This is a genomic window from Acinetobacter sp. 1207_04 (assembly GCF_052850415.1).
Map to the genome: position 1 here is coordinate 57672 of NZ_VXCQ01000009.1, position 57671 is coordinate 115342.

Annotated in this window: 60 protein-coding genes and 3 pseudogenes (2 of these 63 cut by a window edge); 34 read left to right on the forward strand and 29 right to left on the reverse strand. The window is 34.9% G+C overall.

Translation table 11 applies throughout. The annotated features are described in order from the left end of the window. The 3 genes from FW754_RS09700 to FW754_RS09710 all read right to left on the reverse strand — a co-directional run. On the reverse strand, positions 1 to 394 hold the 5' portion of the coding sequence (locus tag FW754_RS09700; protein WP_446324520.1) for a hypothetical protein. It extends 44 nt beyond the left edge of the window; only the first 394 of its 438 coding nucleotides appear in the window; it begins with the start codon at positions 392 to 394; the stop codon falls past the left edge of the window. Between the two features lie 132 nt (positions 395 to 526). After that, the gene (locus FW754_RS09705; RefSeq protein ID WP_446324521.1) at positions 527 to 1258 is read right to left on the reverse strand and encodes a UDP-2,3-diacylglucosamine diphosphatase; all 732 of its coding nucleotides are present in this window, start codon (positions 1256 to 1258) and stop codon (positions 527 to 529) included. Between the two features lie 114 nt (positions 1259 to 1372). Beyond that, positions 1373 to 1882, reverse strand: coding sequence for a peptidylprolyl isomerase (locus FW754_RS09710; protein WP_409510164.1), 510 nt, complete (start codon positions 1880 to 1882; stop codon positions 1373 to 1375). Positions 1883 to 2049: 167 nt separating this feature from the next. Here FW754_RS09710 and FW754_RS09715 point away from each other — a divergent pair, with 167 nt between their 5' ends. Further along, complete coding sequence (locus FW754_RS09715) at positions 2050 to 3771, forward strand: glutamine--tRNA ligase/YqeY domain fusion protein (RefSeq protein WP_446324522.1); 1722 nt, start codon at positions 2050 to 2052, stop codon at positions 3769 to 3771. Between the two features lie 186 nt (positions 3772 to 3957). Here FW754_RS09715 and FW754_RS09720 read toward each other — a convergent pair whose 3' ends face one another. Then, positions 3958 to 4491 carry a lecithin retinol acyltransferase family protein gene (locus FW754_RS09720; protein ID WP_446324523.1) on the reverse strand — a complete coding sequence of 178 codons (534 nt, stop codon included), beginning with the start codon at positions 4489 to 4491 and terminating at the stop codon, positions 3958 to 3960. A 183-nt stretch (positions 4492 to 4674) separates the two neighbouring features. Between FW754_RS09720 and FW754_RS09725 the strand changes: the two genes are divergently transcribed. Next, positions 4675 to 5451 (forward strand): phosphodiester glycosidase family protein, encoded by a 777-nt coding sequence (locus tag FW754_RS09725; RefSeq protein ID WP_446324524.1) that lies wholly within the window; start codon positions 4675 to 4677, stop codon positions 5449 to 5451. Positions 5452 to 5574: 123 nt separating this feature from the next. Here the strand turns inward: FW754_RS09725 and FW754_RS09730 are convergent, their stop codons facing one another. Further along, complete coding sequence (locus FW754_RS09730) at positions 5575 to 7212, reverse strand: long-chain-fatty-acid--CoA ligase (RefSeq protein ID WP_446324525.1); 1638 nt, start codon at positions 7210 to 7212, stop codon at positions 5575 to 5577. 617 nt (positions 7213 to 7829) lie between these two features. Between FW754_RS09730 and FW754_RS09735 the strand changes: the two genes are divergently transcribed. After that, on the forward strand, positions 7830 to 8042 hold the full coding sequence (locus FW754_RS09735) for a hypothetical protein (RefSeq protein ID WP_446324526.1): 213 nt from the start codon (positions 7830 to 7832) through the stop codon (positions 8040 to 8042). 94 nt (positions 8043 to 8136) lie between these two features. Here the strand turns inward: FW754_RS09735 and bioB are convergent, their stop codons facing one another. Continuing rightward, a complete protein-coding gene (bioB, locus tag FW754_RS09740; RefSeq protein ID WP_419349224.1) occupies positions 8137 to 9126 on the reverse strand; it encodes a biotin synthase BioB in 990 nt (329 codons plus the stop codon). A gap of 302 nt (positions 9127 to 9428) precedes the next feature. Beyond that, positions 9429 to 10526 (reverse strand): tRNA epoxyqueuosine(34) reductase QueG, encoded by a 1098-nt coding sequence (gene queG / locus FW754_RS09745; RefSeq protein ID WP_446324527.1) that lies wholly within the window; start codon positions 10524 to 10526, stop codon positions 9429 to 9431. 46 nt (positions 10527 to 10572) lie between these two features. Between queG and FW754_RS09750 the strand changes: the two genes are divergently transcribed. The 3 genes from FW754_RS09750 (at position 10573) to FW754_RS09760 (ending at position 12863) form a co-directional block, all read left to right on the forward strand. Continuing rightward, the gene (locus FW754_RS09750) at positions 10573 to 12042 is read left to right on the forward strand and encodes an NAD(P)H-hydrate dehydratase (protein ID WP_446324528.1); all 1470 of its coding nucleotides are present in this window, start codon (positions 10573 to 10575) and stop codon (positions 12040 to 12042) included. A gap of 15 nt (positions 12043 to 12057) precedes the next feature. Further along, positions 12058 to 12345, forward strand: coding sequence for an acylphosphatase (locus FW754_RS09755; RefSeq protein ID WP_446324529.1), 288 nt, complete (start codon positions 12058 to 12060; stop codon positions 12343 to 12345). 176 nt (positions 12346 to 12521) lie between these two features. Continuing rightward, positions 12522 to 12863, forward strand: a complete 342-nt coding sequence (locus tag FW754_RS09760) for a hypothetical protein (protein ID WP_446324530.1) — start codon at positions 12522 to 12524, stop codon at positions 12861 to 12863. 98 nt (positions 12864 to 12961) lie between these two features. Here the strand turns inward: FW754_RS09760 and ruvC are convergent, their stop codons facing one another. Then, positions 12962 to 13507, reverse strand: coding sequence for a crossover junction endodeoxyribonuclease RuvC (gene ruvC, locus FW754_RS09765; RefSeq protein ID WP_409510154.1), 546 nt, complete (start codon positions 13505 to 13507; stop codon positions 12962 to 12964). Between the two features lie 146 nt (positions 13508 to 13653). Between ruvC and FW754_RS09770 the strand changes: the two genes are divergently transcribed. The 3 genes from FW754_RS09770 to FW754_RS09780 all read left to right on the forward strand — a co-directional run bounded on the left by FW754_RS09770 (position 13654) and on the right by FW754_RS09780 (position 15553). Next, entirely contained in the window at positions 13654 to 14016 is a 363-nt protein-coding gene (locus tag FW754_RS09770) for a hypothetical protein (protein ID WP_409510153.1), read from the forward strand. Positions 14017 to 14148: 132 nt separating this feature from the next. Further along, positions 14149 to 14727, forward strand: coding sequence for an FxsA family protein (locus FW754_RS09775; protein WP_446324531.1), 579 nt, complete (start codon positions 14149 to 14151; stop codon positions 14725 to 14727). Between the two features lie 193 nt (positions 14728 to 14920). After that, a complete protein-coding gene (locus tag FW754_RS09780) occupies positions 14921 to 15553 on the forward strand; it encodes a LysE family transporter (RefSeq protein WP_446324532.1) in 633 nt (210 codons plus the stop codon). On the opposite strand, the gene FW754_RS09785 is transcribed toward FW754_RS09780, so the two are convergent. Continuing rightward, entirely contained in the window at positions 15538 to 15741 is a 204-nt protein-coding gene (locus FW754_RS09785; RefSeq protein ID WP_446324597.1) for a hypothetical protein, read from the reverse strand. The two genes, FW754_RS09780 and FW754_RS09785, sit on opposite strands and share 16 nt — an antisense overlap. Before the next feature lie 332 nt (positions 15742 to 16073). Between FW754_RS09785 and FW754_RS09790 the strand changes: the two genes are divergently transcribed. Next, positions 16074 to 16304, forward strand: a complete 231-nt coding sequence (locus tag FW754_RS09790; RefSeq protein ID WP_409510150.1) for a hypothetical protein — start codon at positions 16074 to 16076, stop codon at positions 16302 to 16304. A gap of 90 nt (positions 16305 to 16394) precedes the next feature. Here FW754_RS09790 and metK read toward each other — a convergent pair whose 3' ends face one another. Together metK and FW754_RS09800 are read right to left on the reverse strand one after the other, a co-directional pair. Next, positions 16395 to 17561, reverse strand: coding sequence for a methionine adenosyltransferase (metK, locus tag FW754_RS09795; RefSeq protein WP_446324533.1), 1167 nt, complete (start codon positions 17559 to 17561; stop codon positions 16395 to 16397). Positions 17562 to 17705: 144 nt separating this feature from the next. Then, positions 17706 to 18455 (reverse strand): methyltransferase domain-containing protein, encoded by a 750-nt coding sequence (locus FW754_RS09800; RefSeq protein WP_446324534.1) that lies wholly within the window; start codon positions 18453 to 18455, stop codon positions 17706 to 17708. Between the two features lie 250 nt (positions 18456 to 18705). On the opposite strand from FW754_RS09800, the gene tkt reads away from it, so the two are divergent. The 3 genes from tkt (at position 18706) to FW754_RS09815 (ending at position 21836) form a co-directional block, all read left to right on the forward strand. Continuing rightward, the gene (tkt, locus tag FW754_RS09805; protein ID WP_446324535.1) at positions 18706 to 20694 is read left to right on the forward strand and encodes a transketolase; all 1989 of its coding nucleotides are present in this window, start codon (positions 18706 to 18708) and stop codon (positions 20692 to 20694) included. 185 nt (positions 20695 to 20879) lie between these two features. Then, on the forward strand, positions 20880 to 21419 hold the full coding sequence (locus FW754_RS09810) for a hypothetical protein (RefSeq protein WP_446324536.1): 540 nt from the start codon (positions 20880 to 20882) through the stop codon (positions 21417 to 21419). Between the two features lie 201 nt (positions 21420 to 21620). After that, positions 21621 to 21836, forward strand: a complete 216-nt coding sequence (locus tag FW754_RS09815; protein ID WP_446324537.1) for a hypothetical protein — start codon at positions 21621 to 21623, stop codon at positions 21834 to 21836. Positions 21837 to 22015: 179 nt separating this feature from the next. Here FW754_RS09815 and FW754_RS09820 read toward each other — a convergent pair whose 3' ends face one another. Beyond that, positions 22016 to 22426 carry an OsmC family protein gene (locus tag FW754_RS09820; RefSeq protein ID WP_409510144.1) on the reverse strand — a complete coding sequence of 137 codons (411 nt, stop codon included), beginning with the start codon at positions 22424 to 22426 and terminating at the stop codon, positions 22016 to 22018. Between the two features lie 305 nt (positions 22427 to 22731). Between FW754_RS09820 and FW754_RS09825 the strand changes: the two genes are divergently transcribed. Continuing rightward, positions 22732 to 23316, forward strand: a complete 585-nt coding sequence (locus tag FW754_RS09825; protein WP_446324538.1) for a YceI family protein — start codon at positions 22732 to 22734, stop codon at positions 23314 to 23316. Positions 23317 to 24254: 938 nt separating this feature from the next. Here the strand turns inward: FW754_RS09825 and FW754_RS09830 are convergent. From FW754_RS09830 to FW754_RS09840, 3 genes are all read right to left on the reverse strand, one after another. Continuing rightward, positions 24255 to 24884 (reverse strand): LysE family transporter, encoded by a 630-nt coding sequence (locus FW754_RS09830; protein WP_446324539.1) that lies wholly within the window; start codon positions 24882 to 24884, stop codon positions 24255 to 24257. A 65-nt stretch (positions 24885 to 24949) separates the two neighbouring features. After that, positions 24950 to 25663: a glutamine amidotransferase gene (locus FW754_RS09835; protein WP_446324540.1), complete on the reverse strand. Its 714-nt coding sequence runs from the start codon at positions 25661 to 25663 to the stop codon at positions 24950 to 24952. A gap of 135 nt (positions 25664 to 25798) precedes the next feature. Next, the gene (locus FW754_RS09840) at positions 25799 to 26365 is read right to left on the reverse strand and encodes a TetR/AcrR family transcriptional regulator (RefSeq protein WP_446324541.1); all 567 of its coding nucleotides are present in this window, start codon (positions 26363 to 26365) and stop codon (positions 25799 to 25801) included. A gap of 172 nt (positions 26366 to 26537) precedes the next feature. On the opposite strand from FW754_RS09840, the pseudogene FW754_RS09845 reads away from it, so the two are divergent. Continuing rightward, a pseudogene (locus FW754_RS09845) lies at positions 26538 to 27296 on the forward strand (SDR family oxidoreductase). 112 nt (positions 27297 to 27408) lie between these two features. Continuing rightward, complete coding sequence (locus FW754_RS09850) at positions 27409 to 27999, forward strand: DsbA family protein (protein WP_446324542.1); 591 nt, start codon at positions 27409 to 27411, stop codon at positions 27997 to 27999. Positions 28000 to 28387: 388 nt separating this feature from the next. Here FW754_RS09850 and FW754_RS09855 read toward each other — a convergent pair whose 3' ends face one another. Next, complete coding sequence (locus tag FW754_RS09855; protein WP_446324543.1) at positions 28388 to 29299, reverse strand: AEC family transporter; 912 nt, start codon at positions 29297 to 29299, stop codon at positions 28388 to 28390. A gap of 236 nt (positions 29300 to 29535) precedes the next feature. Between FW754_RS09855 and FW754_RS09860 the strand changes: the two genes are divergently transcribed. The 3 genes from FW754_RS09860 (at position 29536) to aroC (ending at position 32143) form a co-directional block, all read left to right on the forward strand. Next, positions 29536 to 29943, forward strand: coding sequence for a lysozyme inhibitor LprI family protein (locus FW754_RS09860; protein ID WP_419349255.1), 408 nt, complete (start codon positions 29536 to 29538; stop codon positions 29941 to 29943). A gap of 91 nt (positions 29944 to 30034) precedes the next feature. Beyond that, positions 30035 to 31045, forward strand: a complete 1011-nt coding sequence (gene prmB / locus FW754_RS09865; RefSeq protein ID WP_446324544.1) for a 50S ribosomal protein L3 N(5)-glutamine methyltransferase — start codon at positions 30035 to 30037, stop codon at positions 31043 to 31045. A gap of 12 nt (positions 31046 to 31057) precedes the next feature. After that, the gene (aroC, locus tag FW754_RS09870) at positions 31058 to 32143 is read left to right on the forward strand and encodes a chorismate synthase (RefSeq protein WP_446324545.1); all 1086 of its coding nucleotides are present in this window, start codon (positions 31058 to 31060) and stop codon (positions 32141 to 32143) included. A gap of 65 nt (positions 32144 to 32208) precedes the next feature. On the opposite strand, the gene FW754_RS09875 is transcribed toward aroC, so the two are convergent. Together FW754_RS09875 and FW754_RS09880 are read right to left on the reverse strand one after the other, a co-directional pair. Continuing rightward, entirely contained in the window at positions 32209 to 32691 is a 483-nt protein-coding gene (locus tag FW754_RS09875; RefSeq protein ID WP_409510133.1) for a hypothetical protein, read from the reverse strand. A gap of 223 nt (positions 32692 to 32914) precedes the next feature. Then, positions 32915 to 33454 (reverse strand): hypothetical protein, encoded by a 540-nt coding sequence (locus tag FW754_RS09880; RefSeq protein ID WP_446324546.1) that lies wholly within the window; start codon positions 33452 to 33454, stop codon positions 32915 to 32917. 454 nt (positions 33455 to 33908) lie between these two features. Here FW754_RS09880 and FW754_RS09885 point away from each other — a divergent pair, with 454 nt between their 5' ends. Next, positions 33909 to 34142 (forward strand): hypothetical protein, encoded by a 234-nt coding sequence (locus tag FW754_RS09885; protein WP_446324547.1) that lies wholly within the window; start codon positions 33909 to 33911, stop codon positions 34140 to 34142. Positions 34143 to 34238: 96 nt separating this feature from the next. Here the strand turns inward: FW754_RS09885 and FW754_RS09890 are convergent, their stop codons facing one another. Both FW754_RS09890 and FW754_RS09895 read right to left on the reverse strand, forming a co-directional pair. Then, positions 34239 to 34682, reverse strand: a complete 444-nt coding sequence (locus tag FW754_RS09890; RefSeq protein ID WP_446324548.1) for a universal stress protein — start codon at positions 34680 to 34682, stop codon at positions 34239 to 34241. A 282-nt stretch (positions 34683 to 34964) separates the two neighbouring features. Beyond that, positions 34965 to 35408, reverse strand: a complete 444-nt coding sequence (locus FW754_RS09895) for a universal stress protein (protein WP_409510129.1) — start codon at positions 35406 to 35408, stop codon at positions 34965 to 34967. A 203-nt stretch (positions 35409 to 35611) separates the two neighbouring features. On the opposite strand from FW754_RS09895, the gene FW754_RS09900 reads away from it, so the two are divergent. The 5 genes from FW754_RS09900 (at position 35612) to FW754_RS09920 (ending at position 37709) form a co-directional block, all read left to right on the forward strand. After that, positions 35612 to 35809, forward strand: coding sequence for a hypothetical protein (locus FW754_RS09900; RefSeq protein ID WP_409510128.1), 198 nt, complete (start codon positions 35612 to 35614; stop codon positions 35807 to 35809). Between the two features lie 137 nt (positions 35810 to 35946). Beyond that, positions 35947 to 36147: a hypothetical protein gene (locus FW754_RS09905; protein WP_409510127.1), complete on the forward strand. Its 201-nt coding sequence runs from the start codon at positions 35947 to 35949 to the stop codon at positions 36145 to 36147. 309 nt (positions 36148 to 36456) lie between these two features. Then, the gene (locus FW754_RS09910) at positions 36457 to 36666 is read left to right on the forward strand and encodes a cold-shock protein (RefSeq protein WP_409510126.1); all 210 of its coding nucleotides are present in this window, start codon (positions 36457 to 36459) and stop codon (positions 36664 to 36666) included. 128 nt (positions 36667 to 36794) lie between these two features. Further along, a complete protein-coding gene (locus tag FW754_RS09915; RefSeq protein ID WP_446324549.1) occupies positions 36795 to 37370 on the forward strand; it encodes a lysozyme in 576 nt (191 codons plus the stop codon). 105 nt (positions 37371 to 37475) lie between these two features. After that, complete coding sequence (locus tag FW754_RS09920; RefSeq protein WP_419349266.1) at positions 37476 to 37709, forward strand: hypothetical protein; 234 nt, start codon at positions 37476 to 37478, stop codon at positions 37707 to 37709. Between the two features lie 113 nt (positions 37710 to 37822). Here FW754_RS09920 and FW754_RS09925 read toward each other — a convergent pair whose 3' ends face one another. Next, positions 37823 to 38377, reverse strand: coding sequence for a lipocalin family protein (locus FW754_RS09925; RefSeq protein ID WP_446324598.1), 555 nt, complete (start codon positions 38375 to 38377; stop codon positions 37823 to 37825). An 875-nt stretch (positions 38378 to 39252) separates the two neighbouring features. Between FW754_RS09925 and FW754_RS09930 the strand changes: the two genes are divergently transcribed. After that, positions 39253 to 40608, forward strand: a complete 1356-nt coding sequence (locus FW754_RS09930; protein WP_446324550.1) for an amino acid permease — start codon at positions 39253 to 39255, stop codon at positions 40606 to 40608. Positions 40609 to 41348: 740 nt separating this feature from the next. Here the strand turns inward: FW754_RS09930 and FW754_RS09935 are convergent. Beyond that, the gene (locus tag FW754_RS09935) at positions 41349 to 43337 is read right to left on the reverse strand and encodes a multicopper oxidase family protein (protein WP_446324551.1); all 1989 of its coding nucleotides are present in this window, start codon (positions 43335 to 43337) and stop codon (positions 41349 to 41351) included. Positions 43338 to 43431: 94 nt separating this feature from the next. Between FW754_RS09935 and FW754_RS09940 the strand changes: the two genes are divergently transcribed. Beyond that, positions 43432 to 45054: a tyrosinase family protein gene (locus FW754_RS09940; protein ID WP_446324552.1), complete on the forward strand. Its 1623-nt coding sequence runs from the start codon at positions 43432 to 43434 to the stop codon at positions 45052 to 45054. Between the two features lie 104 nt (positions 45055 to 45158). On the opposite strand, the gene FW754_RS09945 is transcribed toward FW754_RS09940, so the two are convergent. Together FW754_RS09945 and FW754_RS09950 are read right to left on the reverse strand one after the other, a co-directional pair. Next, positions 45159 to 45497 (reverse strand): DUF6616 family protein, encoded by a 339-nt coding sequence (locus FW754_RS09945; protein ID WP_409510120.1) that lies wholly within the window; start codon positions 45495 to 45497, stop codon positions 45159 to 45161. Beyond that, positions 45494 to 45991, reverse strand: a complete 498-nt coding sequence (locus tag FW754_RS09950) for a MarR family winged helix-turn-helix transcriptional regulator (RefSeq protein WP_446324553.1) — start codon at positions 45989 to 45991, stop codon at positions 45494 to 45496. Before FW754_RS09950 ends, FW754_RS09945 begins: the two co-directional genes overlap by 4 nt. A 207-nt stretch (positions 45992 to 46198) precedes the next feature. On the opposite strand from FW754_RS09950, the pseudogene FW754_RS09955 reads away from it, so the two are divergent. After that, a pseudogene (locus FW754_RS09955) lies at positions 46199 to 46534 on the forward strand (hypothetical protein); the annotation flags it as partial. A gap of 36 nt (positions 46535 to 46570) precedes the next feature. Next, positions 46571 to 46817: pseudogene (locus tag FW754_RS09960) on the forward strand (glycoside hydrolase family protein); the annotation flags it as partial. A 24-nt stretch (positions 46818 to 46841) separates the two neighbouring features. Here the strand turns inward: FW754_RS09960 and FW754_RS09965 are convergent. The 3 genes from FW754_RS09965 to FW754_RS09975 form a co-directional block, all read right to left on the reverse strand. Further along, positions 46842 to 49313 carry an acyl-CoA dehydrogenase gene (locus FW754_RS09965; RefSeq protein WP_446324554.1) on the reverse strand — a complete coding sequence of 824 codons (2472 nt, stop codon included), beginning with the start codon at positions 49311 to 49313 and terminating at the stop codon, positions 46842 to 46844. A 1145-nt stretch (positions 49314 to 50458) separates the two neighbouring features. Continuing rightward, entirely contained in the window at positions 50459 to 50875 is a 417-nt protein-coding gene (locus tag FW754_RS09970; protein WP_446324555.1) for a hypothetical protein, read from the reverse strand. A gap of 139 nt (positions 50876 to 51014) precedes the next feature. Beyond that, positions 51015 to 51233: an excalibur calcium-binding domain-containing protein gene (locus tag FW754_RS09975; protein ID WP_446324556.1), complete on the reverse strand. Its 219-nt coding sequence runs from the start codon at positions 51231 to 51233 to the stop codon at positions 51015 to 51017. A gap of 201 nt (positions 51234 to 51434) precedes the next feature. Between FW754_RS09975 and FW754_RS09980 the strand changes: the two genes are divergently transcribed. The 3 genes from FW754_RS09980 to FW754_RS09990 all read left to right on the forward strand — a co-directional run bounded on the left by FW754_RS09980 (position 51435) and on the right by FW754_RS09990 (position 54784). Continuing rightward, positions 51435 to 52046, forward strand: coding sequence for a hypothetical protein (locus FW754_RS09980; protein ID WP_446324557.1), 612 nt, complete (start codon positions 51435 to 51437; stop codon positions 52044 to 52046). A 17-nt stretch (positions 52047 to 52063) separates the two neighbouring features. Further along, positions 52064 to 53170: an XRE family transcriptional regulator gene (locus FW754_RS09985; protein ID WP_446324558.1), complete on the forward strand. Its 1107-nt coding sequence runs from the start codon at positions 52064 to 52066 to the stop codon at positions 53168 to 53170. A 90-nt stretch (positions 53171 to 53260) separates the two neighbouring features. Beyond that, entirely contained in the window at positions 53261 to 54784 is a 1524-nt protein-coding gene (locus FW754_RS09990; RefSeq protein WP_446324559.1) for a YecA family protein, read from the forward strand. 25 nt (positions 54785 to 54809) lie between these two features. Here the strand turns inward: FW754_RS09990 and FW754_RS09995 are convergent, their stop codons facing one another. After that, complete coding sequence (locus FW754_RS09995) at positions 54810 to 55172, reverse strand: Arc family DNA-binding protein (protein ID WP_446324560.1); 363 nt, start codon at positions 55170 to 55172, stop codon at positions 54810 to 54812. Positions 55173 to 55322: 150 nt separating this feature from the next. Between FW754_RS09995 and FW754_RS10000 the strand changes: the two genes are divergently transcribed. Together FW754_RS10000 and FW754_RS10005 are read left to right on the forward strand one after the other, a co-directional pair. Continuing rightward, positions 55323 to 56126, forward strand: a complete 804-nt coding sequence (locus FW754_RS10000; protein ID WP_446324561.1) for a BRO-N domain-containing protein — start codon at positions 55323 to 55325, stop codon at positions 56124 to 56126. Positions 56127 to 56324: 198 nt separating this feature from the next. Next, a complete protein-coding gene (locus tag FW754_RS10005) occupies positions 56325 to 57479 on the forward strand; it encodes an MFS transporter (protein WP_446324562.1) in 1155 nt (384 codons plus the stop codon). Between the two features lie 85 nt (positions 57480 to 57564). Here FW754_RS10005 and FW754_RS10010 read toward each other — a convergent pair whose 3' ends face one another. Beyond that, on the reverse strand, positions 57565 to 57671 hold the 3' portion of the coding sequence (locus FW754_RS10010) for an amidase (RefSeq protein ID WP_446324563.1). It continues 1390 nt past the right edge of the window; only the last 107 of its 1497 coding nucleotides appear in the window; the start codon falls outside the window, past its right edge — the gene reads right to left on this strand; its stop codon occupies positions 57565 to 57567.

Below are 57671 nucleotides of genomic sequence, written 5' to 3' on the forward strand. Positions count from 1 at the left end.
CAACATGGTTGTTAATGAACTCACGAATGTCTTGTGGAGTCATTGCTTGACCTTGTTTTGTAATGACATGCTCAGCAGGTGCTTGACCTTCTGCTGTAATACGATAAACAAAATTACGTGCGATACTGTAGTTTGAATTATTTAAAACAATACTTGTGGTATAAATATAGCGATGTTCAAAGTTAAGATCGGTATTCGAAAAGATAAATTGTTCGAAGAGTTTAAGTGCAGCGCCTTCTTCGATCGCCTGAATTTCATCAATAATTGTTTTGTCTAAATGAATGTCGTAGCGTTCGGAAATCGCTTGTCCATCTATGAGTAAGGATACTTTGTCATTTTCATGGTGATTGACAGTAATATTGCTAAAATTAGACATCAGAAAATTCACACTCATAAATTATTCAGTGAATGATAGCAAAAAAATGTAGATAAACTGCGAGAAAGTCGTATGAAGCCTGAACAATTAAGCCATTAACAACAGGATTGAATTAATTGAGAAAATTAAAAAATGCCAAAAACTTTTCGATTAAACAATTTTCCATTGAATTAGCTGATAATTTGCATTTTCATCCACTTCTAAAATCATCGCTTCAGAGGTTTTTTCACGCCAATCACCTAAGACAATTCTAGGTTTTCCATTTACATCGTGAATCATTGGTTTATGCGTATGCCCATGAATAAGGACATCAACTTGGCTTAAAGCCTTTTCAACAGCTTGTTGATTCACATCCATGATTTCATAGGTTTTATTTTGCTGAGAAGCATGGCTTTTTTTACGAAAACCATTAGCCAATTTTTGTCTAAAAGAAAGTGGTGTGCTTTTTAAAATACCCAAAAGAATTGGATTGCGAATGATTTTTCTAAACCTTTGATAAGATACGTCATCGGTACACAATGCATCGCCGTGTTCAATTCTAAATTTTTTATTGGCAATGTTCAGTGTAAATTCATCAGGTAATAATTGACCATTAAACTGATTTAAGAATTTTTGTCCTAAAGCAAAATCACGATTTCCAACTTGAAAATAAACTTTATTTCCTGCTTGGGTAAATTGTTTTAAATGTTCGACGATTTCAGAAAGCCATGGGGCAGTATAGTCATCACCAATCCATGCATTAAACCAATCACCGAGAATATAAAGTTGGGTTGGTTTTGTGAAATTATTATCTTTATATTGTTCAAGCAAATCTAAAAACCCCCGAACGAGTCGAGGGTGATCAGGTGATAAATGTAAATCAGCGATAAACAGATGGGTCACTTATTGTCCTTTATTAAAATCTCCCTAAGTCCCTTTTTACGAAAGAGGGACTTTTCTTCCTTTTATATATTGGAAGTTCCTCCCTTTATCAAAGGGAGGTTAGGAGGGATTCTATTACTCAGAAATAATCTTAGCAGATTCAATTACAACGTTTTCTAATGGAACGTCAGCATGATAACCACGGTTACCTGTACGAACGCCTTTAATTTCGTTGACGATGTCTAGACCTTCAGTCACTTTACCAAATACTGCATAACCCCAACCCTGAGCAGTTTTGCCTGAGTGGTTAAGGAAACCGTTATTGCCAACGTTAATGAAGAATTGAGCAGAAGCAGAGTGAGGCGCTTGAGTACGTGCCATTGCAATTGTACCCAGATCATTGGTTAAGCCATTATCAGCTTCGTTTTCAATAGAATCACGTGTTGATTTTTCTTTGAAGTTTTCGTCCATGCCACCGCCTTGGATCATGAAACCATCAATAACACGGTGAAAAATAACGCCATCATAAAAACCATCACGAACGTATTCTAAGAAGTTAGCAACAGTTTTAGGTGCTTTTTCAGAATTTAGTTCAAGGACAATACGTCCTTTATTGGTGTTTAATTCGACTTGAGGAAAACTCATTCTATAATCTCCTGATCATGACTGAAAAAGCCATGGGTTTTTGGTTGAGAGAAGCATAAGCAAACTGTAAACTACAAGGCAAGCAAAAATGCAGATTTCTTTTGTCTATAGATTCAGAAATGCATTTTTATTATCCTATTTTATCTTAAAGAAGTGATTTATCAACTATGAAGCCAAATGATGTTGTTTCAGACCTGCCAAAGAACCCGACAACCAATACCGCACCTGTCGATGCTGCGCAGCAAGAACAACAGGCAGGCTTGGACTTTATTCGTCAGGTAATCACTGAAGATATTGGTGCAGGACGCGTATCATCTGTGGTGACACGTTTTCCACCAGAGCCGAATGGTTATCTACATATTGGTCACGTAAAAGCTATCTGCCTGAATTTTGGTATTGCAGATGAGTTTCAAGGTTTATGTAACCTTCGTTTTGACGATACTAACCCTGATGCAGAAGAACAGGAATATGTTGATGGTATTGCCAACGATGTAAAATGGTTAGGTTTTGAGTGGGAAGGTGAGCCACGCTATGCATCAAGCTATTTTGATCAACTACATGCTTGGGCAATCCAATTGATTAAACAAGGTGATGCTTATGTTGATTTACAATCTGCAGAAGAAATTCGTTTAAACCGCGGTAATTTTGTTGAACTCGGTAAAAACTCTCCATATCGTGATACCTCGGTTGAAGAAAATCTTGAACGTTTTGAAAAAATGAACAATGGTGGCTTTGGTGAAGGTCAAGCGGTATTGCGTGCCAAAGTGGATATGGCATCACCAAACGTTCATATGCGTGATCCCATTTTGTATCGTGTACTCCATTCTGAACATCACCAAACAGGTGATAAATGGAAAATGTACCCGATGTACGATTATGCGCATCCATTATCAGATGCGATTGAAGGTATCACACACTCGCTCTGTACGTTAGAATTCCAAGATCACCGTCCGTTCTATGATTGGATCGTGGAAAAAGTTAAATCGCCTACAGTTCCACATCAATATGAGTCTAGCCGTTTAAATATTGATTATACGATTACCTCTAAACGTAAATTACGTAAATTGGTAGAAGGTGGTCATGTTAATGGATGGGATGACCCACGTATGCCAACAGTTGTTGGTATGCGTCGCCGTGGCTTTACTCCTGAAGGTTTACGTGATTTCTGTAAACGTGTTGGCGTATCGAAAACAGATGGTATTGTTGATGTAGCTATGCTTGAGTTCTGTATTCGTCAATCTCTTGAAAATACTGCAGCACGTGGTATGGCGGTTTTAAACCCACTGAAAGTAACATTAACGAACTTACCTGAAGCGATGGACTTGGTTCATGCTCGTCATCCAAATGTTGATATGGGGGATCGAGTTATTCCCTTGACTTCAGAAATTTATATTGATCGTAAAGATTTTGAAGAAGTAGCACCAAAGGGTTTTAAACGTTTGATTCCTGAGGGTGAAGTGCGTTTACGTCATGCTTATGTTATTAAATGCGATGAAGTGATCAAAGATGCCAATGGTGACGTAGTTGAGTTGAAATGCTCAATTGATCCTGAAACTTTAGGTAAAAATCCTGAAGGGCGTAAGGTGAAAGGCGTTGTGCATTGGGTTTCTGCGACAAAGGGTCTTCCTGCGGAAGTTCGTATTTATGATCGTTTGTTCACTGAAGCAGCGCCTGATGCAGATGATGATTTCCTTGCTCATTTAAATCCTGATTCATTACAAATTGTTCAAGCTATCATTGAGCCTGCTTTGGCACAAGCGCAACCTGAAGATCGTTTCCAATTTGAACGTGAAGGTTATTTTGTGGCAGATCAATATGATCATACGAGTGACAAGCCTGTGTTTAACCGTATCTTAGATTTAAAAGATAGTTTTAAACCGGGTAAATAATCTGAGTTTTAATTTGATTCAGTTTTAAAATTAATAAAAAACCTCATTCTTGGATGGGGTTTTTTTATATTTAGTCGTTAGTATGCAGTAGGTTGATAAATAGCCTAAGCAGAATGTTGTGTTTATTCAATCAAAATATTTACATTAAGTTACATTTGAAAAATCTATTAAATCAGTGAATGGATATTATTTTTTTTGTTCTTGTTTTTTAAGCATAATATAGGCAGGTAAATGCATTTTACGTTGGGTGCGTAATTTAAGTTTAATATACCAAACTAGGGCGAAAGCAGTCGTTGCAATGGTGAGGAATAAACCATTCATATAACTCATAATTGAACTGACATAGCCAATTGTAGTGAGTCGATTCATCATCTTGACAACTTGAGGACTACTTTCGATTCCTGTAATTGCCCAACTACATAAATGTTCACAGTTATTAATAATCAGGTGATAGTGGTTTTCATTCATTCGAGAACGCATACGGCGTACCACAGCACGACCTCTAAATTTAGGTTGATTATAGTTATGAATGAGGATGGGTTTGCCCCGAGAAAACTTTTCGATAGTAGTGATTTCTATAGGCTTTTTTTTGAATAAATGCGCAAATCCTGAATAGTGGATGACACGGCCCCGTCCGGCATAAATTCCGTGATGGCTATAGCCAAAATTTTTGACAATGAGATGACTGCCAAGCCTGTATTTGTCTGAACGTTTTTGCATAAATCCTATAGATTCCAATAAAGGTACATCTGTATTTTATTGAAAGAGTGATTTGATTATACCTAAAAACCGAGTGGTGAGTAGACTAAAAAAGTAGGTTTGTCTATTTAACTGCAAAATTATGTGACAAACTTTGAATTAAATAAAGTCACTTGTCGAATCATTAAATCTGAGTATATTGAGATGATTATTCATAGTTTTATAACAAAAAACTTAATATTGATGGGGTTGTTGGTTAGCTTGTTGGGGTGTCATTCAGGTTCTGCTGAAGTGATTTATCAGAATGCACAGTATAAAAATATGCATCTAGATATTTTTAAGATCAGTGATTTTAGGCAATTAAAACTTTTTTTAAATGATCAAAATCAACAGCCTTATGGTTATTTTAAAAATGTGCAAAAAGATCTTAATGCATGTCAAAGCTTAGTATTTGCAATGAATGCTGGAATGTATCATCCAAATTATCAACCTGTCGGTTTGTATATTGAAAATGCTCAGCAGTTAAAAGCGCTTAATACAGAAAAAGGTTTTGGTAACTTTTTTATGCAGCCCAATGGGGTGCTTGCTTGGAATTCAAAAAATGCTGTGATTGCAACGACGGATGAACTCCAAAGGTCGAAAGAATTTAAAAATTTAAATCCACTCTATGCAACTCAGTCAGGTCCCATGCTTGTCAGTCATGGGCAAGTGAATGCCCTATTTCAGAAAAATGCTCAATCACGTAAAATTCGTAATGGTGTTGGCATTAAAAATCAGACACTGTATTTTGTGATCAGCCGTAAGCCAATCAATTTTTATGATTTTGCACAAGTCTTTAAAACACAATTAAAAATTGATAATGCGCTTTATTTGGATGGGACTATATCAAGTGCTTATCATCCTAAGCTAGATAGTCCTAAACAACATTTCAAACTGGGTCCAATGGTGGGATGGGTCAACAATGAAAACTGTGCTCATTAATACGTGCGATGGTTTGTAGTTATATTATATAAAAGTATTTTTATTATGAAAAAAGGTCATCTAAAGTTGGATGACCCTTTACTTTTTGATTGTAAAGACTCTTATATTAAAAATGAAAAATGCTTAGTTTGTTTCACTTTCAAGTAAAACCGAACCAAACTGCTCACGTAAATCTTTTTTCAGCATTTTTCCTGTGCCTGTCAGTGGAATAGAGTCCACAAAAATTACACGGTCAGGAATTTGCCATTTAGCAATTTTATCTGAGAAATAATGGAGTAATTCAGCTTCGGTAATATCGCTATCTTGTGCCTTAATAGCAATAATAATTGGGCGCTCATCCCATTTACGATGAATAGCAGCAATAGCGGCAGCCATTGCAATTTTAGGATGTCCCATCGCTATATTTTCAAGCTCAACAGATGAAATCCATTCACCACCCGATTTGATTAAATCTTTTGCGCGGTCTTGCAAATTAATAAATCCATCAGCATCTATGGTTGCAATATCACCTGTGTCGAACCAGCCATCTTCAGTTAATGCACTTTCATTTTTACCATAATAAGCGTTAATGATCCAATGACCTCGAATTTGTAGATTACCTGAGGTATTGCCATCATTCGGTTGTTCAACAATACCTTTTTCTTGTTCAGTAATACGAACTTCTACGCCAAACGGTGGACGACCTTGAGACAGGCGAATTTGTAATTTTTCATCATCAGATAAAGCATTGTGCTTCGATTTTAATTGGTTCAATGATCCAAGTGGGCTTGTTTCAGTCATTCCCCATGCGTGAATTGTTTCGCAGTCATACACATCACGGAACGTTTTCATCATCGCAGGTGGGCAGGCAGAACCACCTATGACATTGCGTTTTAATGTTGGAAGTGAGCTATTTACAGCTTTTGCTGCAAGCAATAAACCTTGCCAAATGGTCGGAACACCAAGAGCAATGCTGACTTTATATTCATCAATCAGCGCAGTTAAACTAGCGCCGTCGAGACCTGGTCCAGGCAATACCAGTGTACAGCCGACCATTGCGGCAATGTAAGGTGTACCCCATGCGTTGACATGGAACATTGGAACAACAGGGAGCATGATATCACGAGCTGAAAGGTTTAATGAGTCGGGCATTGCACCTGCATAACTCTGTAAAACGGTTGATCGATGAGAGTACAGAGCTCCTTTGGGATTGCCTGTTGTACCTGAGGTATAACATAGTGAACTTGCTGTATTTTCATCAAATTCAGGCCATTCGTATTCTGCAGATTGCTCTGCAATGACGACATCATAGAATTTAACATCTGGAATGGCATCGGCAACGTCTTGGTCAAATGCACTTAAGCAAATGAAGTGTTCAACATGAGGTACATGGGGTTTAACGGCTTTGATGAGCGGTAAAAAGGTTTTATCGAATAAAATGACACGGTCATTGGCATCGTTAATAATGAAAACCAATTGTTCAGGAAATAAGCGTGGATTGATGGTGTGACAGACAAGCCCACTGCCTGAAATAGCGTACCAAGACTCAAGATGACGATGGTTATTCCAAGCGATCGTTGCAACTCGATCACCTTGTTGCATGCCTAAAGCATTAAGTGCATTGGCAAAGCGTTTTGAGTTTTCAGAGATATGTGTCCAATCTGTTTTCGTAATGGTGCCGTCTGTATTTTTAGAAATGATCTCGGTATCACTGTGATAGCGTGCTGCATGTTTTAACAGGCTGCTGATCAACAGCGATTGAAACATCATACGTCCTTGCATTTTTTATATCCTTTACATGTACTTGAATTTTAGATTCTGTTTTTATATCTTTCCTGACTCATTTTCCTATAAATGGAAAAAAAGAGCTTGCTTTCATCCTAACCGAATCACAGGGTTAATCAAGTTAATTTAAGCAAGTTTTTATTTTATTTTTAAAATTAAATACAGCAAAACAATAGCTTGTATTATTCTCATTATATGAAAATGAAAGCGAACAAATACAAAAAATATTTTAATTTTTATTAAAATGAATACTTGAATAATCATGGGAATATGATAAATATAATAGGGTAGCAAATTTTGATATTGATATTTCAGGATGGAATATCGTCAGTTGCTTTAGCCAAGGATAGAGAGGTAAATCTATAATGTTAAAACTATTAAGGGAATTTTTGTGTATTCACATTTACGAATACGAGCATCAAGCAGGGGATGTTGAGCATATAGAGTGTCGTAAATGCGGAGTTCATAAAGCGCATTAATTTAAGTTAAAAATACATGATCCACTACAAAATCGAAGTGCATAAACACTTCGATTTTTATATTTGCAGTTAAATTTTTCATTATTACGTTGAAGCCGTTAGACTGCATCTATATTCAAATTGAAATGATGTGCTATGCCAAAAGACTTTTCTAAGCAAACCTATGTTGTTGATGATGTACTTGCTGATACTTTAACGTGGCTTTGTCATCATCAAGATACTTTTGATGCATTTGAATATGATGCGCTTACTCAAATTTTAAAAGTGCATCATGCCAATGGTACAGATCAGATACGAGAAGGTATGTTTCTGAATGCCAAATACGGTATTTTAATTACTTCGTTATAACTTTATGTTGTAATCAAAATGTATAAAAATGGCATAAAATGAGATTTCATTTTATGCCATTTTACTTTTAACGTTTAGAACTAGGTATTAGGTTTTAACCTGCCATCGCATCAACAGATAATTCAGCAACTGTCTGTTTGGCTTTCTCAGCTTGTAAGCCGAGTTTTTGGAAGAGTTGTTTGTCTTTACCATCGCCTGCATTTGGCGTAGTTAAGAGCTTTTCACCACTAAACAAGGAATTTGCACCTGCCAAAAATGCCAATGCTTGATCAGAGTCAGATAATGCTTCACGACCCGCAGATAAACGTATATAACTTTTTGGCATAATAATACGAGCAACTGCGATGGTGCGAATCCATTCAGTAACATCTAATTTTTCGACATCGGCAAGTGGTGTACCTTCAATAGGAACTAACATATTGATTGGTACGGATTCAGGGTGCATAGGCAATGTTGCTAATTCTTGGAGTAAACCTACACGGTCATTACGGTTTTCACCTAAACCGACAATCCCACCACTACATACTTTCATACCTACACTACGAACATGATCAAGCGTATCTAAGCGGTCATCAAAAGTACGTGTGCTAATAATATGTGAATAATATTCACGAGAAGTGTCAAGATTGTGATTGTAGTAATCAAGTCCAGCTTCGTGTAATCGTTCAGCTTGAGATTGATTGAGCATACCCAATGTCATACAAGTTTCTAAGCCTAATGCCTTTACTTCACGTACCATTTCTAAAACATAAGGCATATCACGCTCATGTGGATTACGCCAAGCAGCTCCCATACAAAAACGTGATGAACCTGATTCAAGAGCGTCTTTTGCCTCGCTAATCACTTTGTCTACAGCAATACGCTTTTCGGCTTCTAGTTTTGAATCATAATGTGCTGATTGTGAACAATATTTACAATCTTCAGGACATTTCCCCGTTTTAATAGATAGTAAAGTACTGACTTGAATGACATTGGCATCAAAATATTCACGGTGAATTTGCTGAGCCTTAAAAACAAGATCCATAAAAGGTTGTTCATAAAGATGTTGAATTTCTTCACGCGTCCAATCGTTGCGGGTGGTCATGGGTCAAATCCGTGATATATACGTTATTTATGTTTTATCATACAGTGTTTGTGCAAAATCCAAAGGGCAAAAATGTACAAAGTTGATGGGATCTGTCGATAAAAAATAAGTAATTTATAAAAAATAAATGTTCAATTTAGTTGCAAAGATTGGCTAATTTTTGCAGATATAGTGACATAATTTTAAAAGAGAAGAGTTTTAATGTTGTGTTGAATTGGCGACTAAGTCGATAATTTTAAGCTAACTTTGTTAGTAACGTGTATAAGTAAAAAAAATTAAAAACTGTGGTTAATATACAAATTTTATGGCTTTTTTTTACTCAATTGTTCCTCAATTGCCCAATCAATATGGACTTGCACAATATTATCTTGTTGATGTGGTGGTTGTTGAAGTTTACTTAAAATTTCTTCAGAAAATGGTGCATTACCCAAGCCAATGGCGATATTACGCATAAAGCTCTGATAACCTGTACGTCGTATTGGACTACCTTCGGTACAATTAAGGAATGTTTGTTCATCCCATTGCCATAAGTCTAATAAATTAACATCATCCAAACCGTGACGAGGGTTAAAGTCGTCAATGGTGGCTTTTTTTGCAAAGCTGTTCCAAGGGCAGATCAGTTGGCAATCATCACAGCCAAAAACTCGATTACCGATACCACGGCGTAATTCTTCAGAAATAATACCTTTATATTCAATGGTTAAGTATGCAATACATTTACGAGCATCAAGCATGTACGGTTCAACAATTGCTTGAGTTGGACAAATGTCGATACACGCTGTACATGAACCGCAATGTTTCGTTGTTGCTTCATCAAAAGGCAATTCTAATGAAGTAAATAATTCACCTATAACAAAGAAAGAACCTGATTTTTTATGAATAAGTAAAGTATGTTTGCCAGTCCAGCCCATGCCTGCATTTTCAGCCAAAGATTTCTCAAAAACAGGGGCTGAATCGGCAAAAGGGCGAGATTCAAACTCACCAACTTTTTCACGAATAATATTCGATAGAGTTTTTAAACGCCCACGCATGACTTTGTGATAATCACGACCACGCGCATAACGGGCAATGATGGCTGAGTTTGGTTCATCAGGCACATAACGTGGTTTTGGTGTTTCTACCAAATAATTCATTCGCACACAGATAATGCTTTTTGTACCTGGGACGAGCAGGGTTGGGTCTGCACGTTTTTCTAAATTTTCTTCTAAAAATTTCATATCGCCATGATAGCCACGTTTTAAATATTCTTTGAAACGTGGTAATTCAGCTTGAGCATCGGGGCGAGCAATGACACAATCAGCAAAGCCCAATTGCAAAGCCTGATCTTTAATCCATGCTTTTAATTCATGTGGATCAATCTGTTGCAGTGGAATAGAGGGTGTAACTGAAGTTGCCGACATAGTAAATTAATGCGCTATTTAAAAATGAGAAGAAAAGGACAGAATCATGCCTAAGCAAGTTTATCATAGCCATGAAATTCAAGCATGGGAGCATCGTTGGTTTGAGCAACAAAATAGTTCGTTTGGCTTGATGAAACAGGTTGCTTGGATAGTTTCACAGCGTTTAGATAACTTGTTTCAAAATGAATATTCACACATTCAAAAAATAGCCGTGTGGTGTGGTGCAGGCAATAACGCTGGTGATGGTTATTGCCTCGCAAGTTATTTAAAACAAAAAGGTTATTTGGTTGAGATATTTGCAAGCGATACTAGTCATTCGGTTGACCTACAATCTGCAATCAGAATCGCCAAGCAAAATCATGTGATGATTCATCAGAATTTTAATCTTTTATCTGCCTTTGATTGTCATATTGATGCTTTATTTGGTATTGGTTTAAATCGTGAGTTAGATGAGCCTTGGCAAGCTATTATTCAAAAATTTAATGCTCAAAAGGGTTTGAAAATAGCAATTGATCTTCCAAGTGGTTTAAATGCTAATTCAGGACAGCCTTTACCTCTTGCTATTAAAGCAGATTATACCTACACCGTTTTAGGGCTAAAAGCAGGGTTATTTACAGGACAGGGCAAGGAGTATTCAGGCATTGTCTATGTGATTTCAGTGATTCCTATAGATTCAGAGTTAAACACTTTAGCGAATTTATCACCTTTAAATATTCAGCTACCACAACGGCAAGCCTTTGGTCATAAAGGCAGTTATGGACATGTTTTGGTGGTTGGTGGTCATGCGGAAATGGGCGGTGCTGTAATGATGGCAGGCGAGTCAGCGTTTAGTGCAGGCGCGGGCAAAGTCACCATTGTCTGTGATGCTAAACATCACACAGCCATTCTTTCTCGTTCACCCAATATTATGCTTCGTGATATTAACCTATTATCTGAGCAAGACATTCAAAACCTACTCGATCATGTCGATGCGGTGAGTTTTGGTATGGGCTTAGGACGTGATGATTGGGCAAAACAGCAATTTTTAAAATGGTTTACACCCATTCAAAAAAGTGAACACTTACAAATCGTTTTGGATGCAGACGCTCTATGGTTTTTGGCTGAACAGTCGACCAAATTGAATGAAAAAACTTATTTAACGCCACATCCTGGTGAGGCATCTAAATTGTTGAATTGTTCAGTCGCAGAGATTGAACATGATCGAGTGAAAGCCATTCAAAAACTTCAAGAAAAATATGCAGGGCAATGGGTACTTAAAGGTGCAGGCAGTTTGATTTTAGAAGATCAACTTTGGATTTGCACAGCAGGCAATGCAGGTATGGGTACAGGTGGTATGGGGGATGTACTCGCAGGCATGATTGCAAGTTTAAAAGCACAATTTTCTGAGCAAATTCATTTGCATGAAATCGTGACTTTACATGCGTTGGCAGGTGATTTTTTAGCGAAAAAAGGTATGCGTGGTTTACAAGCACAGCATATGAATGAAGCGGTGTATGCTGTGGTCAATCTTAGTTAATTCGAGTTATTTAGAATGCAAGTAATCAAATTATTGATCAGCGGAAAAGTTCAAGGAGTTGGTTATCGCCGTTGGTTTGAGAAACTGGCTATAGCGCTAAAACTGAATGGCTATGTGAAAAACTTACCAACAGGTGAGGTAGAGGCCGTGGTTGTTGGGAATGAAACTGTGATTTCAAGGTTAATTACACATTGTTATACAGGTTCTACATGTGCGCATGTAACACAGATTGATGTAACGCAGATTGAGCAAAAAAATTTGGAGCAGATATCTGAATATACCGATTTTAAGATATTACGATGATTTTATTTTCAAGAGAAAAAAGCGAGTTTTAAAATCTTTAAATGATAGTTTGTATGATATTGAAATCAAATTTTCAGGGACAAAAAAGATGAAAGTTCTGATAAAATTGTGTCAGTAAATAAAAAGGCTTTATTAGTATAATGATCAACAGGAAACATTTATTCGAGTGAAATAACATGATAGAAAAGTATTTGGTGGTGGGTGTTGTGGTGGCTTTATGTCTTGCACTTATTGCCTATACCCAATTTTCAGGTCGAAATACCGAAGATAAAAGTTTGAGCTTTAAAGATAAACTACAGAAAGCTTTTGCTGAGTTTAAAATAGTTGAGCGTAATCAAAATTTAATTATTTGCCGTGAAATTGAAAACCAACGTATTCTCGATGAATTGGTTTTGATTCGTATTGATCCAAATCAACAGAAAAATTTGCGTACATCGGGGAAAATGCTGATAGTGACCTATTCAAAACAGCCAAGTATTCGTGAAGTGACAAAAGATGCTGTAGCGTATTTGGCTTAACTAGATTTAAAACATCTATCTAAAAATGTTGAGTTATTTGAGTAAGGCGAAATGATAAATATTTCGCCTTATCTTTTTATAAGTCTAATCTTCTTGATTTAGCGACGACGACTGCTGGTACGGCTACGCCCACGTGCCATTCCACCGAGTGCATTGAGTACAGCAAGCTTACTCATACTGCCAGAAGCATGTGCATGACAAATAGCAGCAGCAAGAGCATCGGCAGCATCTTGCTGCGGCTTAATCGAAAGATTCAGTAATCTCATCACCATCATTTGCACCTGTTCTTTATCTGCCGCTCCATAGCCCACAACAGATTGCTTGATTTGTCGTGCAGAATATTCGGCAACTTGTAAGTCTAAATTGACTAATGCCGCAATAGCAGCGCCACGAGCTTGACCAAGTTTTAATGCGGAATCTGGATTTTTTGCCATAAAGACTTGCTCTACAGCAGCCTCCGTTGGACCATGAAATTTTACAATACGTTCAATCCCTGCAAAAATTCGTTTGAGTCGTTCAGGCATTTCAGTTGTTTCTGTGCGAATTGTCCCTGCATCGATAAATTTTAGTTTTTGACCATCTTTTTCGATGATGCCATAACCTGTAAGACGTGAGCCTGGATCAATTCCAATAATTAAAGACATAAAAAGACGAAGTTAAAAGATTGAGACAATTATATGATTTGGCGAGGAAAATGTAAGTATAATTTTAATGATGATAACTCGATTCAAGAATGAGTGATTTTATAGATGATTATGATAAGTGCTGATTTGGTCTTTGTAGGAAAGTAATGGGTTTAAATATTCAGTCCTTTTGTTTAAAACAGGGCGTGGTCAAAAATAAAGAAGTGTATTGGATTCATCGCATACTCGCCATTTTCTATGCTTTAGTTTGTGGTTTCATGGCTATTGGGCTAATCAGTACATTTGAGATGATGAATAGTGTTTTTGTACTTTTAGTTGTATTACTACCTTTGGGGTGGATCAGTTATTTACATTGGCTCGCATCGCTTGAATCTATGCAAGGAACAGAGCGAGGACGTCGTATGACTTTATTTATTGCTCTGATTTTATTGATGGCTTTTCCTTTGGGAACACTCATTTCAATATGTTTACTTTATAAAAGTAGCCAAAATTTATGGCATTTTGAGTAGAAAGCTAAAATTTACCCTTTAAAATTTTAGAAATGCCCATATAGTATTTTAACAACGATGTAAATATTGATCACGTATGTGTGCAATGTTGTATCAAAATTTATTGAATTATTTGAGATTAGATTAATTTTCATGAAAATTGCATTGGTGGTTCTTATCGGTTTGGTCCTCGAAATCCTCGTTTGGATTGGTGTGGGCGATCTTGTTGGCAGTATGTGGTATGTCTTTTTTTGGTTTATTGCTGCATTTTTTATTGGTGGAAGTATTATCCGTAAAAACTCGCAAGGTTTAATGCCTCAGATGCAACAAATGCAGATGGGACAAATGGCAGATCCATCATTGGCAGGGAATTTACCTAAATTGATTGCAGGTTTTCTGTTGTTAATTCCAGGTTTGATCACGGATGTACTTGCTGTTTTACTACTAATCCCTGCTGTTCAAAATGCACTAAAAGCAGCCATGATGAAAGTGATGATGAAAAAACAACAAGACATGATGAACAATATGATGGGGGATTTAAATGGTATGGGCGGTGCAGGCGCACAAGGTCAAAATCCATTTGCAGACATGATGCGCCAAATGCAAGATATGCAGAATCAACAAAGTGGTGGTACAGGGCGTTATAACGATTCTTCAGTGATTGATGGTGAAGCACATGAAGTTCAACCTCAACATCAACAGATTGAATTAAAGGATGTGAAGAAAAATTAATCTTTAATCAGTACTGTAGATATACTGTATTGAACAAGTATTCATAAAAAATCAAAGTCGGATCACAGATCCGACTTTTTGATTTTTAAATATTTATATTTAAAATAAAAGCATTTAATTTGAAGGATTATTTTTTAATATTTGATACATTTTTAAGTATAATTTAGGACTCTGCGATTCAGATTTTTGATCCATGTCTTTGTTAATCACCATTTGTTTATTACATTTCATTGCACAATTAAGCCCAGGTCCAGACGTTTTACTTGTTGCTAAAAGTGCAGCATCCAATAGTAGAGCGAATACATTAAAAATAGTTTTGGGCATTAGTGTCGGTATTGTGGTATGGGTAGTGCTGACTTTATTGGGTTTTACGGTGTTGATTGAACAATGGCCGTGGATTCAACAAGCCCTGATGTTAATTGGTGGATTTTTTCTTGCCAAAATGGGTTATGGCATGTTGAAGGGTGGCTTGTTAAGTTTAAAACAACAGGCTTCACTTGATGGTGTTATGGAACAAAAGCCACAAAATTATTTTATGTTGGGTTTGTTCACCAATTTATCCAATCCTAAAACGCTAATTTATTTTAGTAGTGTATTTTCTTTAGCGCTGAGTTCGAGTGCAGGGGCAAGCTTGAAACCGCAACTTGCTGTCATTATTCCGATACAGACGTTTGTGGTCTTTTCATTGCTGACTTTAATTATGTCTATGCCCAAAATGAAAGCCATGTATCAACGCGCTGGAAGCTATATTGATATTATTTCAGGTATTTTTTTCCTCATTTTCGCCGTATTTTTATGGATAGATGCCGTTCATTTGTTCGGCTGATCACTGTTTAAAGATTGTGGGGATTCAGGCTTAGGTTCTTTTTCTATATGTAGGCATGCTGAGTTAGTTGTATGCTCAGCTCGATATTGTGTAGGCTCGAGTACTGTTTGTTGATTTTCAGAGTTTTGATATTTACGACTACGGTTAGCGCGTTCCCGAAAACCACCTTTATTGATGAGTTGTACCATGTTAAAGCTCATTGTGCGAATCATGCTCATTTTAACATAGAGAAGTATTTTGTAATATTCAGATAGGTTCTTGATGTTGATAATTTACACTTCCAAAAAATTTATACACATAAATAGATAATCTGTTACATTCAAGTTCTATGTTTTAACGAATTGAAATATATTTAAATTTTATTTTTTGACACAAATATCTATTAATTTAAGGGAACTGAAACATTTTTCATTTAATTTAGGCTTGAAATTATTGATTGTGTTCCTTAGTATGAATTTTATAAATATAAAACAAAGTATATGCAAATGGATGGCATGTACCAAAAATGAAGGAGTTTAAAATGTATACTTATAACTGCGCATGTTGTAATTCTGTTCTGACGTATCATGCGAAAGAATGTAATCACTGTGGTTCACATCATATTCGTAGTCCAATAAATAGTTGGATTTTCTGTATTTTCGCTTGTCTTGCAGTTGTCATTACATTGAAACTCGTACACATCTATACGCAAAGCCACCATGAAGTCCCTGTACAACAATCATTATTGGAAATTCTAAATAAAAATAAATAACGTAGATTTTTGTAGAGAATAGTTGATTGAATAAAAAACCCACATGATGTGGGTTTTTTAAATACTCGATGAGAAAGTTAACAGATTGGCTTATAGACCTGCAGAAGCTTTTAATGCTTCAACTTTGTCTATTTTTTCCCATGTAAATGCAGTGTCAGAACCTTCACGACCAAAGTGACCGTAAGCAGCCGTTTGTTGGTACATCGGCTGAATGAGATCAAGCATACGAGTAATACCGTATGGACGTAGATCAAAGTGTTCACGAACTAAAGCAATAATCAAATCTTCAGACACTTTTGCAGTGTTAAATGTATTAATTGAAATTGAAGTTGGCTCTGCAACACCAATAGCATAAGACACTTGAATTTCACATTTGTCTGCAAGACCTGCGGCAACAATGTTTTTCGCCACATAACGACCTGCATAAGCGGCAGAACGGTCAACTTTAGATGGATCTTTACCAGAAAAAGCTCCACCGCCGTGACGAGCCATACCGCCGTAAGTATCGACAATAATTTTACGACCTGTTAAACCACAGTCACCTACAGGGCCGCCAATGACGAACATACCTGTTGGATTAATGTGAAATTGAGTGCCAGCATGGAACATATCAGCAGGAATAACTTTTTTCACGATTTCTTCAATAATAGCTTCTTTGAGCTGTGATTGAGAAATAGAAGGATCATGTTGTGTAGACAAAACTACAGCATCAAGGCGAACAGGCTTACCATTTTCATAAGCAAAAGTGACCTGACTTTTTGCATCTGGGCGTAACCAAGCAAGTGTACCTTTTTTGCGAAGTTCAGCTTGTTTTTCCATTAAGCGGTGTGCATAAGAAATTGGTGCAGGCATTAATACATCAGTTTCACGGCTTGCATAGCCAAACATTAAACCTTGGTCACCAGCACCTTGATCTTCGGGTTTCTGGCGATCTACACCTTGTGCAATCTCAGGTGACTGTTTACCAATCATATTGAGAACCGCACAAGTCGAGCCATCAAAACCCAGATCAGAATGGTGATAACCAATACCATTTACGGTATTACGAACAATTGCTTCGAAGTCCACATTTGCAGTTGTAGTAATTTCACCCGCAAGAACAACAACCCCTGTTTTTACAAGCGTTTCACAAGCAACCCGTGCATATGGGTCTTCTTTTAAAATAGCATCCAAAATCGCGTCACTGATTTGATCCGCCATTTTGTCTGGGTGGCCTTCGCTTACTGATTCAGAAGTAAAAACACTGTACTCGCGCATGAATATCCTACGGGCATTATTTTTTCGATGCGTTATGTTACATCCACTTGCCAATAATCACTAGGCTATTGTTATGAAAAAATCAAATTAAACATACAATTTAATCTGATTCATTGTGATCATGGCATTTTTTGTCCTTATTTTTTAGCTTTCTGTGGATACATAACAAACAGGTACGAGTTCTTCACGGCGGACATCATCTACAGCAAGGGGATTATCTTTTTGGCTATCCCAAATATAAAGTTGATAGTGTTCAGGAAACATTTTTGAAGAATATAAATCAACTTTTGGAAAAAATTGACGATAACGATTGTAATAGTCTAAACCTGACATATGTGTCCAACGTGCATTGCCACTATAGTCATCTACGGTTTTTTCAGTAAAAACAGGCATAGGAATAATTGCGATCCCGTTGGGTTTTAATATTCTCCGCATTTCTGAAATGGCTTTAATATCATCAAATGGATAAAGCAAAATATGTGATGCGAAAACAATATTAAAACTTGCATCAGGAAAAGGAATATCGACAACGTCAAACTGAATATCGACATTGGTACGGAATTTATCAGCCGAAGTATAATTTTTAAATTTACTTTGAAAGTATTTTTGCAATGCTCGTTCAGGAGCAATGTGTAATATTTGAGCGTCAATATTTTCATATGAGTCAAAAAGTTGTTTGATAACAATATACTGTAGTCGAGCACGTTCATTTTCACCACATTTTGGGCATTTTGCATTCAATCTGCGTTTTTTATCCTTAAATGGACCTGTATATAAACAGATTGGGCAGGTGAATTTTTGCTTGTTCGGGTATAAAATTTTATAAAATGGTGCTCTTAAGCTTTTAATTTGTTGCTTCACTGACATGATTATTTTAGATTTTCCCTGTTGCAACAGTTTTTCCAAATCATATATGAAATATTTTTAACTTACATTTAAAAAAAATCATGAATGCAAAAAAACAACAAAGCGATAAAAATTGGGAAAATGATATTAATGTGCTAAATTTTCCATTTTTTTGAAACCTGAATGCATAAATATGTAGTTATGCCTTTACCCCGTCAGCTTTTTTTAAGACAATAGCACTAGCTTTTGAATTTTTATTCATCTTCCTCATATTTTCAAACTTATTGGACTCTGATCTATGACAACCCCGCTAAATGAACGTCGTGTTGCAAATGCAATTCGTGTATTGGCTATGGATGCTGTGCAAAAAGCAAACTCTGGACATCCAGGTGCTCCAATGGGGATGGCTGATATCGCTGATGTGGTATGGCGTGAGTTTATGAACCATAACCCGAACAATCCACAATGGGCAAACCGTGACCGTTTTGTATTGTCGAATGGTCATGGTTCAATGTTGCAATATGCGTTGTTACATTTGACAGGTTATGATCTTTCAATTGAAGATATTAAACAATTCCGTCAATTACATTCTAAAACACCAGGTCACCCAGAATTGGGTTATGCACCAGGTATTGAAACCACGACTGGTCCATTGGGTCAGGGTGTTGCAAACGCTGTTGGTTTTGCACTTGCTGAAAAAACTTTAGCTGCGCAATTCAACAAAGAAGATATTAAAGTTGTAGATCACTTCACTTACTGTTTCTTGGGTGATGGTTGTTTGATGGAAGGTATTTCCCATGAAGCATGTTCACTTGCAGGCACTTTAAATTTAGGGAAGCTTGTTGTTTATTATGATGATAACGGCATCTCAATTGATGGTGAAGTAGAAGGTTGGTTCTCTGACGATACAGAAGCTCGTTTCCATGCTTACGGTTGGCAAGTGCTTAAAGTTGATGGTCACGATGCTGATGCAATTCGTACCGCAACGGTTGTTGCACAAGCTGAAACAGCGAAACCAACACTGATTATGTGTAAAACCATTATCGGTTTAGGTTCACCAAACAAACAAGGCAAAGAAGATTGCCACGGTGCACCACTGGGTAATGATGAAATTGCATTGACTCGTCAAGCTTTGGGTTGGACAGATGAGCCATTCGTTATTCCTGCTGATATCTATGCAGCTTGGGATGCTAAAGTGAAAGGTACAGCTTCAGAAACAGCGTGGAATGAAACTTTTGCTGCCTATGCTGCAAAATATCCTACAGAAGCAGCTGAACTTAAACGCCGTTCTTCAGGTGATTTACCTGCGGACTTCGTAGCAAAAGCAGATGCGTATATTGCTGAAGTAAATGCTAAAGCTGAAACCATTGCAAGCCGTAAAGCAAGCCAAAATGCGATTCAAGCATTTGCTCCACAGCTTTCTGAAATTTTGGGTGGTTCTGCGGATCTTGCGGGTTCTAACCTAACACTTTGGAAAGGTGCAAAAGGCGTTGAATCTGATCCTGCGGGTAACTATGTTCACTATGGTGTGCGTGAGTTCGGTATGACTGCAATTGCCAATGGCGTTGCACTTCACGGTGGTTTCATTCCTTACGTTGCAACATTCCTGATGTTTATGGAATATGCGCGTAATGCGGTACGTATGTCTGCGTTGATGAAGCAACGTGTGATTCATGTATATACACATGACTCAATCGGTCTAGGTGAAGATGGTCCTACGCATCAGCCAATTGAACAAATTGCATCTTTACGTGGTACACCAAACTTAAACACTTGGCGTCCATGTGACACTGTAGAAGCATCTATTTCTTGGAAATCTGCATTGTTACGTTCAGAAGGTCCAACAGCGTTGATCTTCTCTCGTCAAAACTTACCATTCCAAACGCGTACAGATGCACAAATTGCTGATGTTGCTAAAGGTGGTTATGTTTTAGCGAAAGAAAAAGGTGAGTTAAAAGCCATTATTATTGCAACTGGTTCAGAAGTGTCATTGGCAATGGAAGCACATGCACAACTTGATGGTGTGCGTGTTGTGTCTATGCCATGTGCTGAAGAATTTGTTAAGCAAGATGTTGCATATCGTGAAGCTGTTCTTCCTGCACATATTCGTGCACGTGTTGCGGTTGAAGCTGCACATGTAGATTATTGGTGGAAGTTCGTTGGTTTAGACGGTAAAGTGATCGGTATGACTACTTATGGTGAGTCTGCACCTGCAAAAGATTTATATCAACACTTCGGTATTACCACTGAAGCGGTGATTGAAGCAGTTAAAGAAATTACAGCTTAATAATGATATTTAGTTGAAATAAAGAACGCTCCTGAAAATGGGGCGTTTTTTATTATTATTCTTTTTTGTGAAAAGGAAAGGGTAATTTGTATATACAAATTAGATATACAAAACATTACGGCTGAATCGTCATCGTATATTTAAAATAAAGACTGTATGTATTTAAAACTAAAAAGGAAACAATAATGAAATTATTTTCTAAAATTTGTGTTTTAGCATTATGTGTGGGTAATGGTGTAAATACCCAAGCTCAACAAAATAAAATGGATGAGCCTATTCGTGTAGATTGGGATGCGCAGGGTAAATTCGAAAATAAAATTAAGGAATTAACAGGTTTAGGCGAGTGGAGTTATTTGGAACTCTATATTGATCAGAATAATCGACAAGAAAGTATAAAGTTTTTGAGTAATAAGAATGTAAAAAACGATAGATTGATGATGAAATTTAATTGTATAGAACCTAATGCAAAGCCGAGTTTTTTGATTGAGGATAAGCGAGGACTAGATCGGTTGAGTTCAAATGACGAAAAAGAAATTGATATTCTACTTGATGGGAAAAGCTATAAAAATCCATTTATTCAAACATCAGACCAATTGGAGAAGTTTCAACAGGCTTTAATGACAGCGAAAATAATTCAATTTAATGCAGATACTTTTGGTTCGCCTTTTAAGTTTTCAAATCAAAATGCTGAAATAACGAATAAAAAAGTAAATTGTGAAACTTAATGCGCTAGGTCATCGAGATGAATAAACATGATTTTAATGAACGATAGGTTGATTCATACATATATCGAACGCATTAACAATAAAATGTATTGTCAAAAATGGACGGAAAAGGCTAGCAGTTTTTATTAAAAGGTATATAGTGTGCTCCTTAATTTGGTTTTGATTCCATATGGTTATTCATAAGCCATAAGTGAGGTAAATATGAGTCTTTATGAACAAGTGAGTGAAGAAATCATTTTGATGGATGTTGGTGAGCAAAAATGGATTGGGCAGGATTTGCCGATAGAATCTATGGTTGCTGTTGAATTGTTACTTCAGGATATGGCTGAAGACAAGCAAATTAAAATTCGCCGTAAGAACCACGAAAAGCAAACTGGTTTAAAGCAAATAGATCGAATTTTGGTTGAAAAGCTATAAGTTTTAAAGTATTAAAAAGCCTCGAAAGAGGCTTTAATCGTTTTGGTGTATTAAAATAGTATATGTATTCACTATTTTAAAATGTTCCTAATTTTAAAATGTCCCTACATGTTGTCAAAGGCGATTGATTATAGTTTGAATACGATTTTTTGCTTCTACAACCTTATATTTTTTAGACATTATTTTATGCTTAATTCCGTTTGAATCTGAATGTTTGATGTCAATAATTTATGCACAGGGCAACTTTCTGCAACTTTAAGTAAGCGCTTATACTGTTCCTCGGTAAAATCACCTTTTAAAGTAATTGTACGCACAATATTATTTTGACCTGCCTCAGGATCACCTGCAGGATTGAGTGCTAAATCGACCTGAATATGTTCAATTTTAATATCTTTATGATCTGCATACATTTCCAAAGTGACTGTGGTACATGCACCTAAAGCAGAAAGTAAAATCTGCATTGGATTTGGTGCCGTATCTGAGCCTCCTTTTTCAGCAGGTTCATCGGCATACCAAGTGTGACCTTGAGGATTGGTCAATGTAACACGGTAAGGCGTATGGTTACCTTCAACAAATGCACGATTGATCATAATATAATTTTCCCTTTTATTATCTGTGAGTGAGTCAAAATATTATGGCAGACTTCCACTGTTATTTTTTGTAGATTCTTTGTCGTTATGTTTGGCTTAATCGCTTTTTGATAGCTGTATAGAGATTATTTTTTGAAAATTATAATATAATAATCATATAGATAGGTGTTTTATTGTTCTGTTGGTTTTAAATAATAGAGTATTTTGTGTAATCGTTGCAATTATGCGACATATCGTTTTATGAATAAGAGTGCATTAAAATCATGAATGTATAAACTAAACATTATTCTAAGTGAGATAACAACATGAACTTCAAGTCTTTAGCATTAGGTTTAGCAGTCGCTTCTATCGCAACAATCAGTGTTGCAAAACCTGTAGATTACACCATTGACCCAACACATACAGCAACTGTATTTACTTGGAATCATTTTGGTTTCTCTACACCCTCTGCAAATTTTAGTGACATTCAAGGAATAATTTCAGTAGATAATGCAAAACCTGTAAACTCTGCTGTAAATGTAACGATTCCATTGTCTAGTTTGAATACAAATGTTAAAGCACTTGATGATCACTTGAAAAATGCTGATTTCTTTGATGCTGAAAAATATCCAAATATCACATTCAAAAGTACAAAAGTACAAGCACTAGGTCAAAACAAATACAAAATTACGGGTGATTTAACTGTAAAAAATGTGACTAAACCTGTCGTATTGGATGCTGTGTTAAACAAACAAGGTGTTCATCCTATGACTAAAGCTGAATCAATTGGCTTTAATGCAACGACTTCTTTTGATCGTTCAGCATTTGGTGTCGGAGCATATGTCCCAAATGTAGGTGATAAGATTACTGTAAATATTACAACTGAGGCTTCTGTTTCTGCTAAAAAGTGAATATATCAAAGACTTAATGTCTTAAATAACCGCCTATATGGGCGGTTTTCTTCATGTATAAGGGGCAAAATTCTTTTAATTTTTTCAGATTTTGCAGTAAAATTGCTATTATAAAAAATATCTGCACCAAAAATACCATAAAACTATCGAATCCTATTAAGCGTGGCTCTAGATAGCGTATCATACCGTTAATTTTCAAAATCAAAGATAATTATCAACAAAATTATTGTTTGGTAATTTAGTTAGTTTGTTAATGATTTTAAGTTATTGATTGTATTTAAAAAACTACCAGATGGTAGTTTTTTAAATACAATCAATTAAAAATAATATAGATCACAAATGAGAGAAAAAATAAACCAATTAATATTAAAATATATACAGGTATCCTTCGGTTTGTTTTAACTTGCTCAGACCTTTCTTGATAGTGCTTCCCGTTTTTAAGGGTAATCATATTAACCTCCAAAATTTAATGAAGCTTTTATATATAATGCGCTTATATTTTAACCATATTGTATATATATGTAGTTAAATGGTTAAGTTAATAAGTTTTAATTATTAACATAAAATCATAAGCCATTGATATAGATATTTTAACCTACAAGATATTGTAAAATTACATAATATATATCAAATATTTGCATCTTAAACGAGTGTAAATTAAAAATTGGAAGTAGCTATAAATAAAAAATAAATCTATTTTCTACTTTTTAAACTTATAGATAAGTTATTTTAAAAAATTAAATATCAATACAACCTAAGTACTTAATTTGAATTAATTTAATTAATATGCTGAATGTAGGTGATACAAAATAAGTATTTGTTGCTAATGCAAAATAATATCTACGTAGGCAGAAAGAGAAGCCAATTTATCTTTAAAAATAAAAAGCACCGTTAATCGGGTGCTTTTTTATGGCATTTGTTTTATAAATTGAACCTGTTTACTCACGACCTAAAATAAGATAACAACCAAAACTAATAAAAATTCCACCTGTAACACCATCAATCCATTTTGCAAATTGTTGATAATATTGAGTCATTTTATACCATGAGAAAAATACAGCAACTAAAGAAAACCACAATAAACTTTCAATCCAAATTAGACCCAATAGGGAGGTTTGTGCACTGAGTGGTGCATCCGATTGAATAGCTAAAGCAAATACACTACTAAAATAAACCAAAGCTTTTGGATTTGCCATATTGGTAAAAAAGCCTTGGAATAATAACGATAAATGCGATTTATCCAAGTGTGCTTCGGTTTGTATTTGGCTACCTGTGTTGTTCTTTGTTTTCAAGGATGACTTAAGCATTTGCCAACCTAAATAAAGCAAATATAGACCACCACAAACCATAAGTACGTGTTGTAACCATGCAATTTTTTGAAATAGAAAATGTAGACCACTAATGGCTAAAATTGCCCAAACTAAAATACTCAGGGAAATACCTAAAGCAGCAAAAAGTGCATGAGTGCGAGATTGACGGATTGCACTTTGGGTAACGAAGAAAAAGTCAGGACCCGGACTGATAAGTGCAAAAAAATGAATCAGTGCAATACTGAGTAAAGCGGTCATAATCTTTCCTTTATAAGATATATAAGTAATGGATTAAATTAAAAAATATTTTGACAAAATACTAATTAAATCAATTTTTGCATGAAATTTTGTAGGACTTCTGAAGCAACTTGTTCAAGTGTAGGTGCAAATTTTTGATTATATTCACGTAAAACAGGAATATCAATTTTAGCTTTGCGTAATTCAGCTGTATGTCCAATCAGCCATTTTTCTAAGCTATCATTGAGTACTTCTGGGTGAAATTGAACTGCTAAAACATGAGTACCAATACTAAAAGCTTGATGCGGGTAAATGTCTGAACTTGCAAGTAATGTTGCTTGATTAGGAAGATCAAAAGTATCACCATGCCAATGTAGTACTTTAATGTCATTTAAAGATTGTAATGGATTATTATCAACATCAGCTAATTGTAATTTAGACCAACCAATTTCTTTTTGATGCCCCGGATAAACTTTAGCGCCACTTGCATGGGCAATCAGTTGAGCGCCTAAACAAATGCCAAAAGTAGGTAGTTTTTTTTCTAAACGTTGCTGCAGATGAATAATTTCATCGTTTAGAAAAGGATAATCTTCTGTTTCATAAACACCAATCGGTCCACCTAAAATAATAACTAAACCTGTATATTCAAAAGCTTGTTTTAAGTCATCGACACCTGCTTCAAAATAACGAACTCGAAACCCCGCTTGGTATAGCGTATCTTCAAAACTGCCTAGATCTTCAAAAGCCAAATGTTGAATCGCGTAAACGGTTTTAGGGAAATCTGTTGGAAGGGAGATCATGGTTTTGAACGCATTAGGCTAAATTTGACGCTTTAATGTAGCTTAATTATGCTGAAATTTAAATCTAAAAAACGTGGAAAATGCATGATTTTAAGCAATTCTAGGTCAGGCCGTGAAAAAGATTGAATACCTGCATTAAGCAACAGTTTCGAGACAAGATAAAATTAATGCTTTACTTGAGGTTAAAATCGTCTGTTTAAGATTCTCATCGGCAATACTTCGAGCCATTATAATTGCTCCAATCAATTGACACAAAACAGCCCATGCTTTTTCTTCACTGCCTAAATGATGCTTAAAAATTTGCTGACCACGCATTAATTCAGCTTGATACGTTTGTTTCAGTTGCAGGTCTGAACGAGCAACCTCACTTGCAAGCGCAGGTAATACACAGCCATAGGCAGGACGTTCAACATGGGAAAGCGATAAATAGCGATTCAGCTCAAATTCAATCCATTGTTCAGCATCTTCAAAAGGGTTGTCTTGCCACATTTGAATACTGTTTTGTAGTTCATTTTCAAGTAAGGCTTTAAATAGGTCATTTTTGGATGAAAAATGTGAATAGAATGCGCCACTTGTAACACCAGATGCTTTCATAAAAGCATCGATACCAGTAGCAGCAAAGCCATTTTTTTTGGCAATTTGCCCACTAATATGCAGTAATTCTTTTCTTCTTTGTTCTTTATAGCCTGTTTTATAGCGCATAAAGTATTCGCCTTTGAAAATATGATGACAATTATGGTGATTCTTTATACTTGACCTCTTGTCAAAATTATAACATAGTCATCGTTATAGTAACGATCGTTATCCAATAAGCATTCAAAAAGGAAGAATAATGAGTGATATAAATGATCTGTCATCATCAGAAGATACATTACTGAAAAATTTTGAATTTAAGACCAGTAATTCTGAAGGAAAGAAAGTGGCTTTAGTGATTGGCGCAGGAGATGCGACAGGTGGTGCAATTGCCAAACGCTTTGCTCAAGGAGGGTATATCAGTTGTATGACACGGCGAAGTGTAGAAAAACTACAACCTTTAATTGCTGAAATTAAGCAAGCTGGTGGACAGGCATATGGTTTCGCATCTGATGCACGTAAAGAAGAAGATGTGATGGTGTTGATTGAAAACATATAAGCGAATATTGGTGAAATTGATGTTTTAGTTTTCAATATTGGTGCGAATGTGCCATGTAGTATTTTAGAAGAAACTGCGCGTAAGTATTTTAAAATTTGGGAAATGGCATGCTTTGCGGCTTTTCTAACGGGTCGCGAAGTTGCGAAGCGGATGGTTACTCGTGAACGAGGCACGATTATTTTTACAGGTGCGACAGCAGGAATACGTGGTAGTGCTTATTTTGCTTCATTTGCGGGTGCAAAACATGCACTACGCGCATTGGCACAAAGTATGGCACGTGAATTGGGTCCTCGAAATATTCATGTAGCGCATGTGGTAGTCGATGGTGCAATTGATACTGATTTTATTAAAAATACTTTTCCTACAATGTATGAGAAAAAAGATCAAGACGGTATTTTGAACCCTGAACATATTGCGGAAAACTATTGGCATTTGGCGCAACAGCCGCGTGATGCATGGACACATGAATTAGATTTACGTCCTTGGATGGAAAAGTGGTAATTGTAAAAGGTAAATTGTTTAAATACTTAAAATATAGTTACTAATTAAAAGTAAGTTTTATAATATTTAAAACAATTCGGCAAATATTAATCACACAAGGAATGTATAAAGAATGAAACAGGTTGAATTTTATTTTGATTTAGGCAGCCCTTATAGCTATTTAGGATTTTTTCAAATTCAAAAAATTGCACAACAGCATCAGGCAGAAGTAATTTGGAAACCGATGTTATTGGGCGGTGTATTCAAAGCCACAGGGAATAATAGCCCGATGATGGTACCTGCGAAAGCAGCATATTCAATGAAAGATATGGCACGTTGGGCAAAGTATTGGCATATTCCCGTACAAATGAACCCATATTTTCCGATCAATACATTACAGTTAATGCGCTTAATTACTGCTGTACAATTACATCAACCTGAAGATTTTGTGCGTATTTTGGCGGGTTTATTTAATGCGATGTTTGGCGAGCCAAAAAACTTAAATGATATGAATGAATTGATACAAGTCATGACTTCGTTGGGTTTGAATGTGGAACAGGTTCAAGCATGGCTCAATGATGAAGGTGTAAAAGCACAGCTTAAAAAAGTTACGGAAGAAGCCATTCAACGTGGTGTATTTGGTGCGCCAACATGGTTTGTTGGTGATGAGATGTTTTGGGGTGTCGACCATTTACACTTTATTGAAACAGCATTGAGTGAATAATTTAATGTTGTGTATAGTGTTTTGATTTAAAAACTCTGATTTATTCAGGGTTTTTAAATACTAAATGTAAGCGTGCTTCTGATCATAGAAAATCGTTTATATTTAAAATATGATTTGCTTATTTTTCTTATCTGTACTTATTTGTCTAATGCTTCATTCAAAATGGCAAAGCAAAAATACCAATATAATTTTTCATTGTTCTTGGTGATGATTTCTAGTTTTTTAATAAATATTTCTTTTCTTATTATGAGTCATGATCTTGGTTTAAATTTCGGTATTTCAATATTTTTTCTGATCTTGTTTAATGTTTTTGTTCCTTTTTTTGCGGTTAGAAAAGCGTATTATATAAGTAAAAATGATTGCTGATAATATCAGATAAAAAAGGATATTAAGGCTGATGTAATAATGACAAAATGAGTGCCAAACTAAAAATAGATAGAATCGTTTGCAGGCTAATCACAGATGCCATGAGTTGATAATTACCTTTTAATAGCTTTGTTAGAATATAAGCTGAAGAGGCTGTGGGAATAGCAAAGAAAATCATAATGGCAACAATGGCTTCATCATTTAAATTAAATAATTGAATCAATAACCATGCGATACATGGAATGAGAAGGAGTCTTAAAAAACTAATCATCAGTGATTGAGCTAAATATTCCTTCATGCCTTTAAGCTGAATTGCAGTTCCGACACAAAGTAAACCAAGCATCAAACTACTATTTGAAAAGGCATTGAGTAAACTTGTAAATCCATTCCAAATTGGAATATTTAGAACATTAAATGTAATACCGAGTAAACATGAACTAATCAGCGGATTTTTGATTAAAGATAAAAAGATATTTTTAATCTTAAGTTGGTTTTTAGGTGTTAATGATAATATTGAAACAACGTTGACGAATGGAATGGCAATTGCCAAGATATTGACTAAAATACTTTTAATTTCAGGGTTATTTAAAGTAGCAGCTATCGATAAACCAATATAAGTATTGAAACGAATCAAACTTTGAATATATACGCCTATTTCTGCAACAGGGCTTTTCTTGATGAATGCAAATGCATAAACACTACCAATCACAATAGCCATCATTGAAAAAATAACGATGAATATGGAGTCGAGATGCCCCATATTGATATCGGCATGTGCAAGAGAGCTAAATAATAACGATGGAAATAAAATATAGTAATTGAGCTTTTCTGCACCATTCCAAAATTTTTCATCGAGCATACGAGAATGAAATAAATAAAATCCTAGACCAATCAAGGCAATTGATGGAAATAGGATGTTGATCATTTCTAGCATTGTTGACTCAATATCTAACTTTATTATCAAGGTTGAACAGAAGCATACATTAAATTGTGTTTAAGGGATAAATTTAAGCGCTGAAAGATAGAGATTGTGAAAGATACAGACTATTGTTCTATGATATTTTTGCATAGAATGAATAGACGTAAAAAGTCAGTTTCTTGATCTTAAATGGATTTAAAGAAACAGCGTAAAATTTAGAAATGATTTAAAGCATAAAAATTGGGGATGAAATGAACGTACAAATTTTGGGGAAATTTAAAGCACTCGCCGTGTTGGTAGCGGTCTGTATATTACCCATGCAAATTCAAGCTATGGGGTATAGCGCTAACTATGCTGCATGTATGAATAGTGCAGGCATTGCAACAAGTGCTGTTACGAGTTGTATGAATGCTGAATATCGTTATCAACATAAGCGCGCTCAAGATAATTTTAAGGCCTCTTTAGCACTTTATGGTGATGCGGAAAAGAAAAGTCAAAAAGCAGCAAATAAACAATGGAAAAAATTACGCGCAACCAATTGTCGTAAAGAAACTAGTTCAGACTCCATTGAACGAAAGACTTATTTTTTAAATTGTGCAATTAAAATGACCGTAACTCGAGCAGATTTACTTGAAAAACAATTGTACCGATTGAAATAATTTCTAAATTGAGCATGGGCAAAGCATTATAAAAGTCATCAAAACAAGGTATCATAAGGCGTTTAAAAATTTACCCTTGGAGACGCCTTAAGTGGATCGACCGACTATTAGCCCTGAACATTTACAGGAAGCTGCTGAAAATTTAACGACCATTCGTGACTTTATTCGCTTTGGTGTGACAGCACTACGTCAATACGATGCACACTTGGGTCAGGGGACTGAAGATTATTTTGCAGAAAGTTCAGCCTTGGTTTTACAGACCTTGTCGCTTGAATGGAAGGCAGATGCTGAAATTTTTGATGCTAAATTATTACCAAGTGAAAAAGCTGAATTTCTTGCGTTACTTGAACGCCGTATCAATGAAAAAGTACCAACGTCATACTTGTTGAACTTGGCTTATTTCTGTGACAAACCTTATTATGTCGATGAGCGTGTGCTAATTCCTCGTTCACCAATTGCAGAGTTGATCAATCAACGTTTCGCGTCATATTGCTTAGATGAAAATGATCAAGTGCGTGAAGCCTTAAATAATTTACCTGAAAATCCACAACCTAAGAAACCACAGCGTATTTTAGATATGTGTACTGGTTCAGGTTGTATTGCGATTGCTTTGGCGTATGCATACCCAGATGCTGATGTTGATGCAACCGATATTTCTAAAGAGGCTTTAGAAGTTGCTTCAATCAATGCAGAACATCACGACAAACAGTATCAAGTGGCTTTGCTTGAATCAGACTTATTTGACAAAATTCCTGCTGAAAATCAATATGATTTGATCGTATCAAATCCACCGTATGTAGATGCGGAAGATATGGCAGACCTACCTGAAGAATTTCATCATGAGCCTGAGCTTGCTTTAGCAGCGGGTCAAGATGGTTTAGATCTTGTGCGTAAAATGTTAGCTCAAGCAGCAGACTACCTAACAGAAGATGGCTTAATTGTCATTGAGGTCGGTAATTCTGAATGGGCAATGAAACAGAACTTCAATACCATTGATTTCCATTGGTTGAAATTTCAAAACGGTGGTTCAGGTATTTTTGCACTGACCGCAGCACAATGTCGTCAATACCGAGATTTATTTATTCAATCTATTCAAGCATAAGGAATTGTAGGCATGGCAGGTAACAGTATTGGGCAACTTTTCCGTGTTACGACTTGTGGAGAATCTCACGGCGTTGGTTTAATGGCAATCGTTGATGGTGTTCCACCAGGCATGACTTTGTCTGCTGAAGACTTACAGATTGATTTAGATCGCCGAAAACCAGGTACATCAAAATTTGCAACGCAACGCAAAGAGCCTGATGAAGTCGAAATTATTTCAGGTGTATTTGAAGGTAAAACAACAGGTACATCGATTGGTTTATTGATTCGTAATACAGATCAAAAATCGAAAGATTACGGCAACATTGCTCAGACTTTCCGCCCAGGTCATGCCGACTATACCTATACGCAGAAGTATGGTTTCCGTGATTACCGTGGTGGTGGTCGCTCAAGCGCACGTGAAACAGCAATGCGTGTGGCTGCAGGTGCCATTGCGAAAAAATACTTAGCTGAAAAGTTTGGTATTTTAATTCGTGGTCATGTGACACAGATTGGTACAGAGAAAGCTGAAGTTTTGGATTGGAATGAAGTTTCCAATAATCCATTTTTCTGTGGTGATGCCAATGCTGTTCCTCGTTTTGAAGCACTAGTGACTTCGTTGCGCGAACAGGGCACAAGCTGTGGTGCAAAACTTGAAATCTTAGCTGAACAAGTTCCTGTAGGTTGGGGCGAGCCAGTATTTGATCGTTTAGATGCCGATATTGCCCATGCCATGATGTCAATCAATGCGGTGAAAGGCGTTGAAATTGGCGATGGTTTTGCGGTTGCGGAGCAGTTTGGTCATGAAACACGTGATGAACTTACGACAGATGGATTCCTTGCCAATCATGCAGGTGGTATTTTAGGTGGGATTTCTTCGGGTCAGACCATTCGTATTGCCATTGCGCTTAAACCAACCGCAAGTATTACTACGCCGGGTAAAACCATTAATATGAATCGGGAAGATACTGATGTATTGACCAAAGGTCGTCATGATCCATGCGTGGGGGTGCGTGCAACGCCAATTGCTGAAGCGATGCTTGCGATTGTGTTGATGGATCATTTTATGCGTCATCGTGCGCAAAATGCCGATGTGGTTGCACCATTTGCTCCGATTTAACACAATTTGTATTTGATTAAAAAACCAAACGCTATGTTTGGTTTTTTTTTGAGATTTTAACGGATTTATGGTTGTGTAATGTGTTGAGAATAACCTTTGATAAAGGTTAAGTAAGCAGAAGATTGTTGACCATCAGCTTTTAGAATTGGGCGCTCTATATCACCTTTATCTGTAATAAGTTTCAATGAAATTTCTTTACCACTACGGAAAGAGTTTAAGAAACTGACTGGGACAATAATATAATTTGAAGATAGTTTTGTACCATTTTCAAGTGTACTATTCTCTGTTGCAGCAATCGTTGAATAAGCATAAGGCTGACCATCGACATTAAATACAAACTGTTGAATATTATATTGCTCAGTATTTTTAATATCGGCAGTAATTTTAAAACCATCGCGTTTTTCTTCATTCCAACGCATTGCAAGTTCAGGACAAACCTCGTTGGTTTCACAGATTAAAGGGCCTTTTGTCACAACTTTGAGAGAATTTGGAGTAGCACATGCCGTTAATAAAAGTACAGATGAAAGAAATGCGAGCTGAATTTTCATAAATTTTCCTGAGTAACATGGATCTTACTGTTATTGATTGTTATAACAATGCACTGAACTTGTTAAATTTACCGTTTAATGCATAAAAATGGAATAACCAATCTTATTTTAGTGGTCGAATTATGAATAAAAGTCAACATTTAGATAGGTAGGAAATAGAAAAGCAGCATTCTGACGAATACTACTTTTTATTTTCTTATTAATGAGAAATAAATAGTATCAATTATTGTTTATAACCACGCATAAAGACTTTATAACCACCAGACTCACGGTTACTATCTAAAAGTGCACCACTCACATCACCTTGATTTGTATTAACGGTCATGGTGATAGTTTTACCTCTTGCTAAAATAGTTAAAAAACTACGAGGAACTGTGACGTAATTAGTTGAGTCAATCAGGCTAGAGTTTTGAAGCTTACGATAAGTTGAAGGTGTTGTTGGGGTGTAGCTATAGTTTTGACCATCGATATTAAAGTTGATTTTTTGAATATCATACTGATTAATATGGAAAATATCTGAATACAAGTTGTATTGTCCCTGTGAGCTTCTCCAATCTACAGAAAATTCTGGGCAAACAGTATTAGAATCACAAAGCGGTGATCCTGATGTTTCAGTACGTCGAACTGTATCTGAAGGATTCATTGAGTTACTTAAAGCGTTGGTTGTTGGTTTAAACCATTTACCAGGGAGTACCACACATCCTGTAAGTGTTAAGCTGCTTAGTGACAAAGTTGTTAGCATAAGTATGCTTGAATATTTCATTGTTATGACCATTTAGTTTTTATTCATAATAATTTATCATAAAAAGAATAAAGTGAGAACTGGTTATCTTTAATTTGTGTTAGAAATATTCATTTGTGTTTGTATTTTTTTTAAATTAAAATTTTTATTCTAATTTAAGTTTTTGAAATTAAACTATAAATTTTATTTATCATGCTTTGTGATTAGATTCCTCAAATTTTTAATTTTTTTATTCAAGTGTGACACTCGATTAAGTTTTTATTAAATTTGGCTAATTATTTATGTTGAGTGATAGAGAAAATGGTTCATTTATATTTTGTACAAAACTTAATTATTAGATATTGAATTGTATTGGTTGATGCCGTTTAAAGACTAATTGCGGAAAATCTATACGAAATTAGTAAATCGGGGATTTTTTATCAGTAAAATAATGCTATAAATGAAAATAAAGCGAATATGAAAAGGAGTTAAATTGATGAAAACAACAGTGAAGTATGTTGTGCTGAAAAGTCGAGAATATCAATTGGGTACTCCACTCTTTGAAGAAAGTCTAGATGCTGATCAGCACTATTTTGATCAAATTCCTGATGTTATTCACTTTCAGCAGCATGATTTTAAGGTCAAATCTAAAGAGTTAGTTCGTAAGCAAATTTTTGATGATTTCGAAGAGTCACAAAGTATTTTGGTCAAAGTGATTGCGTTAAACTAAGTTACTCTAATTCATCACAAAGCAATGATTTTGAATTGTTTGTGAAAATTAAAAAACCCCATCAAATGTGGGGTTTTTATTTTTAAACGTATTATTTTACTTTTTAACAATAAATACAGGTAATGTCGTTTGGCTTAATACATCTTGTGCAAAGCTACCAAGTAACCATTTTTGGAAGCCTTTACGACCATGTGAACCCATGACAATCAGGTCTACATTTAATTCTTCAGCTGCATCAATAATAGTTTCTGCAGACACCATGCCTTTTTTTATTGAAGTTTCAATGTTAACACCTTCAACTGTAGCAATTTCATTCACTTTTTCGAGTGCTTGCTGTGCATTATTATAGGCTTCTTTGAAGTAGTCTTGAAGCATACCAGCTGTATAGTAAAAATCTGCACCTGAAAATGGATCTTCAGCAATGACGCTAATTGCCGTAATTTTACAATTGAAGGCTTTAGCAAGTCCAACGGCATGTTTTACTGCCGAAAATGAGATGTCTGAGCCGTCTACAGGGACTAAAATATGCTGATAAGTCATAATGATTTCACCTCTTTGTTTATTGTTCCCTATATTCATAACATATAAAAAGATATGATTAAAGTAGCTAAATAGAGTACAAAATTTATTTGAAAATTAATGTGAAGTAGTTGGATAAATTTTCAAAAAATGATTCATTTCGATATTCATTTTTCAAGAATGATTTTAACTAAAAAGTATGAATCAACCAAAATATAGTTGATGATATTTAACAGCAGCGGATTAACGTCTAAAAAGCTTTCTACGCTTATTTTAGGGTTGATAAATTTAAGAGAAAATAACTCATTGTTTAACAATCATCACAGGTAAAGGGCAGATGCTGAGAACTTCTTGAGCAACACTTCCTAAAACAAGTTTTTTAAGCCCTGTACGACCATGAGAACCCATCACAATCAAATCTGTATTTATTTCATCTGCAATATTGAGAATAGCTGTTGCCGTTGAAACATCTCGTGCAATGCGAGTCGTTACATGAATGCCATGTCCCAATAATGTTTGTTGCAGATCCTCTAAGCGACCTTTAGCATTTCTTTCAGCAGCAAGAATATACTCAGTAATAGATGGTGCAACTTTATAAAAATCTACGCCAATCATAGGATCTACAGCCAACACACTCAAGATTGTGATATGACTTCCAAAGGCTTGAGCAATTTTTTCGGCATGCTCAACAGCGGCATAGGAAATAGGAGAATCATCTATTGGAACAAGGATATTTTGATAACTCATATATATTCTCCATCATTGTTATTTCATTAGTCATAACATGGAATAAGAATATAGTGGGGAGTTGATTTGTTAAATTTTAATTGGTTTAAAATAGATCATAAAGATAGTGTGATTTATGTAACATAAATAAAAATATAATTGTTTTTAATCACAAATAAACTAGAATGTATTTATCAAGTAGCTCGTTGAAAAGAGAGGTTATTATGATTCTTTATGATGGAGAACAAGTATTCCCTGAACAGGCAAATAAATTTAAAGTATTCCTAAAAGATTATCTTGCTAAACGTGGCGCAGCTTACATTTTAGAAGAAAAGTTTTTTATTTATGATAATGATAATGATGAATTTTTAGAACCAAAGATTCAAGAATTTTATGTACTTTGGTCTGTCGTTCCACATTAATAAATATAACCGCCAAATTGGCGGTTCTAAATTTTTGAAAGTGCTAAAATAACTTAAAATATATGCATATAAAATAACAAAAATGAAAATATGAGGTATATACTCAGGCTAAGCCTTTGATCCTGAGTGAGAAGATAATGCCGAAAAATTTTGTCATCCGTTTTGCAGTTCTACTGTTTATGACTTTGTTGGTGATTGCATTGGGTATCCATTTTATGCTTTCGAAAGAAGTTACAGTTGTTGCATGGATTTTGATGTTCCCTATAATTATGGCTGTACCAATTTTAGCATCTGTACTTATGGCGAAAGATGAAGAACTAGAGATTTCAATGCATTAAGTTCATGTTGAATTTAAAGTTGTTATAAAAGCCTACAGATGTAGGCTTTTAATTGAGTTATTCGTATAACACCTACTCTTATTTTTTGGTTGTTTATTGATCTATGGTGATCATTTTAAATACAATAAGTAATGTGAAACTCTATCTATATTTACTCAAATCGTTTATTCTATCTGCATCATATTAGAATTATAAATTTTATCGTGTTTACTGATTTTGTTTCGTTGTTGATTTTCTCCATCGTTCTATAAGACGTTTATATTTTAAAAGTTATTTTCTACTATTATTTAATTTTTTTGAGAGAAATGTATGTCAGATATCACTACTGGTACTGTTAAATGGTTTAATGAAACTAAAGGTTTTGGTTTTATCGCTGCAGATAGCGGTGAAGACGTTTTTGCACACTTCAGCGAAATCCAGTCATCTGGTTTCAAAGTTTTAAATGAAGGTCAACGCGTTCAATTTACCGTTACAGCTGGTAAAAAAGGCCCTCAAGCAAGTGGTATTACAGTTATCTAAGTCTCTCTAGATTTAGAAGCTAGGCTCATCGTAAGATGGGCTTTTTTATTACTTATCGATTATTCAAAGTGATTGGGGCTTTATCTAAATCTAAAAATTATGGTTCATGTAAAATGAAGGCGTGTTAAATGAAATCAATTTTACAATTGTTAGAAGTATTTAGTGATACTTTCTTGGGACGAAAACCACGAGATGTGATGCACTCTTCGGTTACGACTGCTTCTGACTCCGATCGTAATATTGGGATTGCCAGAGATACGATGATGATTAGTCCTAAAGGGATTGAAATGATTTGTCGATTTGAAGGCTTACAGTTATCTGCTTATGATGATAGCGTAGGCGTGTGGAGTATTGGTTTCGGTACGATAGTTTATCCAAGTGGTACAAGGGTTAGAAAAGGTGATATTTGTACACTTGAGCAAGCAAAATTTTATATGTCACATGATTTAAAAAAATTTGAACATGCTGTTGATCAAGCTGTAAAAGTATCAATTGATCAGAATCAGTTCGATGCATTGGTTTCGCTGACTTATAACATTGGTGCAGGCGCATTTCGAAATTCTACTTTACTTAAAAAGTTGAATGTTGGTGATTATCATGGTGCATCTGCACAATTTGATGTTTGGAATAAGGCGAGTGGTCGTGTTTTACAAGGGCTTGTGAATAGACGTTTTGTTGAGCGTACGTTGTTTGATAAAACCTAGTGTTTATATGTTGAATCATTTTAAAGATATAAAAATCATTTCTATACCAATAGGCTCAAGTGGTATAAGTTACATTTTTTAGAATCAAGATTTGTTGTGGTTGTGATGGAAGCATTTGAAGCAAAGAAAAATGTATATTTTAATTATGAATTTGATGAACTCACTTTGGATGAAGATGATTTTCCTGATGTGATTTATAAATCTTTGGTTGGTTTGCTTTATAAACATGTTATTGAATATCCTGATACTACGTATTGTATTTATTATCACGAAGAATTAGCTGGAGATGAATTACAAAAGATTAAAAATGATTGGATGGGTTATTGCCCATTGGATTAATCTCAGTTTCTTTAGGATACTTTTAATTGGGTTTTAAACCGCGCTTTATTTTTAAAAAAATTAAGTTAACAATTAAACAGCAATAATAAAGCCCTCATTGAGGGCTTTATTATTTATTTATGTTTTGTGTGAATCAAATCGCTTAAGTTATAACCTTGGTTTTTAGCATGATTTAAGAACTCGGTAGCAATTGCTGGATCAAGTGTTGGGGATCTGCTCAATAACCATAAGTATTTTTTGTTTGGTGTGCCGACTAATGCAACTTGATAGTCTTCATCTAATTTTAAAATCCAATAATCACCTCGTCCGAGAGGTAACCAACGAAGCGCTTTTGGTAAAAAACTCACTTTTAGTTTAGAATTTTCTGGGCTATTTTGTACTGATGCTTCACCAATCGATTGCTGAAGTTTTCCATCTTTGTTAAAGCATTTATTATCAACTTTAACTGTTCCATTTTCATTTAACGAGTAATTTGCAGTTACGTTGTAATCACATTTTTTTTGAAAATATAGCGGTTTACGCGCAATTTCATGCCATGTTCCTAAATATTTATTAAGATCAACTTTTGCTACAGTTTGTACTTTTTCATCACTAGCATATGCTAATGTAGCCATGCTCAGGAATGCTATTCCAGAAATAAGGGTAAAAATCTTAAATGTATTGTTCATCATATAGCTCACATATTTAAGTACTTAATAAATATATCGAGTTTGAATAACGATAGGGATGATGTATTGTAAATTTGTTTACAAATCATGTAATTTTCTCATGAAAGAATTTACTTTATGATTTTTATATAATGTCTACGACTAATCTATTGGATTTATTTTTGATCTGCTAAATAAACAAATGACTACAATCCTATGTAACCTTTAATTTTTATAAGATATTGAAAATACAACCATATGCAACCGATGCCAATCCATCAAAGATTAAGTGGATTTTAATTTGTTTATAATACAAGCATGAATTAACATTGATTAATAAATTTATATAAAACAATATATTGTGTTGTATTTTGACTCATTATCTAATTGGTTTCAGACCTCATGTATATTCTTGAGAAATTCTTTTAAATAGATTTTCTTAAAATATACTGAGTTTTTATAAAGATGAGAATTAATAAGTAAAATATAGATGATTTAGATTTTGGCGAAAAAGGGCAGAGTATTTATCGTGACGCTGACTTAATTGGTTTTATTATACGAGTCAGACCTATAAGTAAAACATTCTTTGTCGAAAGGAAATATAACAATGAACTTTTCCGTACCCTAAACTGTTTGATCGACCTTCACATTAATATTTTAATTGCATATATAAACCATATCTATATCAATAGGGCGAAGTGGTGTAAGTTACGTGTTTTTAAGATCGAGATATGTTGACTGTGATGAAAGAATTTATCATCAACTTCAACTGTTCTATCTTCATTTAACGATAAATTAGATCCTCAAAATGTAAATCTAAAATTATTTCCATTGATGGGCTAGGTTATATGGTGCTTAGCATCTACAATTCACGTTTTATCCAATGAGATTCTGTTTTGAGTAGCGAGACGCCTAAACTTCAGCGCCGTTTAAAGAACCGTCATATTCAATTGATTGCTATGGGCGGTGCAATTGGCACAGGCTTATTCTTAGGTTCAGCACATATTATTCAATCCGCTGGCCCATCTATCATTTTAGGTTACATGATTGGTGGCTTGATTGCATTTTTGATTATGCGCCAACTTGGTGAAATGATTGTACATGAACCCGTTACAGGTTCGTTCAGTTATTTTGCTTTTAAATATTGGGGACGATTTTCTGGCTTTTTGACGGGTTGGAATTATTGGGTTTTATATATTTTGGTGGTAATGACTGAGCTGACGGCTATTGGGAAATATGTCAATTATTGGTGGCCTCATATTCCTGCTTGGACATCTGTATTGTTCTTTTTTATTGTGATGACCTTTGCTAATTTAGCCAATGTAAAGCTGTATGCGGAGTCTGAATTCTGGCTATCGATGATTAAAGTCCTCGCAATTATTGCAATGATCATTTTTGGTATCTATTTGCTAATGATGGCAGATGTTGGCTCAACGGCTTCTATTAGCAACTTATGGGCACATGGTGGATTTTTCCCGCATGGCTTTGAAGGCCTATTTTATATGTTGGCTTTTATGATGTTTGCTTTTGGTGGAATTGAGCTGATTGGGATGGCTGCTGCTGAAACAGAAGATCCCGAAAAAAATATTCCTAAAGCGGTGAATCAGACAGTTATTCGGATCTTTTTATTTTACATCTGTTCATTGGCTATTCTTTTGTCTTTGGTACCTTGGAATCAATTAGATTTAGGTGGTCTAGATAAAAGTCCATTTGTACTTATTTTTAAGCAAATGGGCATTGATTGGGCTGCACATTTACTTAATTTTATTATTTTGACAGCATCAGTATCTGTTTGTAATAGTGGTATGTATGCCAATAGTCGTATGCTACTAGGCTTGGCAGAGCAAGGTAATGCACCGCAAATTTTTAAGTACGTTACTAAACAAGGAACTCCTGTTCCTGCTGTTTTATTTTCAGCATTGCTTATTTTTGGTTGTGTTCTGCTTAATTACTTTGTACCTGAAAAAGCATTAAGTTACCTGATTTATATTGTAGTAGCAGCAGCAGTATTGAATTGGATGATGATCAGTTTAATTCATTTAAAATTCAGAAAAGCAATGAAACAGCAGGGCGTCAAGACCAAATTTCCAGCGTTATTTGCGCCATTCACCAATTATGTGGTTTTGGCTTTTATGTTAATCATTCTTTATATTATGTGGAGTCAGGGTTTTATGCTGTCGGTATTGATGCTACCCGTATGGATTTCACTATTATTTGTTATATTTAAGTTGTATCAAAAAGCCCTCAACTGAGGGCTTTTTCGAGCACCATTATGTTAAATGGAGCTTTTTACTTAGATTGTTGCTCATCTATAATGATAATTTGTCACAAGCTGAAAATTTAGTTGGAGTTACAAGAAATCATTCCATACCCATTGTTATAACAAGTAGTATTAGTCGATCTAGGTTGACTATTTAACATCTGTAGCTCTAGTTGCCGATTCTGTTGATACATGTATAGCTGTTGGTCTGTCATCGCATCTCTGTATCCAGTATCTTGGCCTTTTTTATTTACACACATGATGCGAGTCTTAGAGATTTGTCTGCCTGCTTTACAAGATGAGTCTCCTGCTAAGTAGTAGTTCCCATTTATATAATTTGGGGTAGCACTCATACATCCACTAAGACCAATAGACAATAACCCCATTAAAATAAAATTTTTCATATTATTTAATCCATTAAGTTTAATAAATATTATGCTCTAATTTTACTAATTTTTTATTGCTATACAAAGGTAATCAAATATAAATAAATGCTAAAGCAAAGCGATTTTAAATTTGTCAATTTATATTGAGGTTTAAGCAATTTATCTAAAATTAGCATAATACGCTTTATGGGAAATACTCGATATTTCATCATAAGCATCAATATTTTATATGAGACCATGATAGGGTTCAGCGCACTATCATGGTTTGTTTGTGACTATTCATGGTTGTGATTCGATTAATAGAACAAAAGCTGTTTGAGAAAGCCCTCAGTTGAGGGCTCATTTTTTAGTGATGAGAATGCTGAATTTTGGGTGTGTCTCCTGCGAAAGGTCTAGCTTTACACATCTCTAAGCTTTCATTTGGATCACAAATACGTACATCTTGCATCATTCCTTGGTCTTCATGATCAAGAATGTGACAATGCAGAACAAAATCGCCAAGAAGATTATTGTCATACTGGGTACGTGTTATGACGGTATATCCTTTAGGGACAAAAATAGTGTCTTTCCATACATGCTTCAGGTTATTAAATTGAACATCATATTGACCTCCATTAGAGGGATTGCCGGAAACATCCTCATTCTTCTCATTTAATATTTCTTGGATTTGGAATGGATTTACATGAATATGAAATGGGTGTCCACCTAGAGTAGATGTTAAATTCCACTCGTCGATGTAGCTACTATCATCCGTAGTTTTAAAATTTAGATAACGTACATCTTCTTGTTTACCTGTGTATGCTTTACTATTTTTATCATCATTGATTTTATTGCTAATTTCAAAAGTAGGTTTAGAGCTAGTATTAATATTAAAATTCAATTCTTGCTTATCATTTTTTACTTGTTCATTTTCTAGGGATTTGTATGGTGCAAAAGCTGATAAGTCATTTTTTGCAATTTGATTTATGATTTGAGTAGGTAATTTCTTCAGTTTTGCTTGATTCGCTAAATAAGCTTGAATATTTATTTCACGTTCTGTGGATTTTTTAACATCAACCCAACTAATCAGTTTTGCATATAGTTCATGATTTTCAGATAGTTGTGCTTTCAACTTATTAGAAATATTTTTATTAATTTCATTTTTATCATTCAGTTTTGTATCAAAAACACAATATTTATTTACTGTTGGGAAAGAGATTAAAGCATCTTGGCGATAACCAGGTTGTAATACTGATAGCTTAGTTGGTTGAGTCTCTGCCATAGTAATTCCGTCATGGGCAAAGGTGTTAAAATTGATAGATTTGAGTTGGTTAAATCTCGTTATTTTTTCAATGTCCTTATTTTCTTTGTTATCAATAAATTCACCATATTCACGGCATTGTTGAATAACTTTATCATCACTAAAATCGGCTGAATTTGGTAGCTCTTTGATAATTAAACCAAGAGTATCTCTAATTCCTCCATGAATCATTCTCCAACGAGAAAATTTATTTTGGGTCATTTCAAATTTACCCAAGACTAATCCATTAATTGATGTATAACGTGATGATTTAGCCCAAGATGATGGATCTTTTAATTCATTATAATCATCAATTTTGCCATTCTCATTATATTGAATCTGTTGAAACATTAGGATTTTTTCATCTGCGTCTTTCAAGAGAATATCAATATCACCAACTTGGACAATATTATTATTTTCGATTTTTGGAAATCTATTTCCTTCAACTATAAGTGTGCCAGCCATGCCACTAGATACTTGTAGTGCTGTTGAACCATGTAGATGCGGATGATACCAAAATGTGCCTGCAGGATGGTTTTTAGGAATTTCAAATTGAAATGGTTGTGACGTATTCGGCTTTATATTAATAAAGACGTTATCACTTGCAATACCGGTATCTTTGGAGTCAGGTTTTTTAAAATAACCCGGATTTACAGCTAAACCGTGAGTATGTAGGTTTGTATTATTAAAACAATGAGGGGTGTTGTGATCATCTTGTTTTTTGCATTCGTCATTATCTAATTTATTATTTAGTAGAACTTTTAAAGATGCTCCCGGTTGGATTCGAATAGTGGGACCAACTAGAGAATTATTTTCTGTATTTTGACTGCTCCCATCAATATATTGTCGAAGCTCAACTTCATCAATTTTTTTAAGATTTGGATTAAAAATTGTGCTTTTTTTCATTTGAACATTGAGTTCTAGTGGCTTTCCATTGGGACTTTGTTGGAACTCATTTGGATTAATAATAACCACTGATTTTGCATAAACTGTGGGTGAAATACTTATTGAAAGCGCTAGCATGTTAAAAAGTAAGATTGTTAATTTTGGCTTCATGAAAACTTCCTTTTGACTTAAATAATTGAAATAAATATAAAATTTATAATATCTGTGTTTTAATTATTGTTCAATTTTTATCGGGGAAATAATAATGAAAAAAATTATGATGGGATTTGGTGCCGGAAGTCTTCTTTTTTTTATGCAAGGAACAACTTTCGCGAATATTCAAAGTTATGAAAATTTTTCAAAAAATCAAAAAAATATACAGATATTAGATAAAGCATTTGACGAGATGAAAAAGCGTAATAATGCTGCTCATGATTCAAAGGATTTTAGGACGAGTTTACAATATTGGGCAAATATACATGGTTATTTTGCTGAAGATCTATCAACTGATCCAAATGCAAAAGCATTAAAAGATACTATTAAAAATAAAGTAGGGAGTTGTTTTAGTGAAGCTTTCAAAAATAAATCGAAAGAAGAAATAGAACTCTGTATAACGTATACGACATACTATACGGCTATTCGTAATCAAACCGTTTTAGATGATAAAATTGCACAAGATGTTTGGGGGACTTGCCCACATAGCTCTAAGGATGTAGCTAATGATATGTTTTTACCTTGGCATCGACTCTATCTACATTTCTTTAATAAAACACTGAAAAATGCGAGTGGAAGTGCTGAGTTCGTATTGCCATATTGGAAGTATGAAGATAATTATGATGAAGAAAGTTTTTCTGTAGCTTTGCCAACACAATTTACTGAGCAAGATAAGTCAATATATAGTCAATATCGCACTAAGGGCTTAAATACAGGACAGCAAAGCATTAATGCTTACATGAATGGAAAAGGGGAAGGTGTTGATATATTAGGTTCAGAGGCATTGAAAGCTGAAAAGTTTTTTTCAAATGAAAGAAATGGTTTTTCAAATTTAATTGAGCAAGATCCGCATGGAATGATGCATTGTGGAGTTGGTGCTAATTGTATTGCTCCTTATATGGGAGTTGTTCCTGCAGCAGGGAATGATCCAATCTTTTATTTACATCATCGGAATATTGACCGATTATGGCAAAAATGGATGGAAACAAAAAGTAATGGAAAAGAAATTACACTTGAATGGGCTAAGAAAAATTTAGGGATGGATCCTGCATGGTTTGAAAAAGAAATGAGTTTTGTGGATGAAAATGGCAATAAAGTTACTGTAACAGTAGCCGATGCATTTAGCCCTGAATATATGCCTAAATATGAAGATCTCGATTTGAAAAATACAGAACACTCACTCGGTGCGCTTAAAGCAATTTCAAGTCCGTTGGGTAGTCATGAGAGTTTTGATTTAAAATCAACAGCGATATTGGGTCAAATGCCCGATAAAATTAACCTTGCAATACCTGCAAAAAATTTAAAATCTAATCTCAATAATAAACCTGCAGAAAGTTTTTTAAAGCTTGAAAATATAGAATTGAAGAATAATCCTCTATTAACCTATGGTGTTTATTTGGTTAATAAAGAGAACTCTAAAAAGAGTTATTTAATGACATTCTCATATTTCGGCGTTGATGAAGGAGGTCACGGCCATCATTCAGGGGCAAAGCTCAATGATGTTGAATTAAATATTTCAGATAATTTGCAAGAAATTGGAGCGACTAATTTTGATCAACTTCAACTTATTTTCAGGCCTACAGATTTAACAACAAAACCAGTATTCACACAACAAAATGATGCTGGAATAACCATTGGGAAAATCTCTTTTTATTCTAAGCCTTTAAAAGAGTAACGACCTATATAGTTCTAAACTTAATATTATAAGCACAAGCTAGAGTCTTTTTGCTTGTGCTTTTTTGTCTCTTATAAGAATTTTAAAAAATTGATTTATACAAATCAAATATTAGAAAGTGAATCAAGATGCTCTATAAAACTATTTTCTTTACCAACAGCATTAACATGATCAAAATAGTTATACCAACCACTGGCTTTAATACCATTAAGTAAGACATCACAAGCTTCTTTATTAGGGAAATGCCAAACTGCTAAAAACTGATGCTCGCTGCTTTGATCAACTTTAGATTCGATTTCTGTTAGTGTCAGAGCCTGAACTCCTAAGTCGGAAAGTCCACTCATTGCAGTTCCTACATTATTTAAAAATTGTTTCCTTTCTTCTAGTGACAAAGCTTTCCACTCTGCATTTGGAGTATATAGTTCAATAAGGTAGTGCTTCATAATGATTCCTTGTTAGTCAGGTTGATAGATACTTTTTCTAGCAATGTGCTTAATTGATTTCTTTCTTGTAATGAGAGGTTGCCAAATAGGTTGGCAATCCAACGACTATGTTGGTCAAAGACTTTTTTAGCTATCAATTTGCCTTTTGATGTGAGCTGAATAGTTAATGCACGACGATCTTCTATGTTTGCATGTCGCTTTACTAATCCATCACGCTCTAAGCCATCGAGCAAACCTGTTACAGTTGCACGAGTGATTCCTGCTTGTTCTGCTAAAATTTTAGGTGCAACTCCTACTTCTGCTGCATCTAATAAGAATAAAAGAACAAATCTGCCTTCAGATAAATCATGGATGGCAAGTTGACTTGCACAATCTCTATCTATGTTTGAAGCAAGTGAAAGTGTTTTAAAACACAATTGTATACCTTCAATATCCGGTAAATTTCTCTTTTGAGCCTCACACAAAAGTGCTTTATATTTTTGATCGAGCTTCATTTGATTAGGTGTAATATAATAAGGTGGCTAACTATAATAACTAGTGCTTGAAGTTGTCAACTTATATAGTTTTAAATTTTGAAAATATCCTTGTGAAATACTTACTATCTAAAACTCAATTAAGCGCTATTTAATAATGACAATTAATATTAAAACAACAATTACAATGATGAGAAAAATATTGATATTCGTTGATTTAACTGGTGTTTGGGTGGGCATAATTCTATTTTTGTAATTCATTATTTTGGGTTTCAAGTGCTAGAACATGAGCAAATCGTCACTAGAGAGACTTTGTCGCAGCTTACTGAGTTAAAGCTCTCCGTCATTGATGATCATTTAAGTTATTTGGTCGATAGTGGTCAGATTATACGTGTACAGCGTGCTGTATTCATTCCGACACCTAAACATCGTGTTTCACGAATCATGTCTAAAATGGTAGTTCCTGACGGTACCGTTAAAATAGAAATTGGTGATGATGAGATTTTAACACTAACACCACGTGAAGCACGTAATCTTGGTAATTTAATGGTTGCTGAAGCGGTATAAAAGCTCATTACAGAGCTTTTTATTTGACCTCGTGTATGGACCATCGGTTTCGGTATCACAATTTATCCCAATGGCATCAAAGTAAAAAAAGGGGATACTTGCACTGAAGCATAAGCCAAAGCGTATATGGCACATGATTTAAAGAAATTTGAATCTTGGTGATTATAAAGCTGCAGCTGCTCAGTTCAATGTTTGGAATAAAGGTGGTGGCAAGGTGATTCAGGGTCTTATGAATAGATGTGCTGTACAACGGAAGTTGTTTGAGAAAGCCCTCAATTGACGGCTTTCAGTAGAAATTTAGAAGCTATTTTTGTGAAGATAGATGATGATTTTCTAATGGTAAAACTTCGCTTAGATGCTCATTAAAAATATCTGTCAGCATGCTGTCATAGCGTATTGCATTGTATTCAAGTAAACGATTTGCTTCGGCTTGAGTAATAAAATTGATTTGAATTGCATCATGTATATGCTCTTCAAAAGTTAAACCTTTAAATAAATCCTTTGATTCCGACTTTTTAAATTTATCCCAAAGGTCTTTAATTTGAAGTAGGCTTTGGAAAGCACACTCCATTCGACCTGTTACGTCTTGAGGATCAGTATTGTAATAGACATGTTGCTTTAATAAGTTACGAAAGGCGTTGTCTTCCATAATTAAATCACCAACCTGTTGCTTTAATTTATCACTTGGTTGCACTATTGGTCGACCGAATGGAAAACAAATAAACTTTACTAAACTAGCAGCTAATGGATAAGGGAAGTTATCAAATAACCCTATAAATGCTTCTTGTGCCTGAAATAAGATTTTTTCTAAGGCCAATTGAGCGTGACTTTGCTCTGCTTGGGTATGTTCTCCATGTTCATAAAACTTGAGGATAGACGTTGCAATAAACATATATGAGTGAATGTCTGCTAATCGACCTGATAGCATTTCTTTACGTTTGATTTCACCTGCTAATAAGCCTAAACACATATCGGCGGTGAGGGCGAAATTTGTACTGAAACGATTTATGATTTTGTAATAAGGAGCAGTAAAATCATCTACACTATTTGGTGCATGATTTGAGCCACCTGTAAAACCATAAGCTAAAGCACGAGCAGTTCGATTAAAGGTGTAACCTAAATGTTGATAAAGGATTGTATTCATTTCTTTGAGTGCAGTCTTTTTATCATCCATTTGAAGTAGTTGAAGCTCTTCAAATAAATAGGGGTGACAGCGCATTGAGCCTTGACCAAAAATCATCAATGAACGAGTAAGAATATTAGCACCTTCCACCGTAATCGAAATTGGAATGGCTTGATATAACAAAGCTAAGAAGTTACGAGGCCCTTGTTGAATTGCACGTCCTCCGACAACATCCATACCGTGGTTAACTAACTTACGCATAGTTTCAGTGGCGTAGTATTTTGCCATAGCCGTCATGACTGCAGGTTTACCGCCTTGGTTTAATCCGCATGTGACCGAGTATCGGAAAGCTTCTAACATATAGGTATCACTAGCAATCTCACTAGTGGCTTCTTGAACACCAGTGAATTTACCAACAGAAATTGAGAATTGTTGACGAATTTTGGCAAATGCACCTACAGTTAAATAAGTCATTTCACCTGCAGCTGTAGAGAGTGCAGGAAGAGAAATACCGCGACCTACAGCCAAGCATTCCATTAACATACGCCATCCTTTACCTGCATTTTCAGCACCACCAATAATCCAATCAATAGGAATGAAGACATCTTTCCCCTCAACGGTACCATTCATAAATGGAGAACCACCAGGGTGATGGCGTGGCCCAACGATAACACCTTCATGAGAGGCTGGAATTAATGCACATGTAATACCATAGTCACTTTTAGTACTATCACCTAGTAAGCCTTCAGGATCATGAAGTTTAAATGCAAGTCCGACTACCGTTGCGATTGGAGCAAGAGTAATCCAACGCTTAGAAAAATTCATGTTTAAGCCAAGTACATTTTTTCCTTCAAACTCACCGTAGCAGACAATTCCAGTATCAGGAATTGCGCCCGCATCAGAACCAGCTTCAGGACCAGTTAAGCCAAAACAGGGAATTTCAGTACCTTTAGCTAAGCCTGGAAGATACCGATTTTTCTGTTCATCAGTACCATAATTAAGTAATAACTCGCCAGGCCCAAGTGAATTTGGAACCATACAGCTGACTGCAGCAGTGAGTGAGCGAGATGCAACTTTGCTCATAATTCGACTTTGTGCAAAAGCACTAAATTCTCGACCACCGTACGTTTTAGGAATAATTAAGCCCAAGAAACCTTTATCTTTAATAAATTGCCATGTTTCAGGGGAGAGATCCTGATTTGTGTGAATATCCCATTCATTTAGCATGGCACAGAGTTGTTCGACTTCGTTATCAATAAAGGATTGTTCTTGTTCGGATAGTTCAGGATAAGGATAAGTATCAAATTTAGACCAATCTGGTGCACCCATAAATAATTCTTTTTCCCACCAACTTGTACCTGCATCTAAAGCTTCACGTTCCGTTGTACTCATACTAGGCATTGAATTAGCTAACATTTTATAAGCGGGTTGAGTAATGAAAAACATTCTGAGTGGATCAATTATTAGTATCAGACTAATTAGAACTAATGGAATCCCTAAAATGAGCGACCATGGTGTAATAAATGCGGTAAATAAAGTGATAAAGATGATAGTTATTGAGCCCATTTTTCGTGAAAAAGAAAAATAGAAGACCGCCCATAAAGTTAAAAATTGAATTAATATGGCAAGGAAAAATAATATAATCAAGATCATACCCCCTTGATTGAGCTGAAGTTTAGTTCCGCATGAGAAAGTAGATTGTTAAGTTTTGAATGAGTTGTATTTATTTTTAAATGATACTTCTGCTATTTATTAATAAATAAAAACATTCGGTTCTAGTGTTTTAGCAATTTAAAGCTGTTGTATTCAAGTAGAAATATTTAGTATTTTGTCATTAATAAGTTAATTCTTAAATGTTTTGAATTTATAAAAAGACAACTGAGGCTTGTAAATCGTCGTGCTAAAGAGCTTAAGTTATTTGAGAAAGCCCTCAATTGAGGGTTATTTCACATAAGTGCTATTATATTAAATGGTTGCTTATTCAGATGAGTCTTTGTTCAACTTGAAATTATTTTTGCCCTACGTAAATTGTTTTTGAAATCCTTATTACGCTGAAGTGTCAAACAAACATTATCATTTATACTTAATTTACTAAAATCTAATTTGTACTCTTTGATATTATTTCGGAAATAAAATTCACTATAATCATCAAATTTAAAATAATATACCTCAGCCCTTTGCCCCCTAGAACTGGATGCTGGATCAAAACCATTATAAGTGGGAGGGGTAATAATTGATAATATTTAGTGTAAAAATAGAGTGTAGGTATAATAATAAAATACCTAACCCATATAACAGTTTTCTAAAAATCAATAATGATAAAAAGAAACAAGTAAATAAAATAAAACTTATATAAGAAAAATAATATTAAATAGTTATCATAAAAAATCATCTGAGGTTAATGAAGATGAGTGTGATACAACAATACACATCACTTGACACAGCCTAAACCGAGACTTTATTTGGTTATAATAGTTTCCTAGTCGACTTCTCTTATCATTAGTTCCAAATAGGATCACTCATTAGTTAAATTGTCCTAAAATTAACATAATACACCTTATGCGAAATGCTTAAAAGTTATCGTTAAGTATCAGTATTTTACATGAAACTATAATTGGTTTTAGCGCACTAAAATGTTTTTTTGACGATTTACGTTTGTATTTCATCAATAGAACAAAAGCTATTTGAGAAAGCCCTCTACTAAGGGCTTTTCTTAACCTAAACCAGCAAGCTTAAAACAAATATAAGGGACTGAAGTATTATCTCCATGGTTTATTTTTGAAGCTCTTCGATTTATGTCATTCATCAGAGTAAAAAAAACCTTCAGCGTATTCATATGATCTTCTGTTTGATTCTACCGCAGGATCCGGCTTCATATTTTTCATATATTCAATAGACTCTCTAGTCTCATCAGAGTTAATGAAGTCAGCTAAGTCGTTTAAATCTTTTCTAATTTCAGCTTCAGAAACAGGTCTAGTATTATATTGCTGTCTTGATGGTTCAAACTGACGTTGTGTTTGTATTGCACGCTGTTGGCGCTCACGTTCGCGCTGTGCTTGAATCTCTCTTTCTCGTTGATTTTGTAGACGCTGTTGTTCCACAAAACGTTGAGACATTCGGTGTCCTTCACTTGCAGCATCATATGCAAAAGCGAGAGTTATTGGTGTGGTCAGTAGGCTAAGAAGTATAATTTTACTTAAAGATTTTTTAATCATTTTCATCACTTTTATAATAGCTGATAAAGTTAAATGATTATAAATAATAAAAATAATAATGAAAGTAAAGTTTAATCCTTAAGTAGCTATATATTCTCTTAATAAAACAGACTATATTCCGCAAAGTATTTGAAAGATACTATTTCTTCTTCGGGCACCTTGTGCCATTTCCACCTGGCAGGCAATCACAAGCATGCCCATCGCCATCACGGTCTAAACTTTTCCAACCTGTTTGCCCTGATTTTTTACGTTGTTCATACCAAGCCTGAGCCTCTTTTTGTGTTTTAAAGTCAGCGCATTTTTTTGCATAGGTTTGAATAGAAGTAAACCCCAAAACTAAAATGAGTAAAAATTTCATAAATTATTTTAAAGTAAAAACATTACGTGAAGTCTAGCAATTCTTAGAATGTTTGCTCAATGAATGTAGGGGTAAAGTCTTATAAAAGTCATTTTAGTTGACATATTGTATTTTTAGCAATAAATTTTGGTTGACAGATGTTTAAAATAGCAATAAATTGATTTTAACCCAACATTTCACTATTTATTGCGGATATTTTTTATGGAATGGCGTCATCCTTCTACTTTTGAACCACAGCTAACTGATGAGGTTATAAGCTTCTTTGCTCAGCATATGTTGAATATTTATCGAGATATTCTTTATGTACTAAGTTCAGAAGACGATTCAAATTATGGTCGTGGTACTAGTATTTTTGATCGTACCCGCAATCGTTTTTTAACATTAATCATTAAGCAACAGTGCCCGGTAGATGTGCATTTGGTCAATGGCTCTTTGAAGTTTATTTTCCAAATTGGTCATGCAACTATTCGGTTTTTAAAAGATGATTTCGAGAATCCCAAGAAAAAGAAATACTTCATGCAGCAATTGCAAAGTTTGAGCTTATTTCCATTCGATGATCTACAACCTAACTATTGGCGTTTTATTCTTAATGAGCCAAAAACATTAGATGACGAGCCTTTGGTTGTATTCGTTGGTTATAATTTAGCAAATGAAGTTGTTGCTTACTGGGATTCTAGCAATATTGTTGGTACGAATTATATTCACCTAGATGAGCCTGAAACACCAACTTCTGTGGAATTGGGTTCTCCATTGGTTGAAGATCCAGATATGGATAGTGAAGATGATGACGATTCCGAAGCTGTAAACAACTAATTGTAAGATGACTAGCCATGACAACACAGTTTAATGGCTTGGAACTAAAACTTCTTAGACAATTTTATGAATTATCTTTAGAAGACTTAGGTAGCAAGCTGAACTCTGACTATACACGTCAATATCTTCATAAAGTTGAAACTGGGCAGACTCTACCCAACGATCAATTTATTGACAAAGTGGCGCATCATTTTAATGTGCCACAGTCTTTTTTTATGCAACTAAAACCTGTCTTACAGGAAGATCAGATCCATTTCAGAAGTAACCGTACCGCAAAAGTTTCGTTTAAGCAGATTGTTATCGCTAGAGGCGAATATATAAAGCGATTGACTGAATATTTGGACTTAAAACTCAGATTGCCTAAATATGATATTCATACGCCGGATGATGAGCCAGTAGCAGAGAATCCAGTAATTGAGCTTATAACTGAGCAGTGTCGTGAAAAATGGGGCTTAGGCTTAGGTCCAATCAGTAATATGGTTCGGCTTTGCGAAACACATGGCATTATTGTAACCACATTTTCTTCTATATCTAAGGAAGTAGATGCCTTATCTTTAGCTACAAAGCGTCCAATCTTTGTCCGTAATGAAGCAAAAGAAAGTATATGTCGTCAACGTTTTGACTTGGCTCATGAACTTGGTCACCTTGTATTGCATGATGGTATTGTTACTGGAGATAGGTTAACTGAATCACAAGCAAACCATTTCGCCTCTGCTTTGTTAATTCCTCAAGTTATGATGCGTACACACTTTCCTACTTGGTATAAGAATGGTCGCTATAACTGGAGCAAATTGAGTGATTTCAAACAAACGTGGAAGGTGAGCAAAGCAGCGATTTTATACCGTGCTAAACAATTAGGTTTATTAACTCAAGAGCAATACACCAGTGGTGTGATTTACCTTAAAAAAACAGGTGAGGGCATTACTGAAAAAGAAGATCATCTGATTCCTAAGGAGAAACCAGAGCTCCTTCAAGTCTGCTTTGCTATGCTCTCGAAAAAGAAAATTTTTGCAGAGGATATAGCTCAAGCTTTGAATGTAAATGTTGGCTTTCTTGAGAACTTGGTTGGAATGGAGATTCCAAGAAAGCCAAGAGTTTTAAGAATTGTAGAAGAAAGCGCCTAAGGGCGCTTTTTCTTTTAGAAAAGAATAAATGTTGAATAATAAAAAATAGTTTTATATATTTGTTTTAACTAAAATTGTTGTAGATGAAGAATGCTTAAGCCTATTTATAAAAGTGATGGGGTTACTGACAGTGAAAGACAAATGTCTCAATTATTAAATGATACGTTTTTATCTTTATGGTCATATGTTGGACCATGTAATGATAGAAATTTATTAACTAAAAATGAAGGAGTTGAAATATGTGATGCTATCGTTGCTTTTGGAAATAAAATTATAATTTTTTCAGACAAAGATAATAAATTTAATGAAAATAAAGACGTAAATACATCATGGAAAAGATGGTATAAAGATTCTGTTAAAAAATCGATAAATCAATTGTATGGAGCTGAAAGTTGGATAAGAAACAATCCACATAGAGTTTTTTTAGATAAAAAATGTCAAAATAAATTTCCATTTGATCTGAGTAGCAAGAATTTAGAGATCCATCTAGTAGCTTTAACAAAAAATACATTAGAACCTGCAAAAAAATATTTTAACCAGTCTGCTGAAGGGAGCTCAGGAACATTTGCACATATATACGCGTTAGATGAAAAAGATGTTATGGAAAATCCATTTACATTAAATGATTTCAATCGAGAAAAAACATTCGTACATGTATTTGATGAATATTCTATAGATCTCGTTATTAAAGAGACAGGTACTATTTCAGACTTTTTACATTATTTAACTTTTAAAGAACTTTTTATAAGAAAATATAATTTAAGTGGCTCACTGGGAGAGGAAAATTTTCTAGCTTTTTACCTATCTCAGGAGCCTTCTTTGTTGGCACGAAATAAATTCAATTTCGATGAACTTAAGCAATATACACTTTCAGATGATAACGCTGTTTTTATAGGAGAAGATGAATGGGAAGCCTATCAAAATTCCTATAATTGCACATTGAGAAAAATATTACTTGAGAAAAGTAAATATTGGGAGGAACTAATAACTAGGTTTTCAGATGGAATTGTGACTGCTCAGGTTGGGGAAGGTGCTGAACTTGACTTAGCAACTCACGAAATAGCAGTTAGAGCATTAGCATCTGAGAACATAAGTTCTAGAGCATTGCTAACTGACGCTTTCAAAGAAAAGTTTATAAATGTACCTACAAATAAACGAAGTGGTAGAATTATTGAGCCAATTTCATATAAGGATTTATTGTATGTTTTCTTATTATTGCCCAAAGATGAAAATGAAAGCATTGAGGAATATGTAGTTAAAAGAAATGCTTATTCACATGGATATGGTTTAGTTGCAAAATATTTAAATCCTAAATATACAAAGGTGATAGTACTTGCCACTCAACCATTAGGTTCAGAAGGTAGAAGTGAGGGAGTTTATTTGTTTGAATATCCCAAGGTATTACCTCATAAAGAGAAAAAGACTGCTGAGAAGTTAAGAAAAGAACAACATATTTTCAGAGAATTTACAAATTATAAAGATGTATCTAGAAATCATAATTCTCAAATTAAAGTAAAAATAGGAAGAAATGATAAATGTCATTGTGGCTCAGACTTAAAGTACAAAAAGTGCTGTTTAGATTCAGATGAATTATTTGGCAGTAATTATACATAAAAGCACCTCACGGTGCTTTTTTATCTCACTTAGTATTTAAACTTTTGGGTTTACTATGTAAGAGTAAGTTCATTTTTTCTATTAAAAATTTATATTTCTCTATTTCTAAAAATAATTCTGGTGTTGGATTATTTGAGTAACCTTTCTCTAAATCACCAAGTAGGTCACTGTATAAAGCTGTTAATGCTTCAACTGTACCCGCTAAAAATCCCTCACCATATTCAATTTTTTGCTCTTTAGTAAAGGTTGATCCTTCAAAGCTTTCTTCCAGCCGAGCAACAATATCCGCATTCATAGAGCGATTCAGCTCTTTAGCCGATGCTGCAATTTTATCTTTTAGTTCTTGTGGCAAGCGCAAATTATATGCGACACCTAAATGCTTACCCATAACTTCATCCTGAAAAATTCTGTTGACATGGTATCAAGTGGACATATATATTTGCAATATGTCCAGTGGACATTATTTTAAATAAAAAATACCCCGAACATTCTTGGCGGAAGACGGGGTATTTACCAATACCAGATGAAGGATATTGATATGACTAGTTTATCACTTTGTTTTAGGGATACAACTCTAGATGTAATTATGCATGACCAAAAGCCATGGATTAGCTCGCGTCAACTTGCTCAAATGTTAGGTTATGCGCGAGAAGATGCAGTTAATAAAGTATTAGAAAGAAAGGCAGATGAATTTTCTAGAGGAATGACCTGTAACGTCAAAATGACGTTACAGGGTCAGTCACGTGAAATTAGAGTATTTTCTTTGCGCGGTTGCCATTTGATCGCTATGTTTGCAAAAACACCAGTCGCTAAAGAATTCCGCAAATGGGTTCTTGATGTATTAGACAAAGAAGCTTTACAACAGCAAATCGACACCCGAGTAAAAATCAACGCAGAACAACAAACGATACTCAAAGAAATCATTGAGAGACGCTCTGAAGGCAGTGTAAAAAAACGCACTGAACTTTGGAGCAGACATAATAAGCATTTCCGTATACCACGCTACAATGAACTTTTGGCAATTCATTTCCAAGATGCTGTGGATTACCTGGAAACGCTACAGATTAAGACAAAAGGGGATATTCATATAGATGACACCCAATCTATAGAAACACTGTGTATACATGCCAAGCTATTTCAAGCATGGTGGAAAACACACAGTCCAACTTTAGCTAAGTTAAATCCATTATTGGAGTCAATGCTACATGACAATATGTTCTATATGACTTCAGCCATAAAGGATCTATGCAAAAAGCATGATTTAAAACTGCCAGATTATGACTATGAGCATATGTTTGAGCTGAATATGCTACCTCACCAAAGATACTTATTGTTGAAGTAAAATTAGACCGCCTTAGGGCGGTTTTTTCTTTATAATTGAATAGATAGATTACAGTCTACAAATTTTATTACAATTCACAAAATTATTTTTTGTAGACTGATTTGTAGACTGTTGATCTGCAAAAGTAAACAAATGACTGCAATCTAATGCAACCTTTAATCTTTGTAACCAATTGAAAATACAAGTGAATACAACTATATGCAACCTATGCAAATCCAACACAGACTAAGTGGATTCTACTTTTTCTACTACTGTATTGTTGGTACATTCATGCCATATTGGAGCTTGTATTTGCAAGATCAGGGATTTAGCTTCGAGCAGATTGGCATACTTTCTTCAATTGCAATTATTACCCGATTTTTTGCACCTTTTATATGGGGGTGGGTTGCAGATAAGTCTGGTAAACGCATGCGACTTGTTCGTATTGCAACATGGATGGAAGCCGTTATTTGGTTCCTGATTTTTATTATTCCCAATGATTTTCAATCCGTTGCTATGCTCATGCTAATTTTTAGCTTTTTCCAAAATGCTATATTGGCGCAATTTGAAGGCGTGACTTTATTTTGGCTTGGTGAACGCCGTGCAGAGCTTTATGGAAAAGTGCGTAAATGGGGTTCAATTGGTTTTATTGTTGGTGTATTTAGTATTGGGGCATTGCTTGAAATTGTTGATATTTCAATGTTACCCATTATGTTGTTATGTATCGCATTTACTGCATTTTTATGGTCGTTTACAGTCAAAGAGCCACAAGATGCACCGCAGTCGCAGAAACAACTCGAAGCATTATTACCTGTTTTAAAACGACCTGTGGTATCTGCCTTTTTTTGCATTGAATTTATTATGCTTTTTGCACAAGCCCCATTTTATAGTTTTTATAGTAATTATTTAAAAGCCAATGGTTTTAGTACAACAAGTATTGGCTTTCTATGGTCTGTCGGTGTGATTGCTGAAATTATGATGTTTGCCTATGCAACATTTTTTCTGAAAAAATTAAGTTGGCGTGTCTTGGTAAGTATTTGTCTGCTGATGACGGGATTACGTTTTATTATTGCAGGATCCTTTCCAAATAGTTTTAGCGCACAATTTTTATCACAGACGATGCACGCCTTTAGTTTTGGATTATTTCATATGATTGCAATGCGGATTATATTTCAAAACTTTACCGCAGGTCAGCAAGGGCGTGGGCAAGCATTGTATAGCACGATGTGGGGGCTTGGTGTGGCATCTGGAAGTTTACTTGCAGGGCATTATTGGCAAAGCCTAGGTGGGGAGATGATTTTTATATTGGCAGGTTGTTCAATCATATTCGGACTTTTCTTAGTAAAAGTATTACCTTCAAAAATACAAGTATAAGAAATGATGTAGATTCGTATTTAAAATCATATCGTATTTAAATTAAATACGATATTTTAGATTGAATTACATTGTATTAAATAGCTTAGACAATAATGCTTTGATAGCATGAATGCCATGGTTGTGCATGTTCTAGTTGTGCCGCGAGTTGTAAAAGTACATCTTCTTGACCAAAAGGTGCAACAAACTGAG

Bases quoted from the DNA above. Each gene is read 5' to 3' on its own strand.
- FW754_RS09920 (WP_419349266.1), top strand. From the start codon at position 37,476: ATGGAAGCATTTGAAGCAAAGAAAAATGTATATTTTAATTATGAATTT.
- FW754_RS09830 (WP_446324539.1), bottom strand. From the start codon at position 24,884: ATGACCGCTTTACTCAGTATTGCACTGATTCATTTTTTTGCACTTATC.
- FW754_RS09835 (WP_446324540.1), bottom strand. From the start codon at position 25,663: ATGATCTCCCTTCCAACAGATTTCCCTAAAACCGTTTACGCGATTCAA.
- queG (WP_446324527.1), bottom strand. From the start codon at position 10,526: ATGTCGGCAACTTCAGTTACACCCTCTATTCCACTGCAACAGATTGAT.
- FW754_RS09780 (WP_446324532.1), top strand. From the start codon at position 14,921: ATGTCTTTGTTAATCACCATTTGTTTATTACATTTCATTGCACAATTA.
- FW754_RS10000 (WP_446324561.1), top strand. From the start codon at position 55,323: ATGACTAGTTTATCACTTTGTTTTAGGGATACAACTCTAGATGTAATT.
- FW754_RS09895 (WP_409510129.1), bottom strand. From the start codon at position 35,408: ATGAGTTATCAAAATATCCTTGTTCCAATAGATGATTCTCCTATTTCC.
- FW754_RS09840 (WP_446324541.1), bottom strand. From the start codon at position 26,365: ATGCGCTATAAAACAGGCTATAAAGAACAAAGAAGAAAAGAATTACTG.
- FW754_RS09985 (WP_446324558.1), top strand. From the start codon at position 52,064: ATGACAACACAGTTTAATGGCTTGGAACTAAAACTTCTTAGACAATTT.
- FW754_RS09875 (WP_409510133.1), bottom strand. From the start codon at position 32,691: ATGAAAATTCAGCTCGCATTTCTTTCATCTGTACTTTTATTAACGGCA.
- FW754_RS09940 (WP_446324552.1), top strand. From the start codon at position 43,432: ATGAAAAAAATTATGATGGGATTTGGTGCCGGAAGTCTTCTTTTTTTT.
- FW754_RS09825 (WP_446324538.1), top strand. From the start codon at position 22,732: ATGAACTTCAAGTCTTTAGCATTAGGTTTAGCAGTCGCTTCTATCGCA.
- aroC (WP_446324545.1), top strand. From the start codon at position 31,058: ATGGCAGGTAACAGTATTGGGCAACTTTTCCGTGTTACGACTTGTGGA.
- bioB (WP_419349224.1), bottom strand. From the start codon at position 9,126: ATGACCACCCGCAACGATTGGACGCGTGAAGAAATTCAACATCTTTAT.
- FW754_RS09770 (WP_409510153.1), top strand. From the start codon at position 13,654: ATGGGTTTAAATATTCAGTCCTTTTGTTTAAAACAGGGCGTGGTCAAA.
- ruvC (WP_409510154.1), bottom strand. From the start codon at position 13,507: ATGTCTTTAATTATTGGAATTGATCCAGGCTCACGTCTTACAGGTTAT.
- FW754_RS09750 (WP_446324528.1), top strand. From the start codon at position 10,573: ATGCCTAAGCAAGTTTATCATAGCCATGAAATTCAAGCATGGGAGCAT.
- FW754_RS09905 (WP_409510127.1), top strand. From the start codon at position 35,947: ATGCCGAAAAATTTTGTCATCCGTTTTGCAGTTCTACTGTTTATGACT.
- FW754_RS09815 (WP_446324537.1), top strand. From the start codon at position 21,621: ATGAGTCTTTATGAACAAGTGAGTGAAGAAATCATTTTGATGGATGTT.
- FW754_RS09820 (WP_409510144.1), bottom strand. From the start codon at position 22,426: ATGATCAATCGTGCATTTGTTGAAGGTAACCATACGCCTTACCGTGTT.
- FW754_RS09910 (WP_409510126.1), top strand. From the start codon at position 36,457: ATGTCAGATATCACTACTGGTACTGTTAAATGGTTTAATGAAACTAAA.
- FW754_RS09860 (WP_419349255.1), top strand. From the start codon at position 29,536: ATGAACGTACAAATTTTGGGGAAATTTAAAGCACTCGCCGTGTTGGTA.
- FW754_RS09775 (WP_446324531.1), top strand. From the start codon at position 14,149: ATGAAAATTGCATTGGTGGTTCTTATCGGTTTGGTCCTCGAAATCCTC.
- FW754_RS09915 (WP_446324549.1), top strand. From the start codon at position 36,795: ATGAAATCAATTTTACAATTGTTAGAAGTATTTAGTGATACTTTCTTG.
- FW754_RS09755 (WP_446324529.1), top strand. From the start codon at position 12,058: ATGCAAGTAATCAAATTATTGATCAGCGGAAAAGTTCAAGGAGTTGGT.
- FW754_RS09885 (WP_446324547.1), top strand. From the start codon at position 33,909: ATGAAAACAACAGTGAAGTATGTTGTGCTGAAAAGTCGAGAATATCAA.
- FW754_RS09855 (WP_446324543.1), bottom strand. From the start codon at position 29,299: ATGCTAGAAATGATCAACATCCTATTTCCATCAATTGCCTTGATTGGT.
- FW754_RS09850 (WP_446324542.1), top strand. From the start codon at position 27,409: ATGAAACAGGTTGAATTTTATTTTGATTTAGGCAGCCCTTATAGCTAT.
- FW754_RS09720 (WP_446324523.1), bottom strand. From the start codon at position 4,491: ATGCAAAAACGTTCAGACAAATACAGGCTTGGCAGTCATCTCATTGTC.
- FW754_RS09945 (WP_409510120.1), bottom strand. From the start codon at position 45,497: ATGAAGCACTACCTTATTGAACTATATACTCCAAATGCAGAGTGGAAA.
- FW754_RS09990 (WP_446324559.1), top strand. From the start codon at position 53,261: ATGCTTAAGCCTATTTATAAAAGTGATGGGGTTACTGACAGTGAAAGA.
- FW754_RS09950 (WP_446324553.1), bottom strand. From the start codon at position 45,991: ATGAAGCTCGATCAAAAATATAAAGCACTTTTGTGTGAGGCTCAAAAG.
- FW754_RS09975 (WP_446324556.1), bottom strand. From the start codon at position 51,233: ATGAAATTTTTACTCATTTTAGTTTTGGGGTTTACTTCTATTCAAACC.
- FW754_RS09710 (WP_409510164.1), bottom strand. From the start codon at position 1,882: ATGAGTTTTCCTCAAGTCGAATTAAACACCAATAAAGGACGTATTGTC.
- FW754_RS09725 (WP_446324524.1), top strand. From the start codon at position 4,675: ATGATTATTCATAGTTTTATAACAAAAAACTTAATATTGATGGGGTTG.
- tkt (WP_446324535.1), top strand. From the start codon at position 18,706: ATGACAACCCCGCTAAATGAACGTCGTGTTGCAAATGCAATTCGTGTA.
- FW754_RS09715 (WP_446324522.1), top strand. From the start codon at position 2,050: ATGAAGCCAAATGATGTTGTTTCAGACCTGCCAAAGAACCCGACAACC.
- FW754_RS10005 (WP_446324562.1), top strand. From the start codon at position 56,325: ATGCAACCTATGCAAATCCAACACAGACTAAGTGGATTCTACTTTTTC.
- FW754_RS09790 (WP_409510150.1), top strand. From the start codon at position 16,074: ATGTATACTTATAACTGCGCATGTTGTAATTCTGTTCTGACGTATCAT.
- FW754_RS09785 (WP_446324597.1), bottom strand. From the start codon at position 15,741: ATGGTACAACTCATCAATAAAGGTGGTTTTCGGGAACGCGCTAACCGT.
- FW754_RS09980 (WP_446324557.1), top strand. From the start codon at position 51,435: ATGGAATGGCGTCATCCTTCTACTTTTGAACCACAGCTAACTGATGAG.
- FW754_RS09965 (WP_446324554.1), bottom strand. From the start codon at position 49,313: ATGATCTTGATTATATTATTTTTCCTTGCCATATTAATTCAATTTTTA.
- FW754_RS09935 (WP_446324551.1), bottom strand. From the start codon at position 43,337: ATGAAGCCAAAATTAACAATCTTACTTTTTAACATGCTAGCGCTTTCA.
- FW754_RS09900 (WP_409510128.1), top strand. From the start codon at position 35,612: ATGATTCTTTATGATGGAGAACAAGTATTCCCTGAACAGGCAAATAAA.
- FW754_RS09890 (WP_446324548.1), bottom strand. From the start codon at position 34,682: ATGACTTATCAGCATATTTTAGTCCCTGTAGACGGCTCAGACATCTCA.
- FW754_RS09810 (WP_446324536.1), top strand. From the start codon at position 20,880: ATGAAATTATTTTCTAAAATTTGTGTTTTAGCATTATGTGTGGGTAAT.
- FW754_RS09925 (WP_446324598.1), bottom strand. From the start codon at position 38,377: ATGAACAATACATTTAAGATTTTTACCCTTATTTCTGGAATAGCATTC.
- FW754_RS09995 (WP_446324560.1), bottom strand. From the start codon at position 55,172: ATGGGTAAGCATTTAGGTGTCGCATATAATTTGCGCTTGCCACAAGAA.
- FW754_RS09760 (WP_446324530.1), top strand. From the start codon at position 12,522: ATGATAGAAAAGTATTTGGTGGTGGGTGTTGTGGTGGCTTTATGTCTT.
- metK (WP_446324533.1), bottom strand. From the start codon at position 17,561: ATGCGCGAGTACAGTGTTTTTACTTCTGAATCAGTAAGCGAAGGCCAC.
- FW754_RS09880 (WP_446324546.1), bottom strand. From the start codon at position 33,454: ATGAAATATTCAAGCATACTTATGCTAACAACTTTGTCACTAAGCAGC.
- FW754_RS09970 (WP_446324555.1), bottom strand. From the start codon at position 50,875: ATGATTAAAAAATCTTTAAGTAAAATTATACTTCTTAGCCTACTGACC.
- FW754_RS09735 (WP_446324526.1), top strand. From the start codon at position 7,830: ATGCCAAAAGACTTTTCTAAGCAAACCTATGTTGTTGATGATGTACTT.
- FW754_RS09730 (WP_446324525.1), bottom strand. From the start codon at position 7,212: ATGCAAGGACGTATGATGTTTCAATCGCTGTTGATCAGCAGCCTGTTA.